General features: G+C 68.6%; 48 protein-coding genes (2 of these 48 only partly in view). 24 read left to right on the plus strand and 24 right to left on the minus strand.

The window, feature by feature from the left end:
• The 3 genes in view from rpsP to rimM are tightly spaced (at most 58 nt apart) and all read left to right on the plus strand, a layout consistent with a single transcriptional unit that may run on beyond the window.
• Positions 1-18, plus strand: partial view of a 30S ribosomal protein S16 gene (gene rpsP, locus SFC76_RS00560; protein WP_322847552.1) — the 3' end only. The gene continues 414 nt to the left of window position 1, outside the view; 18 of the gene's 432 nt are visible here — the last part of the coding sequence; the start codon falls outside the window, past its left edge; it ends in the stop codon at positions 16-18.
• Between the two features lie 58 nt (positions 19-76).
• Positions 77-223 carry a hypothetical protein gene (locus tag SFC76_RS00565; RefSeq protein ID WP_322847553.1) on the plus strand — a complete coding sequence of 49 codons (147 nt, stop codon included), beginning with the start codon at positions 77-79 and terminating at the stop codon, positions 221-223.
• Positions 186-689: a ribosome maturation factor RimM gene (rimM, locus tag SFC76_RS00570; protein ID WP_322847554.1), complete on the plus strand. Its 504-nt coding sequence runs from the start codon at positions 186-188 to the stop codon at positions 687-689. The genes SFC76_RS00565 and rimM overlap by 38 nt, the downstream gene beginning before the upstream one ends.
• 427 nt (positions 690-1,116) lie before the next feature.
• On the opposite strand, the gene SFC76_RS00575 is transcribed toward rimM, so the two are convergent.
• Positions 1,117-2,022 (minus strand): NAD(P)/FAD-dependent oxidoreductase, encoded by a 906-nt coding sequence (locus SFC76_RS00575; protein WP_322848045.1) that lies wholly within the window; start codon positions 2,020-2,022, stop codon positions 1,117-1,119.
• A 54-nt stretch (positions 2,023-2,076) separates the two neighbouring features.
• Here SFC76_RS00575 and SFC76_RS00580 point away from each other — a divergent pair, with 54 nt between their 5' ends.
• From SFC76_RS00580 to rplS, 4 genes are read left to right on the plus strand one after another with little or no spacing between them, the layout of a single operon-like run.
• Positions 2,077-2,349, plus strand: a complete 273-nt coding sequence (locus SFC76_RS00580; protein WP_322847555.1) for an antitoxin — start codon at positions 2,077-2,079, stop codon at positions 2,347-2,349.
• Between the two features lie 3 nt (positions 2,350-2,352).
• On the plus strand, positions 2,353-2,742 hold the full coding sequence (locus SFC76_RS00585) for a type II toxin-antitoxin system VapC family toxin (protein ID WP_322847556.1): 390 nt from the start codon (positions 2,353-2,355) through the stop codon (positions 2,740-2,742).
• On the plus strand, positions 2,739-3,464 hold the full coding sequence (gene trmD / locus SFC76_RS00590; RefSeq protein ID WP_322847557.1) for a tRNA (guanosine(37)-N1)-methyltransferase TrmD: 726 nt from the start codon (positions 2,739-2,741) through the stop codon (positions 3,462-3,464). The genes SFC76_RS00585 and trmD overlap by 4 nt, the downstream gene beginning before the upstream one ends.
• A gap of 4 nt (positions 3,465-3,468) precedes the next feature.
• On the plus strand, positions 3,469-3,861 hold the full coding sequence (rplS, locus tag SFC76_RS00595) for a 50S ribosomal protein L19 (protein ID WP_038660889.1): 393 nt from the start codon (positions 3,469-3,471) through the stop codon (positions 3,859-3,861).
• Positions 3,862-3,919: 58 nt separating this feature from the next.
• On the opposite strand, the gene SFC76_RS00600 is transcribed toward rplS, so the two are convergent.
• From SFC76_RS00600 to SFC76_RS00610, 3 genes are read right to left on the minus strand one after another with little or no spacing between them, the layout of a single operon-like run.
• Positions 3,920-4,270 carry a hypothetical protein gene (locus SFC76_RS00600; RefSeq protein WP_322847558.1) on the minus strand — a complete coding sequence of 117 codons (351 nt, stop codon included), beginning with the start codon at positions 4,268-4,270 and terminating at the stop codon, positions 3,920-3,922.
• Positions 4,263-5,810, minus strand: coding sequence for a PepSY-associated TM helix domain-containing protein (locus SFC76_RS00605; protein WP_322847559.1), 1,548 nt, complete (start codon positions 5,808-5,810; stop codon positions 4,263-4,265). The genes SFC76_RS00600 and SFC76_RS00605 overlap by 8 nt, the downstream gene beginning before the upstream one ends.
• On the minus strand, positions 5,807-6,118 hold the full coding sequence (locus SFC76_RS00610; RefSeq protein WP_322847560.1) for a hypothetical protein: 312 nt from the start codon (positions 6,116-6,118) through the stop codon (positions 5,807-5,809). The genes SFC76_RS00605 and SFC76_RS00610 overlap by 4 nt, the downstream gene beginning before the upstream one ends.
• Positions 6,119-6,656: 538 nt before the next feature.
• Here SFC76_RS00610 and SFC76_RS00615 point away from each other — a divergent pair.
• The gene (locus tag SFC76_RS00615) at positions 6,657-7,064 is read left to right on the plus strand and encodes a VOC family protein (RefSeq protein WP_322847561.1); all 408 of its coding nucleotides are present in this window, start codon (positions 6,657-6,659) and stop codon (positions 7,062-7,064) included.
• A 129-nt stretch (positions 7,065-7,193) separates the two neighbouring features.
• On the plus strand, positions 7,194-7,760 hold the full coding sequence (locus SFC76_RS00620; protein WP_322847562.1) for a hypothetical protein: 567 nt from the start codon (positions 7,194-7,196) through the stop codon (positions 7,758-7,760).
• A gap of 196 nt (positions 7,761-7,956) precedes the next feature.
• Here SFC76_RS00620 and rpoD read toward each other — a convergent pair whose 3' ends face one another.
• The 3 genes from rpoD to SFC76_RS00635 all read right to left on the minus strand — a co-directional run bounded on the left by rpoD (position 7,957) and on the right by SFC76_RS00635 (position 12,839).
• A complete protein-coding gene (rpoD, locus tag SFC76_RS00625) occupies positions 7,957-9,993 on the minus strand; it encodes an RNA polymerase sigma factor RpoD (RefSeq protein ID WP_322847563.1) in 2,037 nt (678 codons plus the stop codon).
• Positions 9,993-11,873, minus strand: a complete 1,881-nt coding sequence (dnaG, locus tag SFC76_RS00630; RefSeq protein WP_322847564.1) for a DNA primase — start codon at positions 11,871-11,873, stop codon at positions 9,993-9,995. Before dnaG ends, rpoD begins: the two co-directional genes overlap by 1 nt.
• A 513-nt stretch (positions 11,874-12,386) precedes the next feature.
• Complete coding sequence (locus tag SFC76_RS00635) at positions 12,387-12,839, minus strand: GatB/YqeY domain-containing protein (RefSeq protein ID WP_322847565.1); 453 nt, start codon at positions 12,837-12,839, stop codon at positions 12,387-12,389.
• Between the two features lie 144 nt (positions 12,840-12,983).
• Here SFC76_RS00635 and carA point away from each other — a divergent pair, with 144 nt between their 5' ends.
• From carA to greA, 4 genes are all read left to right on the plus strand, one after another.
• Positions 12,984-14,183, plus strand: coding sequence for a glutamine-hydrolyzing carbamoyl-phosphate synthase small subunit (carA, locus tag SFC76_RS00640; RefSeq protein WP_322847566.1), 1,200 nt, complete (start codon positions 12,984-12,986; stop codon positions 14,181-14,183).
• On the plus strand, positions 14,180-14,446 hold the full coding sequence (locus tag SFC76_RS00645; protein ID WP_322847567.1) for a hypothetical protein: 267 nt from the start codon (positions 14,180-14,182) through the stop codon (positions 14,444-14,446). The genes carA and SFC76_RS00645 overlap by 4 nt, the downstream gene beginning before the upstream one ends.
• Positions 14,446-17,769 carry a carbamoyl-phosphate synthase large subunit gene (gene carB, locus SFC76_RS00650; protein ID WP_322847568.1) on the plus strand — a complete coding sequence of 1,108 codons (3,324 nt, stop codon included), beginning with the start codon at positions 14,446-14,448 and terminating at the stop codon, positions 17,767-17,769. The genes SFC76_RS00645 and carB overlap by 1 nt, the downstream gene beginning before the upstream one ends.
• Positions 17,770-17,848: 79 nt before the next feature.
• Entirely contained in the window at positions 17,849-18,325 is a 477-nt protein-coding gene (greA, locus tag SFC76_RS00655; RefSeq protein ID WP_322847569.1) for a transcription elongation factor GreA, read from the plus strand.
• 412 nt (positions 18,326-18,737) lie between these two features.
• Here greA and SFC76_RS00660 read toward each other — a convergent pair whose 3' ends face one another.
• The 5 genes from SFC76_RS00660 to SFC76_RS00680 form a co-directional block, all read right to left on the minus strand.
• Positions 18,738-18,968, minus strand: a complete 231-nt coding sequence (locus SFC76_RS00660; RefSeq protein ID WP_322847570.1) for a DUF4170 domain-containing protein — start codon at positions 18,966-18,968, stop codon at positions 18,738-18,740.
• A 112-nt stretch (positions 18,969-19,080) separates the two neighbouring features.
• Positions 19,081-19,464 carry a hypothetical protein gene (locus SFC76_RS00665; protein ID WP_322847571.1) on the minus strand — a complete coding sequence of 128 codons (384 nt, stop codon included), beginning with the start codon at positions 19,462-19,464 and terminating at the stop codon, positions 19,081-19,083.
• A gap of 42 nt (positions 19,465-19,506) precedes the next feature.
• Complete coding sequence (locus SFC76_RS00670) at positions 19,507-19,842, minus strand: DUF3618 domain-containing protein (protein ID WP_322847572.1); 336 nt, start codon at positions 19,840-19,842, stop codon at positions 19,507-19,509.
• Positions 19,839-20,180: a phage holin family protein gene (locus tag SFC76_RS00675; protein WP_322847573.1), complete on the minus strand. Its 342-nt coding sequence runs from the start codon at positions 20,178-20,180 to the stop codon at positions 19,839-19,841. The genes SFC76_RS00670 and SFC76_RS00675 overlap by 4 nt, the downstream gene beginning before the upstream one ends.
• 8 nt (positions 20,181-20,188) lie before the next feature.
• Entirely contained in the window at positions 20,189-20,644 is a 456-nt protein-coding gene (locus tag SFC76_RS00680; protein WP_322847574.1) for a hypothetical protein, read from the minus strand.
• Positions 20,645-20,781: 137 nt separating this feature from the next.
• On the opposite strand from SFC76_RS00680, the gene eno reads away from it, so the two are divergent.
• Together eno and SFC76_RS00690 are read left to right on the plus strand one after the other, a co-directional pair.
• On the plus strand, positions 20,782-22,059 hold the full coding sequence (eno, locus tag SFC76_RS00685; RefSeq protein WP_322847575.1) for a phosphopyruvate hydratase: 1,278 nt from the start codon (positions 20,782-20,784) through the stop codon (positions 22,057-22,059).
• A 74-nt stretch (positions 22,060-22,133) separates the two neighbouring features.
• Positions 22,134-22,415, plus strand: a complete 282-nt coding sequence (locus SFC76_RS00690) for a septum formation initiator family protein (RefSeq protein ID WP_322847576.1) — start codon at positions 22,134-22,136, stop codon at positions 22,413-22,415.
• Positions 22,416-22,646: 231 nt separating this feature from the next.
• Here the strand turns inward: SFC76_RS00690 and SFC76_RS00695 are convergent, their stop codons facing one another.
• Positions 22,647-23,039: a hypothetical protein gene (locus SFC76_RS00695; RefSeq protein WP_322847577.1), complete on the minus strand. Its 393-nt coding sequence runs from the start codon at positions 23,037-23,039 to the stop codon at positions 22,647-22,649.
• 279 nt (positions 23,040-23,318) lie between these two features.
• Between SFC76_RS00695 and SFC76_RS00700 the strand changes: the two genes are divergently transcribed.
• On the plus strand, positions 23,319-23,756 hold the full coding sequence (locus SFC76_RS00700; RefSeq protein ID WP_322847578.1) for a hypothetical protein: 438 nt from the start codon (positions 23,319-23,321) through the stop codon (positions 23,754-23,756).
• 286 nt (positions 23,757-24,042) lie between these two features.
• Here SFC76_RS00700 and SFC76_RS00705 read toward each other — a convergent pair whose 3' ends face one another.
• Positions 24,043-24,396, minus strand: coding sequence for a response regulator (locus SFC76_RS00705; protein WP_322847579.1), 354 nt, complete (start codon positions 24,394-24,396; stop codon positions 24,043-24,045).
• 236 nt (positions 24,397-24,632) lie between these two features.
• On the opposite strand from SFC76_RS00705, the gene SFC76_RS00710 reads away from it, so the two are divergent.
• Complete coding sequence (locus SFC76_RS00710) at positions 24,633-26,204, plus strand: alpha-N-arabinofuranosidase (RefSeq protein ID WP_322847580.1); 1,572 nt, start codon at positions 24,633-24,635, stop codon at positions 26,202-26,204.
• A gap of 185 nt (positions 26,205-26,389) precedes the next feature.
• Here SFC76_RS00710 and SFC76_RS00715 read toward each other — a convergent pair whose 3' ends face one another.
• The 3 genes from SFC76_RS00715 to map all read right to left on the minus strand — a co-directional run bounded on the left by SFC76_RS00715 (position 26,390) and on the right by map (position 29,732).
• Positions 26,390-27,709, minus strand: a complete 1,320-nt coding sequence (locus SFC76_RS00715) for an AarF/ABC1/UbiB kinase family protein (protein ID WP_322847581.1) — start codon at positions 27,707-27,709, stop codon at positions 26,390-26,392.
• Positions 27,706-28,773, minus strand: coding sequence for an SDR family oxidoreductase (locus SFC76_RS00720; RefSeq protein WP_322847582.1), 1,068 nt, complete (start codon positions 28,771-28,773; stop codon positions 27,706-27,708). The genes SFC76_RS00715 and SFC76_RS00720 overlap by 4 nt, the downstream gene beginning before the upstream one ends.
• Before the next feature lie 131 nt (positions 28,774-28,904).
• Positions 28,905-29,732, minus strand: a complete 828-nt coding sequence (gene map, locus SFC76_RS00725) for a type I methionyl aminopeptidase (protein WP_322847583.1) — start codon at positions 29,730-29,732, stop codon at positions 28,905-28,907.
• Positions 29,733-29,782: 50 nt separating this feature from the next.
• On the opposite strand from map, the gene SFC76_RS00730 reads away from it, so the two are divergent.
• A complete protein-coding gene (locus SFC76_RS00730) occupies positions 29,783-30,541 on the plus strand; it encodes a competence/damage-inducible protein A (RefSeq protein WP_322847584.1) in 759 nt (252 codons plus the stop codon).
• Positions 30,542-30,806: 265 nt separating this feature from the next.
• Here the strand turns inward: SFC76_RS00730 and SFC76_RS00735 are convergent, their stop codons facing one another.
• From SFC76_RS00735 to SFC76_RS00765, 7 genes are all read right to left on the minus strand, one after another.
• Complete coding sequence (locus tag SFC76_RS00735) at positions 30,807-32,717, minus strand: alpha-L-fucosidase (RefSeq protein ID WP_322847585.1); 1,911 nt, start codon at positions 32,715-32,717, stop codon at positions 30,807-30,809.
• Between the two features lie 43 nt (positions 32,718-32,760).
• A complete protein-coding gene (locus tag SFC76_RS00740) occupies positions 32,761-35,082 on the minus strand; it encodes a GH92 family glycosyl hydrolase (RefSeq protein WP_322847586.1) in 2,322 nt (773 codons plus the stop codon).
• Positions 35,079-36,554, minus strand: coding sequence for a glycoside hydrolase family 125 protein (locus SFC76_RS00745; RefSeq protein WP_322847587.1), 1,476 nt, complete (start codon positions 36,552-36,554; stop codon positions 35,079-35,081). The genes SFC76_RS00740 and SFC76_RS00745 overlap by 4 nt, the downstream gene beginning before the upstream one ends.
• 67 nt (positions 36,555-36,621) lie before the next feature.
• Complete coding sequence (locus SFC76_RS00750) at positions 36,622-39,168, minus strand: glycoside hydrolase family 3 C-terminal domain-containing protein (RefSeq protein ID WP_322847588.1); 2,547 nt, start codon at positions 39,166-39,168, stop codon at positions 36,622-36,624.
• Positions 39,169-39,652: 484 nt separating this feature from the next.
• Positions 39,653-42,223, minus strand: a complete 2,571-nt coding sequence (locus tag SFC76_RS00755; RefSeq protein ID WP_322847589.1) for a beta-mannosidase — start codon at positions 42,221-42,223, stop codon at positions 39,653-39,655.
• Complete coding sequence (locus SFC76_RS00760) at positions 42,220-44,556, minus strand: beta-N-acetylhexosaminidase (protein WP_322847590.1); 2,337 nt, start codon at positions 44,554-44,556, stop codon at positions 42,220-42,222. Before SFC76_RS00760 ends, SFC76_RS00755 begins: the two co-directional genes overlap by 4 nt.
• A 207-nt stretch (positions 44,557-44,763) precedes the next feature.
• Positions 44,764-47,553, minus strand: coding sequence for a TonB-dependent receptor (locus SFC76_RS00765; RefSeq protein ID WP_322847591.1), 2,790 nt, complete (start codon positions 47,551-47,553; stop codon positions 44,764-44,766).
• Between the two features lie 433 nt (positions 47,554-47,986).
• Between SFC76_RS00765 and SFC76_RS00770 the strand changes: the two genes are divergently transcribed.
• The 6 genes from SFC76_RS00770 to ptsP form a co-directional block, all read left to right on the plus strand.
• The gene (locus SFC76_RS00770) at positions 47,987-48,760 is read left to right on the plus strand and encodes a copper homeostasis protein CutC (RefSeq protein WP_322847592.1); all 774 of its coding nucleotides are present in this window, start codon (positions 47,987-47,989) and stop codon (positions 48,758-48,760) included.
• Positions 48,761-48,836: 76 nt separating this feature from the next.
• Positions 48,837-49,574, plus strand: coding sequence for a GntR family transcriptional regulator (locus SFC76_RS00775; protein ID WP_322847593.1), 738 nt, complete (start codon positions 48,837-48,839; stop codon positions 49,572-49,574).
• A 40-nt stretch (positions 49,575-49,614) separates the two neighbouring features.
• Entirely contained in the window at positions 49,615-50,634 is a 1,020-nt protein-coding gene (locus SFC76_RS00780) for an SIS domain-containing protein (protein ID WP_322848046.1), read from the plus strand.
• Positions 50,631-51,767 carry an N-acetylglucosamine-6-phosphate deacetylase gene (gene nagA / locus SFC76_RS00785; RefSeq protein ID WP_322847594.1) on the plus strand — a complete coding sequence of 379 codons (1,137 nt, stop codon included), beginning with the start codon at positions 50,631-50,633 and terminating at the stop codon, positions 51,765-51,767. Before SFC76_RS00780 ends, nagA begins: the two co-directional genes overlap by 4 nt.
• Positions 51,764-54,679: a beta-galactosidase GalA gene (galA, locus tag SFC76_RS00790; protein WP_322847595.1), complete on the plus strand. Its 2,916-nt coding sequence runs from the start codon at positions 51,764-51,766 to the stop codon at positions 54,677-54,679. The genes nagA and galA overlap by 4 nt, the downstream gene beginning before the upstream one ends.
• A 95-nt stretch (positions 54,680-54,774) precedes the next feature.
• Positions 54,775-56,655, plus strand: the 5' portion of a protein-coding gene (gene ptsP / locus SFC76_RS00795; protein ID WP_322847596.1) for a phosphoenolpyruvate--protein phosphotransferase. The gene runs 609 nt beyond the window's last position; the window shows 1,881 of its 2,490 coding nt (coding positions 1-1,881); its start codon is at positions 54,775-54,777; the stop codon falls past the right edge of the window.

The following is a 56,655-nucleotide window of genomic DNA, read 5'->3' on the forward strand; positions in this document are numbered from 1 at the left end:
GAGACCACCGAGGCGTAAGCATCGAAAGCCGGCCATGGTGCGTTGACCGCCTCCAGTACGAAGGAGTTGACGCATCATGGCCATCGATCCCGATCCCCGCACCGCCGCCGACGATCTCGACGACGCTGCCACCGACGACGCCACCAACCAGGGCGTGTCGGCGACCGAACCCGCAGAGGGAAACGATGATGCCCCAGCAGGAGACGGCGGATCGCCGGGCTGAGCCCAGCGTCACGCTGGCGGTCGTGATCGGCGCGCATGGCGTCAACGGCCAGGTCCGCCTCAAGGTCTTCGCCGAGGATTTCGGCAGCTACAAGAGCTTCAACGGCGGTACGCTGACGCTGAAGTCGGCGCAGGCCGGCAATAACGGCCTGATCGTGCGCTTCGCCGAGGTCGCCGATCGCAACGCCGCCGAGACGCTCCGCGGCACGGAACTCACCGTGCCGCGCTCGGCGCTGCCGCCGCTGGCGGAGGGCGAATATTATCATGCCGATCTGCTGAACCTGCCCGCAGTGTCGACCGACGGCGACGCGCTCGGGCAGGTCGTGCTGATCGAGAATTTCGGCGCGGGCGACGTGCTCGAGATCGAGCGTCCCGACGGCAAGCGCTTCATGGTCCCGATGAACGCCGATGCGGTGCCCGACTGGAACGCCGACCGGCTGGTGGTGAACGCCGACTTCGTCGAGTGACGCGGCGTTTTCGCCAGCGTTTGCATGGAGTTTGACCGGACGAGTTTTGAATGACGCCGCTGGCCTCGACCAGCCGGGCCCCATCGACATTCAGCTTGTGGATTAAGAAAATACCTCCCCCGCCGGGGGGAGGTGGCATGCCGCAGGCATGACGGAGGGGGAGGACACGGAACCGAGGTGGTCGCTTACCTTCCCCTCCGTCACGGCTTCGCCGCGCCACCTCCCCCTGGCGGGGGAGGAATTTTTTAGGCCTCAATCGACGCTGGCGACCCACGGCCCGGCCTCGCGCTCACGCTGTCCTACACACCGCCGCGCTGCTATGACCCGTGTCGCTCCTTCTCATCGCCGACTCACGATCATCGCAAAAATGGAAACGATAGGAGTGGATCGTTTCGATTAAGGTGTCCAACTTGTCCATGTTGGTCGTCTACCGCCGGATCGGCTGCCGCTCGCTGAGCAGGTTGCGGATCGTCGTCGCCGCGACGCCGGCTTCGCCCATCGCGTGGCTGATCTGGTCGAGGCCCTTCACCACGTCGCCGGCCGCGAACAGCCCGGGGATGCTGGTGCGCTGATGGTCGTCGACCTCCAGACACCCTTCCTCACTCGCCTTCGCGCCCGCAGCGACCGCGAGCCGCGACCGGATGCGCGATCCCAATGCCGGATAGACGCTGTCGAACGCCATCCGCCCGCGTGCGGTGTCGAGCGCCAGTTGGTCGCCTTCGATCGCCCAGCCGCCGCACGGTCCCTGCACCCGCGCGATCCCCGCCTCGTCGAGCTTGGCCGCGCAGGCCGAGTCGAGCAGATGCTCCGCCTCGGGCGAGATCAGCGTGACGTCGCGCGTATAGCCACGCAGGAACAGCGCTTCGCGCGTACCGTGATCCCCGGTGCCGATCACGCCGACGCGCTTGTCGGTGACCTCATAGCCGTCGCAGATCGGACAATAACGGAACAGGCCGCGTTCCAGTGCCGGGTCATGGACGTCCGGCAGGATATTGGGCCGGTGATTGACCACCCCCGTCGCCAGCAGCACGGTCCGCGCACGATAGCGGCCATGATCGGTGACTACCTCGAAATTCTCGCCGTCGGGCGTTATCGCTGTGACCTTCTTCTCCTCGCGATGCGCGCCGTATTTCTCCGCCTGCGCCAGCATCAGGCCGAGCAACGCCTTGCCGGCGATACCCTCGGGATAGCCGGCATGATTGTGCGTACACGGGATCATCGCCGCCCGGCTCGACCCGCTGTCGAACAGTCGGATCGAAAGATGGAAACGCGCCAGATAGATGGCGGCGGTCAGCCCGGCCGGCCCGGCGCCGATGATGATGCAATCGTCGATCAATCTTGCACCTGTATCGTCATGTATATACATCCCGTGTATACGGAGGCCGTCATGAGTAACGAATATCGCGCCAAGGTGTTCAAATCCGGCAACTCGATGGCCTTGCGCCTGCCGAAGGGCGTGGGGTTGAGCGAAGGCGATGACGTCACGCTGGTGACCCATGGCGACGGATCGTGCACGTTCTGGCGGCATAGCAATGCCGCCGCGGTCTTGGACAGCCTGTACGGAGCCTTCTCGCCGGGCTTCATGGCCGACGGGCGCGGCGATATCGAGCAGGATGAACGTGACTGGAGCGTCGGCCCGACGCGAGGCGCGGCAGCCTGACGTATGTACCTGCTCGACACCAACGTCTGTATCGATTTCGCGAAGGCGCGCAGCGACGTGCTGCGCGCGCGTATTCGCGCGAAAAACGGGCAGGGCATGAGCCTGTCCGCCATCACGCTTGCCGAGTTGCGCTACGGAGCCGCTCGACCGGAGGCCGATCCTAGCGACGAGGCAAGGCTGGATATCTTTGTCAGTGTGCTCGCCGTCCATGACTTTGGTCGTGCCGCGGCAGAAAGCTATGCCAGATTGGCCGGAACCATGCCCTTCCAGCGCCATAGTTTCGATCGGCTGATCGCAGCGCATGCACTCGCCCTCGATCTGACGCTCGTCACGAACAACACCCGTCACTTCGTCGATATCCCCGGCCTGCGCGTGGAAAACTGGACCCGATGACATTCGCCGCGACGATCCTGACGCTGTATCCCGAGATGTTTCCCGGCCCATTGGGCGTGTCGCTCGCCGGGCGTGCGCTGCGCGAAGGGGGGTGGCGTTGCGAACCCGTCCAGATCCGCGACTTCGCCACCGACAAGCATCGCTCGGTCGATGATACGCCGGCGGGCGGCGGCGCGGGGATGGTGCTGCGGGCCGACGTGCTCGCCGCCGCGATCGACAGCGTCGCCGACGATCGCCCGATCCTCGCGATGACGCCGCGCGGCCGGCCGCTGTCCCAGGCCCGCGTGCGCGAGATCGCCGGCGGCCCCGGCGTCATCGTGCTGTGCGGCCGGTTCGAGGGGTTCGACGAGCGCATCTTCGAAGGCCGCCGGATCGAGGAAGTGTCGATCGGCGACTATATCCTGTCGGGCGGCGAGATGGGGGCGCTGGTGCTGCTCGATGCTTGCATTCGATTGCTCCCCGGCGTAATGGGCGCGGCTTCAAGCGGTGTGGACGAGAGCTTCGAAACGGGGCTGCTCGAATATCCGCAATATACCCGACCATTCGATTGGGAAGGGCGCACGATCCCCGAAGTGCTGCGATCGGGGGATCATGCGAGGATCGCGGCCTGGCGCAAGTCGAAGGCCGAGACCGATACACGGCTACGGAGGCCGGACCTGTGGGAGCGCCATGAGGGTGCTCGGGTCCAGCCTCCCTCTGGCGCGCGGCGAACGAAGGACTGAAGACATGAACCTCATTCAGCAGCTCGAAGCCGAGCAGATCGAAAAGCTGACCGCGAAGCGCGCGATCCCCGAATTCCGTCCCGGCGACACGCTGAAGGTCGGCGTGAAGGTGGTCGAAGGCGAGCGCACCCGCGTCCAGAATTACGAAGGCGTGTGCATCGCGCGTTCGAACAAGGGCATGGGCTCGTCGTTCACCGTGCGCAAGATCAGCTTCGGCGAGGGCGTCGAGCGCGTCTTCCCACTGTATTCGCCGAACATCGATTCGATCGACGTCGTCCGCAAGGGTGCCGTGCGTCGTGCGAAGCTCTACTATCTGCGTGGCCGCACCGGCAAGTCGGCGCGTATCGCCGAGCGTCGCGACACGCGTCCCGCCAAGGGCAGCGTCGCCGCGGAGTAATCCGCCGCTACCGGTGACAGACAGGGCGCGGGAGGTCTCCTCCCGCGCCCTTTTTGCGTCAGCCGTTGGCGGTGGTCTGCGGCCGCAGCATCGCCTTGGCCGAGGCGATCGCGCGGCGCTTGGCTAGCAGCAGCCAGCGGACCGGCGCCATCGCATGGCCCGGCTGCGCGGACAGCGCGAGAACGATCACCACCGCGCCGATCGAGGCGCCGGTCAGCAGATGAACCCAGCGTTCGCCGGTCAGCGGCGCGCCGCAGTGGATCAGCGCGACCGCGAGCAGCGCCGATGCGACGATGCGGAGCAAGCGGACGTCGCCGCGGCCGTTCGTCCCGGCCTCGCGCCGGAAGCGGAACGAGGCGCCGGCGAACAATAGCCAGGCGGTGGCGGAGAGCAGGATGGTCTCAGGCATGGATCGTCTCGGCTTGGCGGGTGCGGCGGGGGACCTCGCGCGGTGGCTTGCCGGCGCGCCAGCTCGCGACGCCGAGCAGCAGCGCGATGGCGAGCATCGCGAGGTCGAAGGCGGCGAACAGCAGGTCGCCGGCGAGCAGGGAGCCGGGCAGGCCGCGGCTGGTGGTGAGCGTGTCGGCAACGGGAATCGCGAGGAAGACCAAAGCGGCGAGCGCGAACCCCTCGGGCCAGGCGCGGCGGGCAGGGCGGGCGAACTGGGCGAGCGCCACCGCCGCCCAGGTCCAGAACATCGCTTTGACCTCCCACTCGGCGCGACCGGCCATGTCGGCCGGAATCAAGCGGTTGGCGAGCAGGAACGCGGCCATGCCGATCGGCAGGCCGACGATCGTCGCGATGTTGAGCCGCTCGACCAGCTTCAGGCCGAAGAACGGCGTGGCGTTCGGCCGGCGTCGCGCCGCGGTCCACAGCAACAGGCCGGTGCCGACCATCGCCGCGCCGGTCAGGCCGAGCCCGAACAGCGTCCAGCGCAGCGCCGGCCCGGCGAATTGCGCGACGTGCAACCCGAGCATCACCCCGGCGGTGGCGAGCGCCGGCCCGGGATCGCCCGCCTGCGCGATCAGCTCGCCAGAGCTGCCGGCATAGGTCCGCGACGGGCCGCGGGCGTTGAGCGAAGCGCGAGGCGTGCGATAGACGGTGACGGTGGCGGCGGCATCATTGGGGTTGGTGACGACGACCCGTGCGGCCGGAGCCCCCCAGCGGCGTTCGGCATCGGCGACGAGCGGCCCGACCGCGACCAAAGGCGCGGCGCGCCCGGTGGCGGGCTGTTCCGCCGGTATGCCGTAAGCAGCGTTATAGAAATCCTCGGGCTTGGCGTAATTGGCGGTGACCGGCCACGGCATGTACATCGCGATCAGCGTGATGATCCCGGTGTAGGTGATGACCGCATGATAGGGCAGCGCCAGCACCGCGGAGACGTTGTGCGCGTCGAGCCAGCTGCGCTGCCCCTTGTTCCAGCGCAAGGTGAAGAAGTCCGCGAAGATGCGCTTGTGCGTCACCACGCCCGAGATGATCGCGCCGAGCATGAACAATCCGCACAGGCCGGCGAGCAGGCGCCCCCAGGGGTAGGGCAATTGCAGCTGGAAGTGGAAGCGGTAGAAATGCTCGCCGCCGCGGGTGTCGCGGCCCTCGACGGGCCGGCCGGTGGCGCCGTCGAGCACGAGTTCCTCGCGGCGGCGGGGCTTGGCGACGGCCTTCGCATTGGGCTGTTCGTAGACGCGGGTGACGACATCGCGCGCGTTGGGCAGCATGATGAACCAGGAGGCGTCGTCGGCGCCGACGCCTTGCAGATAGGCAATTGCGCTGCGTGCGGCGGTGGCGGCCGGCACCGGGGTGGCGGCGATCTCGGGCTGCATCCAGCGGGTGATCTCGGGGCGGAAATAGCTCGCGGTGCCGGTCAGGAACATCGCGAACAGGATCCAGCCGGCGACCAGTCCGAGCCAGCCGTGGATCCACGCCATATTCTGCCGCAGATTGCCGTTCACGGCCGCAGCCCGAGTAGCCAAGCCAGCCCGCCGCCGATAATCGCCGTGCCCCACACCCAGGCAGCGACGCGGCCGAGTCGCGGTTCGTGGAAGCACCACAGGCCGATCAACGCATAGAGCAGCGCGGAGAGGATCATGCCCAGCGCGGTCGCCTCGGCCCGGTCGATCGGCAGCAGCCGGGCGAGCAGCGTCGCGAGTGCCGCCGCAGCGCCATAGCCACCGACCAACGCCGTGATGCACCGGGCGACCATCGACCAGCGCGCCGTCGCGGCCGGCGCCGGCGTCGGGCAGGGCGGTGTCGCCTGCATCAGCATCGAAGGGTCGTCGGGGCGTCCATGGCCCGTCTTATAGACAGTCTTGCGAACGCCTATCAATAGCGTAATTTTTTGCCCGGCGGAATGAGGCGGAATTGCGGCAACATGGACAAGATGGACACCTGAATGGAAACGATCCTAGATCATCGTTTCCGTTCTGGTGCCCGACTGCGCGACTCTTGCTCGGCGGGTCGCGGGGACGCGAAGACTGCAGCGATGAGAAAGAACGGATGCAAGGTAACAGCGCCGATCCGAATAGGACAGAGGGCGTCCCGCCCGTCTCGCTGGCCCGTCGCCGGTATCCACTGCGCCGCATGCGGTGGGAGTGTCGGTCGTCCCTTCGTTCCTGCGGCCGCAGCGCGAACGTTGGGAAGCGGACTGGCGTCAATCCAGCAGACTAGGCGCAAGGTGAATGTGATTGCAGGAGGCCCGCTCCACCCATAGCATTCGTCCAACGATGGGAGAGGCTTATGCGGTGTTTGCCAGTCGCAAATCTTGACCGGTCCCTGCCGTCATGTCGGCGGTAACGCCCATGTCGACCCCGGCAGAGCCCGTCGGCAGGATAACCGGCATCGGCGGGATTTTCTTCAAGAGCAAAGACCCGAAGGCGCTGATGGCGTGGTACCGAGACATTCTGGGAATCAACGTCGAGGCTTGGGGCGGAGCTTTATTCCCTCACGACATGCCTGGGCATCCGCCGGTACTGACCTTGAACGTCTTCAAGGAGGATTCCGACTATATGGCGCCCTCCAGCCGCGACTTCATGTTGAACTTTGCGGTGGATGACCTTGCGGCTTTCCTCGCGCGGCTCGAGGTGAAAGGCGTGGGGGTGCTGAAGCGGGATGACAGCGATCCAAGCGGCAAGTTCGCGTGGATCGTCGATCCGGACGGCATGAAAATAGAGCTGTGGCAGCCAGCGCCGGAACCCGAGACAAGATGAGGCGCGGCTCGCCTGCCTGACTGTCCGTTTGTGGGTGTCAGCGGCGAGCCCGCTTTTAGCGGAGAACGGAATGGCAGCTTTGTAGTCGCAAGAGGTGGAAAGCTGCCGCCATTGTGGCATTGATGACTCATGATCGATGCTGGGGAATCTGGGGTACCGTATCCGAGCAATGTCGCGGGACCCATCGATGACTGGTCTGAAGCGATCTACTCGGCTCTTCGCGATTGGGACGTCGCCCGAGACGGTGAATGGACCCGTTGGAACCCCGGTTATCTCTTGCTCACCATTACCTGCGTTGCAGGGAGCGAGATTGAGCCCGTCGTTCTCTATACTGCGGACGAAGAGTTGACCGTGAATTTTGGATACTGGGAGACGCACAATCCAGCTCCATACGAGCTCTGGGACGCTGAAGCAGACGTGATCGCAGAGCATGCAAAGTTGCTTGTCTCCCGGTGGCTAGAAGGATGCATACGCACCGCCGTAGTCACTGGTGCGAAGGGCAAATGGTGCGGAACCACTACAATCGAGCCGGGGGAGCTTGCGCCGCAGTTAAAAGCTGCTGCACGTTGGGTGCGTGAAACCCATCCGGAGAAGGTGGAAGTTCGCACTCCCGTAATACGCGATTGGAAGAGCTACGCTGTCGAGCCAGATTGGCTGAAATTGCCTGCGCTCTCGCCTGATCGGCTTCCTGAATAACTCCGAGCCAATGTCTAATTTCTGGCAAGGGCGAAAGGCGACCGAACGTCTGTGATTGGGGGCAGGCGGCCATGGGATTGGACACCCAGCTCATCGACGACGGCACCTATCTGATCGCCCCGTCGGAACGGCGCATAGGAAAAGGGCCGCCGGATCGTCTCCGGCGGCCCTTTTGCCGACATTGCCGTTGCCGGCGTTACTGGTCGAGGAAGCTGCGCATCTTGCGGCTGCGGCTCGGGTGCTTGAGCTTGCGCAGCGCCTTCGCCTCGATCTGGCGGATGCGTTCGCGCGTCACGCTGAACTGCTGGCCGACCTCTTCGAGCGTGTGGTCGGTGTTCATGCCGATGCCGAAGCGCATGCGCAGCACGCGTTCCTCGCGCGGGGTGAGGCTGGCGAGGACGCGGGTGACCGTTTCCTTGAGGTTCGCCTGGATCGCCGCGTCGACCGGGATCACCGCATTCTTGTCCTCGATGAAATCGCCGAGGTGCGAATCCTCCTCGTCGCCGATCGGCGTTTCGAGGCTGATCGGCTCCTTGGCGATCTTCATCACCTTACGGACCTTTTCGAGCGGCATCGACAGCCGCTCGGCCATTTCCTCCGGCGTCGGCTCGCGGCCCTGCTCGTGGAGGAACTGGCGGCTGGTGCGGACCAGCTTGTTGATCGTCTCGATCATATGCACCGGGATGCGGATCGTGCGCGCCTGATCGGCGATCGAGCGGGTGATCGCCTGGCGGATCCACCAGGTCGCATAGGTGCTGAACTTGTAGCCGCGACGATATTCGAACTTATCGACCGCCTTCATCAGGCCGATATTGCCCTCCTGGATGAGATCCAGGAATTGCAGGCCGCGGTTGGTGTATTTCTTGGCGATCGAGATGACGAGCCGCAGGTTCGCCTCGACCATCTCCTTCTTGGCGATGCGCGCCTCGCGCTCCGCCTTCTGCACCATGTTGACAATGCGGCGGAATTCGGTGAGCGCCATGCCGGTCTGCTGCGAAATCTCGCTGATCTCGCCGCGGATGCGGTCGACCGCATCGGCCTCGTTGGTGGCGAAGGCAGTCCATTTCTTGTCGAGCTTGCCGACCGACTGCAGCCAGGTGTCGTCCATCTCGTGGCCGACGTAACGGTCGAGAAAGTCCTTGCGGCTGACCTTGTGGCGCTCGGCGAGGCGCAGCATCTGGCCGCCCAGCGCGGTCAGGCGCCGGTTGAAGGCATAGAGCTGGTCGACGAGATATTCGATCTTGGCATTGTGGAACTGGACGCTCTCGACCTCGGCGGTGAGGTCCTCGCGCAGCTTCTGGTATTTGCGCTCGTCTGCGGCGGACAGCTCGCCGCCGGCCTGCATCGCGTCGAGGCGCGCCTGCTGGATTTTGCTGAACTTCTTGTAGAGCGCGGTGATGTTGGCGAACCGCTCGAGCGCCTGCGGCTTGAGCGTCTCCTCCATCTGCGCGAGGCTGAGCGTATTGTCCTCATCCTCGTCGTCGGACGGACGCGGGGTGCGGCTCTCCCCCGATTCATCGTCCTCGTCGGCCGACGGCTCCTCGGGCTCTTCCTCTTCCTTGAAACTGGCGCCGGCGGTCTTCTCGCTGATCTCGCCCGATTCATCGTCCTCGGCACCCTCGACCTGCTCGGCCGACGGACCCTTGGACAGCATCGCGTCGAGATCGAGGATCTCGCGCAGCTGCATCGTGCCCTCGTTGAGCGCGGTCGACCAGTCGATGATCGCGTTGAAGGTGATCGGCGACTCGCACAGGCCGAGGATCATCGTGTCGCGACCCGCCTCGATCCGCTTGGCGATGGCGATCTCGCCCTCGCGGCTGAGCAGCTCGACCGCACCCATCTCGCGCAGGTACATGCGGACCGGATCGTCGGTACGATCGACGGTCTCTTTCTTCTTCGTTTCGAGCGCGGGCGCGGCGGAACCGTCGCCGTCGGCCTCGACGGGCTCGGCCTCGTCGTCCTCGGCCTGCTCCTTGTCGTCGCCGTCCTCGCCGGCTTCCTCGTTCTCGACGATGTTGACGCCCATCTCGTTCAGCGCGGACATGATGTCCTCGAGTTGGTCGGACGACATCTGATCCTGGGGCAGCGCCTCGTTGAGCTGGTCGTAGGTGATGTAGCCGCGCTTCTTGGCGCGGGCGACCAGCTTCTTGATATCGGCGTCATTGAGGTCGATCAGCGGCGCGTCGGTCACGTCCGCACCCTCATCGCCACCGTTACCGTTAACCTTCGCCATCAATTACCCTCGGATCCAAACGATCGGGCGTCTTCGTTCGACTGCACCAGATTTGCAAGTCGAAGCTCCAAGCCCTGTTTCTCTTTCACCAACGCCACTTGTCGTTCGAACGCCTCGGCGGTGAAGTGCGCCTGCATCGAGGCGGTCGCTTCGCCGAGCGCCATGTCCACTTCGGGGCGCGCCACCATGATGGCGATCGCTTCGTCGAGGTCGGCACGGGCGCGGGCGGGGTCGCCGCCGCTTTGCGTGAACGAATAGGGCATCGTATCGGCTCTCAACAAATCGCTTGCGATCGCATCAAAACCGGATTTCGCCAATATGGTGCGCAGACGCGCGCTATCAAGCGCCTGGTCCTCCAGCGCGACGTCGACCACCGCCTCGAACAATCGGCCGAGCGCGCCGCCGATCAGCTTGAGGCTGCCGAGCACCTCCATGTGCCGCGCGATCTCGACCGGGTGGCGGATCAGCCCGGCGAGGATCGCCTTGGCGATGACCGGGTCGATGCCGGCGGCGTGGAACGCCTTCACGTCCTCGGTCGGCGGCGCGATCGGCTGTTTCCACTGGCCGTCGGGGCCACGCTTGCCCTGCGCGCGCGGGGCGGCGGGGGTGAAGGCGCGGCGCTTGGGCGCGAAATGCTCGTAGAAGCGGTTCTTGAACTCGTTCTCATATTCCTTGCGTACCGACGGGTCGGCGATCGTCGCGGCGAGTTCGTGCAGCCGCTGCTTGAGCCCGGCGCGCTGTTCGGGCGTGTCGAGCGGGCCGGCGGCGACCTCGCTCTGCCACAGGCGCTCCACCAGAGGTTGCGGTTGCTGGAGCAGCGCCTCCATCGCCTGCCGCCCGCCGGACCGGACGAGGTCGTCGGGGTCCTGCCCTTCGGGCAGTGTGACGAAGGCGAGGCTGCGGCCGTTGCCGAGCATCGGCATCGCGCGGTGCGCGGCGCGCAACGCCGCCTTCTGCCCGGCGCTGTCGCCGTCGAGGCATAGGATCGGCACGTCGCTGATCCGCCACAGCCGTTCGAGCTGCGCCTCGGTGAGCGCGGTGCCGAGCGGCGCGACGGCGTCGTCGATCCCCGCCTGCGCCAGCGCGATCACGTCCATATAGCCCTCGACGACGAGGATGCGCGCGGACTTGCGCGCGGCGGGAGCGGCGCGATCGAGATTGTAGAGCGTCCGGCCCTTGTCGAAGAGCGGTGTGTCGGGGGAGTTGAGGTATTTGGGCTCGCCCTCGCCGATGACGCGGCCGCCGAAGGCGATCGTCCGCCCGCGCGCGTCGCGGATCGGGATCATCAGCCGGCCGCGGAACCGGTCGTAGGGCTCCTTGCTGTCGACCTGGATCAGCAGGCCGCATTCGACCAGTGCGGGGTCGCCATAATCCTTGAGCGCGGTCTTCAACTTGCCGCGGCTGTCGGGCGAGAACCCCATGCCGAAGGCGCGGGCGGTTGCCGGCGTGATGCCGCGCTTGGCGAGCACCGCGCGCGCCTCGGCGCCGCCGATGCCGTTCATCTGCTCGGTGAACCAGGTGGCGGCGTCGGCCATCGCCTCGTGCAGGCCCTTGGCACGCTCGGCCTTGGCGGCGGAGGCGCGGTCCTGCGCGGGCATCTCCATGCCGGCGGCCTGCGCGAGTTCCTTGACCGCGTCGATGAAGGGCAGGCCGCGCTGGTCGGTCATCCACTTGATCGCGTCGCCGTGCGCGGAGCACCCGAAGCAGTGATAGAAGCCCTTGTCGTCGTTGACGTAGAAGGACGGCGTCTTCTCGTTATGGAACGGGCAGCAGCCGCGCATCTCGCGGCCGGCCTTTTGCAGCTTGGTCGTCTTGCCGACCAAGGCGGACAACGACGTGCGGGCACGCAGTTCGTCCAGAAAGGCAGGGGAGAGACTCATGCCGTGATTTTACCATGCGCGCTGCGACGGCTTTCGGCAAGCTGGTTTGGGGGTGTTTCGCGCGAAGACGCGAAGACGGTGGCTCGCGCGGAGATGCGGAGGGAAGAAGGATGGTTCACGCGGAGGCGCGGAGGCGCAGAGAGAGAGAAGAAGGTTGGTTCACGCGAAGGCGCGAAGGCGCGAAGGTGTCGTGCGTCGGGGAGGGCGCGCGCGAAAGACGCAAGGTTAGGGAGAGCTGCCGCTCCCCCCACTCGTCATCCCGACGAACGTCGGGACCCATGGACGCGCTGGTGGAGCGATGGCGCGGTACGTCCGGGCTTGCCGCGACCATGGGCCCCGGCGTTCGCCGGGGTGACGAATGAGGGGGCGGCGGCATGCCCACGAGGGCGCCTCCTCTGCGCTCTCTGCGCCTCTGCGCGAACCAACCTTCTTCTCTCCGCGCTTCCGCGTGAACCTCTTCGCGGCTTCGCGTCTTCGCGTGAACCGAACTTCGCCGAAGCTTCGCGTGGAGGCTTAGGACAAAGCCGCCTTCACCAAACCGCTCGCCTTGCTCATGTCGAGGCTCGCGGCATGGCGTGCCTTCAGTTCGGCCATTACCCGGCCCATGTCCTTCATGCCGGTCGCGCCGAGTTCGTCCTTGATCGCGAGGATGGCGGCGGTGGTGTCCGCCTCGCTCATCTGTGCCGGGAGGAAGCGTTCGATCACCGCGACCTCCGCCTTTTCGGCATCGGCGAGTTCCTGGCGGCCGCCGGTTTCGTACATCGCGATCGATTCGCGGCGCTGCTTGACCATTTTCTGCAGCACCTCGACCACGACGGCATCGTCGTCGGGCGTGCTGCCGCTGGTCCGCAGCTCGATGTCGCGGTTCTTGATGGCGGCCTGTATCAGGCTGATCGCATTGCGCGATTCCTTGTCGCCGGCCTTCATGGCGGTGACCTGGGCGGCCTTGATGTCGTCGCGAATCATGGGGAAGCTCTCGAAGAAACACTGGAAGCGACCGAGCCTAGCGGAGGAACGGCCGCCCGTGAACCGGTTGACCTGAGGGGGGCAGGGGTCTAGCGGGCGCCTCTTAGCGACATAGACGAAATCTGTAGGAGTGCCCGCCAAGCCATGGCCGACGCCAAGCCCATTGCCATGCCCGCAAAGCCTGACGGCGCGACGGGCGTTCTGGTCCTCGCCAACGGCGAGGTGGCCTGGGGCCGCGGCTTCGGGGCGGAAGGCGCCGCGGTCGGCGAGGTGTGCTTCCACACCGCGATGACCGGTTATCAGGAGATCATGACCGACCCGAGTTTCGCCGGGCAGATTATCACCTTCACCTTCCCGCATATCGGCAACGTCGGCGCCAATCCCGACGATGTCGAGGCGGACGCGCCGCACGCGCTCGGCATGATCGTCCGCGAGGACGTGACCGCGCCGTCCAACTTCCGCAGCGTCGAGCGGCTCGACGGCTGGATGCAGCGCCACGCGCGGATCGGCCTCGCCGGGATCGACACGCGCGCGCTGACCCGCCGAATCCGGTCGGGCGGGGCGCCCAACGGCGTCGTCGCGCATTCGGCGAGCGGCGAGTTCGACCTCGACGCATTGCTGGCGATGGCACAGGGCTGGCCGGGGCTGGAGGGGATGGACCTCGCCAAGGAGGTCTCCACCGCGACGCATTACGCCTGGGGCGAAAGCCGCGAGGGCGGGCCGTGGCGGCTCGGCTTCGGTTATGACCGCGACGGTGCCGGCGAAGGCGCCCGTCCGCACGTCGTCGCGATCGATTACGGCAGCAAGCACAACATCTTCCGCAACCTCGTCCAGGCCGGTGCGAAGGTCACCGTGCTGCCCGCCGCGGCGACGTTCGACGAGGTGATGGCGCTCGGCCCCGACGGCATCTTCCTGTCCAACGGCCCCGGCGATCCCGCCGCGACCGGGGACTATGCGGTGCCGGTGATCCGGCAACTGCTCGACACCGGCACGCCGTTGTTCGGCATCTGCCTCGGCCATCAGTTGCTCGGCCTTGCGGTCGGCGCGACGACGACCAAGATGTTCCAGGGTCATCGCGGCGCCAACCATCCGGTCAAGCGCCTGTCCGACGGCGCGGTCGAGATCACCAGCATGAATCACGGCTTCGCGGTGGAACGCGACAGCCTGCCCGCCAACGTCCGCGAGACGCACGTGTCGCTGTTCGACGGCTCGAACGCGGGGCTCGAGCTGACCGACCGGCCGGCATTCTCGGTGCAATATCACCCGGAGGCGTCGCCGGGGCCGCAGGACAGCCTGTATCTTTTCGAGCGGTTCGTCGGGTCGCTCGGACGGGATGCACAGTGAGCGTGTTGCTCGCGCTTGCCATGCATAGCGCGATGCCGATGTCGTCCCCGTCTGCGAAAGTCATCGCCGCTCGGTTGGATGCCATAGCCAAGACTTGCGGCGTCCCACGCCGATGGCTCGGACAGCGCGGCCGAGAAATCGTCTTCAAGGGGCCACCGGATGGTGATCCGGCGAAGCTCGAATGTGTGTTGAAGAAGATGAGTGCGATGATCGACGCGGCGAACCGCGGGATCGGCGACGCACCTACTCCGAAAGAAGACTGATGCCCAAACGCACCGACATCTCCTCCATCCTCGTGATCGGCGCGGGACCGATCGTCATCGGGCAGGCGTGCGAGTTCGATTATTCGGGCACGCAGGCGATCAAGGCCCTGAAGGAAGAGGGCTATCGCATCGTCCTGGTCAATTCGAACCCAGCGACGATCATGACCGACCCCGAGCTGGCCGACGCCACCTATGTCGAGCCGATCACGCCCGCGGTGGTCGCCAAGATCATCGAGAAGGAGCGGCCCGACGCGGTCCTGCCGACGATGGGCGGGCAGACCGCGCTCAACACCGCGCTGGCGCTGTTCCACGACGGCACGCTGGAGAAGTTCGGCGTGCAGATGATTGGTGCCGACGCCGAGGCGATCGACAAGGCCGAGGACCGGCTGAAGTTCAAGGACGCGATGACCAAGATCGGGCTCAACAGCGCCCGCTCGGCGATCGCGCATACCGTCGAGGAGGCGCTGGCGGGGCTCGAGGTCACCGGGCTGCCGGCGATCATCCGGCCGAGCTTCACGATGGGCGGCTCGGGCGGCGGCGTCGTCTACAACCGCTCCGAATTCGTCGAGATGGTCCGCAAGGGCCTCGACGCGTCGCCGACCACCGAGGTGCTGATCGAAGAATCGCTCCTCGGCTGGAAGGAGTATGAGATGGAGGTGGTGCGCGACCGCAAGGACAATTGCATCATCATCTGCTCGATCGAGAATGTCGATCCGATGGGCGTCCATACCGGCGATTCGATCACCGTCGCGCCCGCGCTGACGCTGACCGACAAGGAATATCAGATCATGCGCAACGCATCGATCGCGGTGCTCCGGGAGATCGGCGTCGAGACCGGCGGCTCCAACGTCCAGTTCGCGGTCAATCCGAAGGACGGGCGCCTCGTCGTCATCGAGATGAACCCGCGCGTGTCGCGGTCGTCGGCACTCGCGTCGAAGGCGACCGGCTTCCCGATCGCCAAGGTCGCCGCCAAGCTGGCGGTCGGCTACACGCTCGACGAGATCGAGAACGACATCACCGGCGCGACGCCGGCGTCGTTCGAGCCGACGATCGACTATGTCGTCACCAAGATCCCGCGCTTCGCCTTCGAGAAGTTCAAGGGCGCGGAAGCCGTGCTGTCGACCGCGATGAAGTCGGTCGGCGAGGTGATGGCGATCGGCCGCAACATCCACGAATCGATGCAGAAGGCGCTGCGCGGGCTGGAGACCGGCCTGTCCGGCTTCAACGCGGTCGAGCGCCTGGTCGGCGCGCCGCGCGCGGAGATCGAGGCGGCGCTGGCCGTCGCCACGCCGGACCGGCTGCTGGTCGCGGCGCAGGCTCTGCGCGAGGGCTTCACCGTCGCCGAGGTGCATGCGATCGCCAAGTTCGATCCGTGGTTCCTCGAACGGCTCGCCGAGATCGTCGCCGCGGAGGACGAGGTCAGCACCAACGGCCTGCCGATCGAGGCGGTCGGGCTGCGCCGGCTGAAGGCGATGGGGTTCAGCGACAAGCGTCTGGCCTATCTGGCGCTTCAGTCGGCCAATCTGCGCGGCAATGCGCGCGGCATCGCGCGCGGTTCGGGGCTGATCCACGACGCGGTAGTCGCGATGACCGGCGGCGTCACCGAAGACGAGGTGCGCAGCCTGCGCCACCGGCTCGGCGTGCGTCCGGTGTTCAAGCGGATCGACACCTGCGCGGCGGAGTTCGACGCCAAGACGCCCTATATGTACTCGACCTACGAGGCGCCGAGCTTCGGCGAGCCCGAGGACGAGAGCATGCCGTCGGATCGCCGCAAGGTAGTGATCCTGGGCGGCGGCCCGAACCGGATCGGGCAGGGCATCGAATTCGACTATTGCTGCTGCCACGCCTGTTTCGCGCTGGCGGACGTCGGTTACGAGACGATCATGATCAACTGCAACCCGGAGACGGTGAGCACCGATTACGACACGTCCGACCGCCTGTATTTCGAACCGCTGACCGCCGAGGACGTGCTGGAGATCCTGCACGTCGAGCAGAGCCGCGGCGAACTGGTCGGGGTGATCGTCCAGTTCGGCGGGCAGACGCCGCTCAACCTCGCGCGGGCGCTGGAGAAGGCGGGGATCCCGATCCTCGGCACCAGCCCGGATGCGATCGACCTGGCGGAGGACCGCGAGCGGTTTGCGGCGCTGGTCAACAAGCTGCGCCTCAAGCAGCCGGCGAACGGCCTCGCGCGCAGCCGCGACGAGGCGGTCGCGGCGGCGGAGCGGATCGGCTACCCGGTGCTGATGCGGCCGAGCTACGTGCTGGGCGGGCGGGCGATGGAGATCGTCGATTCGCTCCAGCAGCTCGACGATTACATCCAGACCGCGGTGCAGGTGTCGGGCGATTCGCCGGTGCTGATCGATCAATATCTGCGCGACGCGATCGAGGTCGACGTCGATGCGATCTGCGACGGCGAGGATGTCGTCGTCGCCGGCCTGCTGCAGCATATCGAGGAGGCGGGCGTCCATTCGGGCGACAGCGCCTGTTCGATCCCGCCGTATTCGCTGACCCCCGAGACGATCGCCGAGATCGAGCGGCAGACGGTGGCGCTGGCGCATGCCCTGTCGGTCAAGGGGCTGATGAACATCCAGTTCGCGGTCAAGGACGGCGAGGTCTATCTGATCGAGGTCAATCCGCGTGCGTCGCGCACCGTGCCGTTCGTTGCCAAGGCGATCGGCGTACCGATCGCCAAGATCGCCAGCCGGGTGATGGCGGGCGAGAAGCTGAAGGACCTGCCGCCGATCGACCGCCACATCGATTATTATGCGGTCAAGGAAGCGGTGTTCCCGTTCAACCGCTTCCCCGGCATCGATCCGGTGCTGTCACCCGAGATGAAGAGCACCGGCGAGGTGATGGGGATCGACCCCGATTTCACCACCGCCTTCGCCAAGTCGCAGCTCGGTGCGGGCACGGTGCTGCCGACCGGCGGCACGGCGTTCGTCAGCGTCAAGAGCGGCGACAAGCCGCATATCGTGCCGGCGGTGAAGTCGTTGCTCGCGCATGGCTTCAAGGTGCTCGCGACCGGCGGCACCGCCGATTATCTCGAAACCGTCGGGCTGACGGTGGAAAAGGTGAACAAGGTGGCACAGGGCCGGCCGCACATCCTCGACCGGATCATGGACGGCGAGGTGACGCTGATCTTCAACACCACCGAGGGGTGGCAGAGCCTGAAGGATTCGAAGCCGATCCGGCAGGCGGCGCTGGCGCAGAAGATTCCGTATTTCACCACCGCGCCCGCCAGCGTGCAGGCGGCGGCGGCAATCGGGGTCACGTCCCTTGAAGTACGGCCGTTGCAATCCTACTATTCGCAGTCGCACAACTGATCCCGACATAATGACGTGATGTGCGGGGCGGCCTCTCGATAGGTGCGCCGCGGGGTATGAGTGAATTGGGGACGTAGATATGGCGACCGTCGAAAAGATGCCGATGCTCCAGGAGGGCTATGACACGCTCGTCGCGGACCTGAAGCGTCTGAAAGCCGAGCGTCCCCTGATCGTGGACGCGATCGAGGAAGCGCGGGCGCACGGCGATCTGTCCGAAAACGCCGAATATCATGCGGCCAAGGAACAGCAGGGCCAGAACGAGGCGACGATCAGCGATATCGAGGACAAATTGTCCCGCGCGCAGATCATCGATCCGCTGGAGCTGTCGGGCGACAAGGTGGTGTTCGGCGCGACGGTGACGCTGCTCGACGACGACGACAAGCCGGTGAAATACCAGATCGTCGGCCAGACCGAGGCGAACGCCAAGACCGGGCGCATCTCGTACAATTCGCCGCTGGGCCGTGCGCTGATCGGGCGCCGGGTGGACGACGAGGTCGAGGTGTCGGTGCCGGCGGGCGATCGCTATTACGTGGTGTCGAAGGTCGAGTTCATCTGATCTGAGTCGCGCGGGCAGGGGGCCGGGCGGTGTAGGGGCGTTGTTTCATACGACGCCGGGCGCCGTATCCTCCCCCTCCGTCAGGCCTGCGGCCTGCCACCTCCCCCTGGCGGGGGAGGACTTTTTCGTGTGCTACTCTTTCGTCATCCCGGCGGAGGCCGGGATCCATGGATACGATGCCATCGGCGTGGGCGCGCCTCACGTATGTTCCGTTCGCGTGGGTCCCGGATTTCGCCGGGATGACGAGTGAAAGGGGGTCTGCCCCTCTTAAATGACGTCATCCCCGCGAAGGCGGGAATCCATAAACGCTGACGTAGCGATAGGGGTCGCAAGGTCCGCGTGTCTGGATTCCGGCCTGCGCGGCGATGGCGATCATCGTTAGAATCCGAAGGAGCCTAAACCGCCCCGCGCCTCACGCCGTCGGCGGGGTCAGCAGTTCCGGCTCGAGCAGGCGGTGCAGGTGGACGACGACGAACTTCATCTCGGCGTCGTCGACGGTGCGCTGCGCGTTGGCGCGCCAAGCCTTTTCGGCGCTGGCATAATCGGCGAAGATACCGACGACCTCGAGCTTCGACGGGTCGGCGAATTCGAGGGTGCGGGGGTCCTTGACGCGGCCGCCGAAGACGAGGTGGAGCTTGCTCATGCGCGTATCCCGGGTGTGAGGGTCAAGCCCGACGCCCTAGCGTGTTGCGCTGCGATATTGAACCCCCGACGCCATATGCCGCCGCCGGGGGCTCCGGCGGCGGCGAGGGGCGTCAGCCCTTGTTGGCGGCGGTCTTCACCGCGGCCGAGCCGGCGGTGGTCGCCGCCTTGGCGAGGCCCTGGAACAGCGACTTGACCTGATCCTTGGCCGCGTCCTTCGACAGGCCGGCATTCTGCAGCTCGCCGGTGCCGGCTTCGCGTGCCGCCTGGATCGCACCGCGGGCGCGCTCGCCGAGCGTGCGGCCGAGCGGCGCGAGCAATTCCTTCTCCTTCTCCGAACGCGGGATCAGCGCGCCGGCGAGCGCGCCGATGGCGAGTCCGCCCGCGACGATGGCGAGCGGATTGTGCTCGACGGCGTCGGCGGTGCGGCGGGCGGCGTCGGTCGCGACGTGCTTGGCATCGTCGATACGGGCGTGGATGTCGTGATTGTCGGTCATGCGTCTATCCTTCGTGCGGGGGCGCTATGCGTCGGTACGGGGTCAGTCCTGCGGGCCGAGACCGGGTTCGTGGTCGCGGTGGCCGGGCTTGTGCTTGGGTTTGCGGCGGAACAGCGCAGCGATGCGATGGCGGGCGAGGAACAGGCCGGCGACCGCGGTCGCGCCGGCGACCGCACCGGGGTTGCGCACCGCGGTGTTGAGGCTGGCCTGCGCCGCCGCGCCACCCTTGTCGGTGAACTCACGCGCCGCCTGCAACGCGAGCGCGCGCGGGTTGAGCCGGACCTGCAACTTGCCGAGCGTCGCGTTCAGCCGTTCGCGCGCGGCGAGTGCCTCGGCTTCCGCCTCGGCGAGCCGCACCGTCGGGAGCTGCGCGGTCATCGCGGCGTGCCCGGTGCGAGCCGGCCCTTGCCGATGATCGCCAGCACCGCGGCGATCGCGAACACGGCGATCACCACCGCGGCGGTGGCGAGGCCGGGGCCGATCAGCGTCGCCAGGCTGAGGATCAGCCCGACGAGCAAGGCGATTAGCCCGGCGAGCGCCAGCACCGCGGCGACGACGAAGAAGACCACGGCGTTCTTGTAAGCGCTGGCGCGCTCGCCGACGCGCGCCTTGACCAATGCCACCTCGGCACCGGCAAGACCGCGCGCGTCATCGACGAGCTGCGTGACGAGCGTCGCGATGCTCTCGTCCTCGGTCATCGGCTGGATCGTCGCCATGGAGCCGATCAGGCCTTGTTGCCGTCGATACCGGACTGGACGAGGCGGGCGACCGCAAAGCCCAAAGCGGCAGCGACGCCGACCGCGACGCCGGGGCTCTTGCGGACGAACTCGCGTGCCTCGTCGAGCAGCTCCTCGGTGTCCTTGCCCTTGAGCTGTTCGGCGAAATTGGACACCGCACCGGCGGCGGTGCGGGCATAGTCGCCATATTGCGCGCCGAGCTTGTCGTCGACCTGCTGCGCGGCGTCGTTGATCAGCGTCGACAACTGGTCGAGCCCGCCGACCGCGCGTTCCTTGCCGGTATCGGCGAGGGTGCGGATCTTGTCGGTCGCCTGCGCGCCGTATTTGGACGAATAGTCCTTCACCGTCTGCTTGGCCTGATCGGTCTTGCTCGCGCCGGCGTCGATGACGTCCGCGGCGGTCGTGTCGCCGTCGGTGACGGTCGTGAAATCGGTATCGGCCATGGCTCACCCTTTCCTATGTTCGACACGCTCAACCCCGGCCCAAGGGACGCGGTTCCCTCGTCGTCGCGGAGATTGCCGCGACCCCACCGGCGCGGTAGAGCGCGCGCATCACGCCCCAGAGGTAGGAGCATCGTTACGTGACCGCAATCATCGACATCCATGGCCGCCAGATCCTCGACAGCCGGGGCAACCCGACGGTGGAGGTCGACGTGCTGCTGGAGGACGGCAGCTTCGGCCGCGCCGCGGTGCCGTCGGGCGCCTCGACCGGCGCGCACGAGGCGGTCGAGAAGCGGGACGGCGACAAGAGTCGCTGGGGCGGCAAGGGCGTCGACGAGGCGATCGAGGCCGTCAACGGCGAGCTGGTCGAGGCGCTGCTCGGTCTCGACGCGGAGGATCAGGCCGATCTCGACGCGGCGATGATCGAACTCGACGGCACCGAGAACAAGGGCCGGCTGGGCGCCAATGCGATCCTGGGCATCAGCCTCGCCACCGCCAAGGCGGCGGCGGAAGCGCGCGGCATGCCGCTCTATAAGTACGTCGGCGGGGTTTCGGCGCACGTTCTGCCGGTGCCGATGATGAACATCATCAACGGCGGCGAACATGCCGACAATCCGATCGACTTCCAGGAATTCATGATCGTGCCGGTCGGCGCGGCGAACATCGTCGAGGCGGTGCGCTGCGGCTCGGAAATCTTCCATACGCTGAAGAAGGCGCTGCACGACAAGGGGCTGGCGACCGGCGTCGGCGACGAGGGCGGCTTCGCGCCGAACATCGCCTCGACCGACGAGGCGCTGGGCTTCATCATGCAGAGCATCGAGAAGGCGGGCTATACGCCGGGCGACGACGTGATGCTGGCGCTCGATTGCGCCGCGACCGAATTCTACAAGGACGGCCGCTACGATATCTCGGGCGAGGGCAAGGTGCTGGAGAGCGGCGCGATGGCCGAATATCTCGCCGACCTGACCCGCCGCTACCCGATCTTCTCGATCGAGGACGGCATGAGCGAGGACGATTGGGAGGGCTGGAAGGCGCTCACCGACCTGATCGGCGACAAGGTGCAGCTGGTCGGCGATGATCTGTTCGTCACCAACCCCAAGCGGTTGAAGCGCGGGATCGAAGGCGGCTATGCCAATTCGCTGCTGGTGAAGGTCAACCAGATCGGCACGCTGACCGAGACGCTGGAGGCGGTGACGATGGCGCAGCGCGCGCGCTACACCGCGGTGATGAGTCATCGTTCGGGCGAAACCGAGGATGCGACGATCGCCGATCTCGCGGTCGCGACCAATTGCGGGCAGATCAAGACCGGCTCGCTGGCGCGATCGGACCGGCTCGCCAAGTACAACCAGCTCATCCGCATCGAGGAAGAGCTTGGCGATTCGGCACGTTATGCCGGTCGTGACGTTCTGAGGGCTTGATCCGGCACGAACGTCGGGCGAGGATGCAGGGCATGGCGGCACGCGGACAGAGACCATCGGCTTTCGCCCGGACGATGCGCCGGGCGGCGCTGCCGGCGCTGGGGCTGACGATCATGGCGTTCTTCGGCGCCTATGCGGTGCTCGGGCCCAACGGCATCCTCGCCTATGGCGATTACAAGAAGCAATTGGTGCGGCGCGAGAAGCAATTCGCCACGCTGGACCAGAAACGCGCGGTGCTGAAGAACCGGGTGGCGCTGCTCGACCCGGATCACGCCAACCCGGATATGGTCGACGAGATGGTCCGCAAGGAACTGAACGTCGCGCACCCCGACGAGGTGATCGTCCCGCTGAAGTGATCGTCCATTTCTTTGTCGGCGGCGAGGTCAGTCGCATATGCGCGTCCGTATAGTTCGGACAATTCTTAGACCGATGCCGTCACCCCGGCCTTGTGCCGGGGTCCCGCTTCTTCGGACGGTAAGAAGAAGCGGGATGCCGGATCACGTCCGGCATGACGGGAATGGGAATTGCCATCGTAACATTCGATCGGCCGTAAGACATAGTCGCCTCCGCGACGGGAGGATTGCCGTTCATTCGCTGACGTGGCCGGGTCCCAGATCGGCGTCGCCGCCTTTCGGCCGGCCTTCGCCGCCGGTGACGGGATAGCCGTCGCCGGTCGCGGCGTCGGAATCGAAATCCTCGCCGGGATTGCCGCCGCCGGCGCCGCTGCCGCTGCCGTGGACCTCGCCGGTGTGCGGGTCGAACGAGGCGCGGCGGCCGTTGTCGGGCGGGATCGCCGGGTCGTGCGGCGGAGCGGGGTCGCCGGGGCGGGCGGCGACGGTGCCGCTGGGGCGTTGCGCGCCCAGCGCGGCTTCGCGGTCGGCGTTATATTCCTGACCGGAATGGCCGTCGGCGCGGTCGAACGGATTGGCGGCGGGATCGCGTTCGGGATCGGCCTTGGTGGCGCGGGGGGTATCGGACATGGGGACCTCCTGATCTCTCCGCATAGCAACGCCCGGCGCTCCGCGCGTATCCGCCGACAGTTTCTCTACCGACCGGTATAAAAGCCGTTGACGACCGCCGGAGCCGCTTATATACCGAACAGTATAGAAGATGGCGGCGAGGGATCGCGGCGATCGGATGAAACACCCGGATGCCCTTCGCAGTGCGGCGGCAAAAGGGGTGCAACAAATCGCACGTATCGGTCTGCATCGCCATGGATGCGGAGGGGTGGCGTGCGATGTCGAGAAGGGAGTGACGCCATGGCTTTTCTTGCTTTTGCCGAACCGGGCAACGCCGGTTATGCGCGGGTGAGCGCGCCCGCCGCGCGGCCGGTCGTGGTGTCGGAGGCCGCACCCCAGGTGCAGCGTGCAAAGGAGGAACGGCCGGTGCTGACGGAGCTTGAGCGTTCGGTGATCGGGATCGCACGGCAGGACGGCCTGTCGACGCTGCGTCAGCCGGGCCGGCTGACGCGCTGGGTCGGCCTGGTGTTCGGCGTGCGGATCAGCCCGCAGCTCGCCGACCCCAAGCTCGAGGCGTTGCGCCGGATCGCGGTGCTGAGCTGGAAGCGCGGCTATGCGATCGCCTCGGCCGAGGTGAAGGCGTTCCTGGCGTCGGGCTATTCGCCGGCCTTCTACGAACTGGTGGTCGATACGATCGCCTCGGCACGGCAGGCGGAAGCGCGGCGCGGACGGGCGTGAGTTGAAGGGGGCGCTGCGGCGTCCCTTTTTTTGCCTCTATGGTAGGCCGTCGAGATGCGCGGCTTATTCCGACCGACCAGGCTCCAGCTTTGGCAGACCTATGCTGTACCCCGGCGAAGGCCGGGGCCCAGTTTGGAAAGCCTTTGTAAGTCGTCACAAACCTCCACCCAACTAGGCCCCGGCCTCCGCCGGGGTGCTCTCCTGTTGGTAGCGAGCGATTTTCGCCGTGATTTGTCGGAGTGTTCGGTAGCGGCCGACCTTATGCTTCTCCCGGTGCCCCCACCTCTTACCCGAACAGCGCCGCGATCACGTCGGCGGAATGGACCGGCTTCTCGTAGCGCGGCACGCTGCGGAAGCGATCGTCGATCGTCCACGCGTCATAGCCGGTGACGAACAGGAATCTGGTGCCGGCCGCCGCCAGCAGCGTCGCGACCGGATAGCTCATCTCGCCGTGCAAATTGATATCGAGCACCGCGCCGTCGAGCGGCGGGGCGGTGGCGAGCAGTTCGACCGCGGCGGCGAGCGTGCCGATCGGGCCGACGATCTCTGCGCCGAGGCCGCGCAGATCGCGGGCGAGGTCGTCCGCGACGAGATATTCGTCCTCGACGATCAGGATGCGCCGGCCGCGGAGATCGGTCATGCGCGCGGTCGCTCCGCCGCCGGTCGAGGGGCTGCGGCGGGCGGCGTTCGGCAGGATGTCGAGCAGGCCGGCATATCCGCTGGGCCTAGCATGTTCTTGGTGAAGCGGCGCAACATTCCGCCGCTCCCTGCCGCGGTTCGTCGCGCGGCGCCACCCATTTGTCCGGCAAATTGACGAATGGCGAATCGCGGGATAGCATCGGCTGGTAACGCGATGGGACGCGTCAGGGGAGAGCGATGAAGGTGATGTCGAGGCTGTTGTTCTGTTCCGCGCTGGCGGTTCTGGTGTCCGGCGGCGCGTCCGCACAGCAGGCCGCGCCGGCGGCGGTGCCGTCCGATACGGTGTCGGTACGCGGCGATCATCCCGGTGCGAAATTCGACAAAAGGCTGTTCGGCCAGTTCGCCGAACACCTCGGCACCGGCATCTATGGCGGCATCTGGGTCGGCCCGAACAGCAAGATCCCGAACGTCCGCGGCTATCGCAGCGACGTGATCGAGGCGCTGAAGGCGATCAAGGTGCCCGTCGTGCGCTGGCCCGGCGGCTGCTTCGCCGACGAATATCATTGGCGCGAAGGCATCGGCCCGCGCGGCAAGCGCCCGGTCAAGGTCAACACCAATTGGGGCGGGGTGACCGAGGACAATGCGGTCGGCACCCACGAGTTCATGGACTATTCGGAGCTGCTCGGCGCCGAGGCCTATGTCTCGGGCAACGTCGGCTCGGCGCCGCCGCGCGAGATGGCCGAATGGGTCGAATATATGACCTCGCCGACCGGATCGACGCTCGCCAAGGAGCGCGCCGCCAACGGCCGCAAGGAGCCGTGGAAGGTGCCGATGTTCGGCATCGGCAACGAATTGTGGGGCTGCGGCGGCAATATGACGCCCGAATATGCCGCCGACGAGACGCGCCGCTACGCGACCTTCGTCAAGGCGCCCGAGGGCGTGCCGATCATGAAGGTGGCGAGCGGCGCCAATGCCGAGGATTACAATTGGACCGAGGTGATGATGCAGAAGGCGGGCAACGTCTTCTCCGGAATCGGCGTCCATTATTACACGGTGCCCGGAAGCTGGGAGAAAAAGGGCGCGGCTACCGGCTTCGACGAGGAAGCCTGGGCGCGGACGCTCGCCAAGACGATGAAGATGGAGGAATTGCTCCAGGGTCATTCGCGGATCATGGACAAATACGACCCCAAGAAGCGGGTCGCGCTGCTCGTCGACGAATGGGGCACCTGGTACGATCAGGAACCGGGATCGCATCCGGGTTTCCTCTACCAGCAGAACAGCATGCGCGACGCGGTGGTGGCGAGCCTCAATCTCGATATCTTCGCGCGCCATGCCGATCGCGTTCGCGGCGCCAATATCGCGCAGATGGTCAACGTGTTGCAGGCGATGCTGCTGACCGACGGCAACCGCATGGTGAAGACGCCGACCTATTGGGTGTTCGACCTGTACAAGGGCTATCAGGACGGCACCGTCCTGCCCGCCGAGGTCAGCTCGCATTGGTATCGCAACGGCGGGCATGAGCTGCGCGCGGTGAGTTCGAGCGCGGTGCGCGGCACCGACGGCGTGGTGCACGTCGCGCTGACCAACGTCGATCCGAACCAGCCGGCGACCGTGTCGGTGCAGCTCGCGGGGATCGCGGGGGGCAATGTGAGCGGGCGTATCCTGACGGGCACGACAATGGACGCGCACAACACCTTCGATGCGCCCGACGTGGTGAAGCCGGTGGCATTCACCGGGGCGACGCTGTCGGGCGGAACGCTGTCGGTGACGCTGCCGGCGAAGTCGGTGGTGATGCTGGACATCCAGTAAGGGACGCGAGCGGCGCCGGTGGTGCCGCCCCCGATGCCGGATGTTGCGACGGCGCCTATATCCCCGTCATGCCCGACTTGATCCGGCATCCCGCTTCTTCGCACCGTCCGAAGAAGCGGGACCCCGGCGCAAGGCCGGGGTGACGGCGGGATTGGAATGGATGAAGCTCGGCAATCGTCTGCGCGTCACACCCGGCCGTCGACCATCGCGCGGATATCCACCCGCGCCTTCAGCCGGGCCGCCAATAGCGCGGTGCCGCTGATCTTGCGCTGGACGAACAAGGTGTCGGCGGGCGGGACGTGCCAGGTGGCGCGGTCGTGCGCCATCTCCATGCCCTGTTCGCGGACGACCCCGACGAAGGCGCGGTCGCCGAAGTCGAACGGGCCGGGGCGGTTGAGCTCGCCGAGGATCACGTCGATCATCGCGTCGACCAGCGGCCGGTGCCGCGCCGCCGCCGTCTCGCCCAGGAACCCCGCCGCGATCGCTGCCTCGCGAACCGCATCGCGGTTCCCTGACAGGCCGGCAGCGAGGAGGCGGCGGTAGCCGTCCGCGGTCGCCGCCGGCACCGCGCGAGCGGCGCCGAAATCGAGCAGGACGATGCGGCCGGTCTCCGGTTGCCAGCGGTAATTGGCGAAATTGGGATCGGTCTGCATCAGCCCCCAGTCGAGCAGCTCGCGCAGCGCCAAAGCGATCAGGCTGTGCATCGCCGCGTCGCGCACCGGCTGTTCCGCGGCCTCCAGCGTCTCGATCGAAACGCCGGCGACATAGGTCATCGCGAGCACGTTCGGGGTGGTCAGCTCGGCGTGCAAATCGGGGATGACGAAGGCGGGATCGTCGGCGAGCAAGGCGCGGTAGCGGCGCATCATCGTGCCCTCGCGCAGATAATCCGCCTCTTCGTGAAGCTGGCGTTTCGCTTCGCTGAGCAGCGGCGATACGTCGAGCTCCTTGGGCAGCAGGCCGGAGACGCGCAGCAGGGTCGCGACATTGTCGACGTCGGCGTCGATGCTCTGCATGACGCCGGGATATTGCACCTTGATCGCCAGCTCGCGACCATCGGGCAGGCGCGCACGATGGACCTGGCCGATCGAGGCGGCGGCGATCGGATGCGCCTGAAAATGGGCGAAGCGACCGCGCCAGTCGCGGCCCCATTCCTTGGCGAGCACGGTATTGAGCTGCGCGGGCGGCATATGGTGCGCGTCGTTGCGGAGCCGGGCGAGGATCGTCGCCAGTTCGGGCGGCAGCATGTCGCCCGCGTCCATCGAGATCATCTGGCCGAGCTTCATCGCCGCGCCGCGCAGGTGCGCGAGCTGGTCGGCGACGCGCGTCGCATTGGCGGGGGTGAGCAGCAGATCGCCCATCCGCGGCCGTTCCCCCGCCGCGAGCCGCCGCGCACCCTCGGCGACGACGCCGCCGCCGACCCCCGCGGCGAGACGCCCGAAGGCACCGAGCCGCGACAGCCGGCCGCTCGGCACGGCACGGCCCTTGTCGGGGCGGTCGTCGCTCATGCCGGGATCAGGCGATCGGCGCGCAGCCGCTCGAACAGCGCGAAGAAGGCGTCGTCGGTCGGCTGATAGGCGGTGAAGCCGAGGCGGCGGCTCTTCGACATATCGGTGACGACCTCGATCGGGCGGCCGAGATCGGCGTCGGTATGCCAGGGCGAGGCGAGACGGGAGAGATCGGGCTCGACGAGCCCCTCGCGCCCGGCGATGCGGCGCCAGAGGTCGGCGTCGCCGGCCATCTGCGTCTCGAGCGGCTGTACGGTGCCGTCGAACGGCGCGGCCTCGACGCCGAACCAGTCGGCGATGCGGCCCCACATCCAGCTCCAGCGGAAGACGTCGCCGTTCACCACGTTGAACGCCTCGTCCGCGGCGGCTGGCGTGGTCGCCGCCCACAACAGATGACGCGCGAGCTGGCCGGCATCGGTCATGTCGGTAAGCCCGTCCCATTGCGCCGCCGAGCCGGGGAAGCGGAACGGCCGGCCGGTCTCACGGCAGAGCGTAGCATAGACGGCGAGCGTCGTGCCCATGTTCATCGCATTGCCGACCGCCTTGCCGATCACGGTATGCGGGCGGTGGACGCTCCAGGTGAAGCCGTCGCGCTCCGCCGCGGCGAACACCTCGTCCTCCTGCGCATAATAGAAATTCTCGACGTCGAGCCGGCCCTGTTCCTCGCGGAACGGGGTCTGCGGCAGCGCGCCTTTGCCATAGGCCTCGAACGGCCCGAGATAGTGTTTCAGTCCGGTGACGAGCGCGACGTGACGCGCGGTCCCGTTGTTCGCGCGCAGACCGTCGAGGAGGTTGCGGACCATCGCCGAATTGACGCGGATATTCTCCGCCTCGCTGTCCTGGCGCAGCCAGGTGGTGATGAACACCGCATCGGGGCGGATATCGGCGAGCGCGGTGGCGGTGCCGGCGGCGTCGAGCAGATCGGCGGCGACGGGCCGGACGCCCGGCTGGTCGCCGGGGCGGCGGGCGAGACCGTGGACGGTCCAGCCCTCGCTGACGAGAAGCGCTGCGGTCGCGCTGCCGACGATGCCGCTCGCACCGACGATCAATGCGTGTTTGGTCATGACTCTGCCTTTCCGGTAAGACGCTGCCAACGCAGGCCCTGCCGCAAGGGTCCGAGATTATTGGATTACCGTTGTTCGAACCGAGCTAAATCCGAGGGCGCTTGCCGTGTGGCCGGCGCCTGCGGCCTCGCTCACTGATAGGGCGGCTGGTGATATCCGGCGGGCGAGACGGTGAAGATCTCGCAGCCGTCGTCGGTGATGCCGATCGAATGTTCGAATTGCGCCGACAGCGAACGGTCGCGGGTCACCGCGGTCCAGCCGTCGTCGAGCAGCTTCACGTCCGGGCGGCCGATGTTGATCATCGGTTCGATCGTGAAGATCATGCCGGGCTTGAGTTCGGGACCGGTGCCGGGCTTGCCGACGTGGACGACTTCGGGTGCGTCGTGGAACAGCCGGCCGAGGCCGTGGCCGCAGAAGTCGCGGACGACGCCGTAGCGGTGCTTTTCGGCATGACGCTGGATGGCGTTGGCGACGTCGCCCATGTGGTTACCGGGCCTGGCCTGCTCGATGCCGAGCATCAGGCATTCGTAGGTGACCCCGACGAGGCGCTTCGCCTTCAACGGGACGTCGCCGATCAGATACATGCGGCTCGAATCGCCGTGCCAGCCGTCGACGATCGGGGTGACGTCGACGTTGACGATGTCGCCCGACTTCAGCGTCTTCTCGGACGGGATGCCGTGGCAGACGACGTGATTGATCGAGATGCAGGTCGAATGCGTGTAGCCGCGATAGCCGAGCGTCGCCGGCACGCCGTCGCGCGCGACGATGAAATCGTAGATCAGTTTGTCGAGCTCGGCGGTCGATACGCCCGGCACCATGTGCGGGGTCAGCATGTCCAGCGTCTCGGCGGCGAGCTTGCCCGCCTTGTGCATGCCCGCGAAGGCGGCGGGGCCATGGAGCTTGATGGCGCCGGTGCGCCCTTCCGGCGCGTCGGAGGTGACGGTCACGTATTCGGTCATCGCGGCGATATAGCGTGGTCGCGGCAATTTTGCGAGGCTATGACCGGGCGATGGAGCAGGAACGTATCTGGACCGCTGCGCTGGTCGTGATCGGGGATGAGATCCTCTCCGGCCGGACGCAGGACAAGAATATCGCGCAGCTCGCGAGCTGGCTCAACGTGCAGGGCATCCGCCTCGCCGAGGTGCGCGTGGTGCCCGACCGGACCGCGGCGATCGTCGAGGCGGTCAACACCTTGCGCGCGCGCAACGATTATCTGTTCACCACCGGCGGCATCGGGCCGACGCACGACGACATCACCGTCGACGCGATCGCCGCGGCGCTCGGTGTCGGGGTGGAGCATCATCCCGAGGCGATGGCGGTGCTGGAACGCTATTACGCGACGCGCGGCGGGCTGACCGAGACGCGCGCGCGGATGGCGCGGGTGCCGGCGGGCGCGGGGCTGATCCCCAATCGCGTGTCGGGCGCGCCGGGCATCCACATCGGCAACATCTTCATCATGGCGGGGGTGCCGCACATCACCGCGGGGATGCTCGATGCGTTGACCGGGACGCTGGAAGGCGGGCGGCCGGTGGTGTCGGGGACGATCGGCTGCTGGGTCGCGGAGAGCGAGGTCGCCGACCTGCTGCGCGATGCCGAGAAGGCGCACGAGGGCGTGTCGATCGGGTCCTATCCGTTCTTCCGCGACGGGCGGACGGGGGCGAATTTCGTCGCCCGGTCCGCCGACGAGGCGGTGGTGACGCAATGCCTCGCGGATTTGACGCGCGAGCTGGAGGCCGGCGGGCGCGAGGTGATCGCCGGGGGAATCTGAGGGGGGCGCGCGTTCGCACCCGACATGGCCGGATACGTGCGGGACGATGCGGGATGATGACGGGTGCAGGGTCGCGTTTCCCTGCCTTCTCGAGACCTTCGCGAGACGCGATCCGTGACCCATCAAGCGTGTACCCCGGCGGAGGCCGGGGCCCAGTGGGGTGGAGGTTCGTGATGATTTACGAGGGCCTTCCCAAACGGGCCCCGGCCTTCGCCGGGGTACGTCGTGGGGGTCTGACCACTTGGCGTCCCCACGCCCGCCGCGTTCAGCGGGTGAAGGCGCCGATGTCCGCGATCGCCAGTTTCTCGGCCGGCACCGCGGTCGCGGCGAAGGTCAGGCGGAGGTAGCGTAGCGGGCGCGGCGCGGTGAAGGGGATGCGTTGCGTCGCCAGCGCATACGCGATGTTCTGGAATTCGCCGTCGGCGGCGGCGGTCCAGGTCTTGCCGTCGATGCTGGTCTCGGCGCGATAGTTCCGCGGTGGGGCGCTGACCTTGTCGGGGTGGCGCCAGGGCGTGAGGCTGAAGCCGGCGACCGTCTGCGTGGTGCCGAGGTCGAGCGTGACGCCGGCCGGCGTCGTGGTCGGCGCGGGTTGCGACCAGATCGTCGCGCCGTCGCCGTCGAGCAAAGCTTCGGCGCCGGGGGCGGTCGCGGCGACGACCTTCCAGTCGCGCGGCGAGATCAGCGTCGCGTCGCTGCTGCGCGGGGTGGCGACCGGAACCGGTGCGACGCTGCGGAACAGTGCGACTTCGCTGATCGCCGGGCAGGCGGGGGCGTCGAGGATCACCAGCCGGATGCGGCGCGCGGCGATCGGCGCGTCGAGGCGGATGATGCGCTGCGCGCCGATCGCGGTCTTCTCGGCAAGCCGTTGCCAGCGACCGGCGACCTCCGCCTCGATCGCGAAGCGGGTGACGCGGACGCCGAGCGGCAGATGTTCGCGGATGCGGATCAGGTCGAAGCTGCGGTTCGGCGGCAGGTCGAGCGTCAGCGTCGGCGTGGTGACGCGGTCGGGCGTCGACCAATAGGTATCGCGATCGCCGTCGAGCACCCGGGCCGGTGCGAACGCCGCACCGCGGGTGGCGCTCGCCGAGGCGATCGCGCCCTTTGCGAGGTCGGTGGCGAAGCTCGCCTCCAGCGCCGCGCCGAAGCTCTTGAGGACGGCGACGTCGTGATCGGGGATGCGGCCGCGGCGATCGGGCGGCAGGTTGAGGTTGAGGTTGGTGCCGCGGCCGATCGATTCGTCGTGCAGGCGGATCAGCCGCTGCGGGTCCTTGACCTTGGCATCCTCGTCGGGGTGATAGAACCAGCCCGGGCGGATCGACACGTCGGTTTCCGCCGGCCACCACAAGGCGCCGTTGCGGACGCCGCTATTGCCCTCGGACTGGACATAGGGGTGGTCGGGCATCGTCGGCCAGCAGGGATCGCCGGCGACGCCGTCCTCGTTGCCGACCCAGCGGATGTCGGCGCCGAGCGGGTCGAAGGTGCAGGCCAGCGGCTGATGCTGGTGGACGAGCGCGATGATCGACGGCCAGTTGTAATATCTGGGCGCGTCGATCTTGCGGGTTTCCTTGGCGCCGCCGTAATAACCGTCGCCGCCATTGGCGCCGTCGAACCAGAATTCGAACAATTCGCCATAGCGGGTGCACAGTTCGACCACCTGCTTGCGGTAATAATCGACATAGGCGGGGCGGCCGTATTCGGGGTGGTTGCGATCCCACGGCGAGAGATAGAGGCCGAAGGCGAGGCCGGCGCGGCGCGTCGCCTGTTCCATCTCGCGGACGATGTCGCCCTTGCCGTTCTTATACGGGCTGTTGCGGATGCAATGTTCGGTGAGCTGCGTCGGCCACAGGCAGAAGCCGTCGTGATGCTTGGCGGTGAGGATGATGCCGCGCATGCCGCCCGCCTTGGCCGCGGCGACGATCTGGTCGGGTGCGAAATCGGTCGGGTCGAACAGCGCCGGGCTCTCGTCGCCATAGCCCCATTCGCGATTGGTGAAGGTGTTGATCGAGAAATGGACGAAGGCGTAGCGCTCGCGCCGGTGCCAGGCGAGCTGGCGCGGCGACGGGGTGGCGCCATAGGGGGCGGGCGCGTTCGCCGGGGCGGTCGTGGCGGCGAACGCGGGGGTGGCGGTCGCGGCGAGGCCGGAGGCGATGAGGGTGCGGCGGCTGAGGTCGGTCACGGGGTGGCTCTCCGGATGCTGTAACAAGGTGCGGCATGCGCGGTCACGCCGCGCCGCGCCCATTCGACGGCGGGCGGTCGGCCTTGGCCTGGCCGAAGCTCTTCACCGGCGTCGCGCTCATCGTGAAGGTGAGGCGGCCGCCCTGCATCAGCTCGGCATGGCTGATCCAGTTCTTCGTCCACGGCTTGCCGTTGCGGCTGACCGAGCGGACATAGGGTGTGTCGGCGCGATTGCCGGGCGCCTCGATCGTCAGGCGCTTGCCGCCGGGCAGGCGGATCTCGGCGCGCTCGAACAGCGGCGAGCCGAAGACGTACACCGCCTCGACCGGATCGACGGGGTAGAAGCCGAGCGACGACAGCACGAACCAGGCGCTCATCTGGCCGCAATCGTCGTTGCCGATGATGCCGTCGGGGTCGTTCTTGTACATCTCGACGCACAATCGGCGGACCATCGCCTGCGTCTTCCACGCCGCGCCGGTATAGGCGTAGAGATAGGCGACGTGGTGATTGGGCTCGTTGCCGTGCGCATATTGGCCGACGAGGCCGCTGATGTCGGGCGGCGCGTTGGCGGGGAGCGTCGAGGGCGCGGTGAACAGCGCGTCGAGCCGGGCCTCGAACGCGGCGTCGCCGCCCATATGGGCGATCAGGCCGTAGACGTCGTGCTGGTTGAGGAAGGTCGCCTGCCAGCCGTTCGCCTCGGTATAGTCGCGCCACCAGGGTTTGGGCATATGGCCGAGCTGGATGGGATCGTAGGGGCTCCACCAGCGGCCGTCGGCGAAGCGCGGCTTGGCGAAGCCGGCCTTGCCGTCGATGACGTTGCGCCAATTGCCCGAGCGCTTGAGCAGCCGGTCCGCCTCCGCCGTCCGGCCGGCGGCGCGGGCGAGATGCGCCGAGGCCCAGTCGTCATAGGCATATTCCTGCGTCCGGCTGACGCTTTCGAACCAGACGTCGGCGGGGACATAGCCCTTGGCGTCGTAGACGTCGCGGCCCTTGCTGTTGTCGCGATCGGGGGCGGTGAAGTCGAAGCTGCGCTTGGCGATCGCGGGCCAGGCGGCGGCGTAGTCCGCCTTTATGCCCTTCGCCTGCGCCTCGGCGAGGACGGAGACGGCGTGCCAGCCGATCATCGTGCCGGTCTCGACGCCCTGCAACGGCCAGACCGGCGGGCCGTAGACGCTCTGCTGCGTCTGGCGGATGAGGTCGGCGACGAGGCTTTGCGCCTTGTCGGGCGCGATGATGGTGAGCAGCGGGTGGAGCGCGCGATAGGTGTCCCACAGCGAATAGCTGCTGTACGCCGCCTCGCCCGCGGCGAGCGCGTGCGGCTTGCGATCGAGGCCGATGTAGCGACCGTCGACGTCGGAGAAGAGCGTCGGCGCAATCAGCGCGTGGTAGAGCGCGGAGGCGAAGATGGTGCGCTGGTCGGCGGTGCCGCCCTCGACGCGCATCGCATCGAACTCGCGTGTCCAGGCGGCCTGCGCGGCGCGGCGGACGGCGTCGAAGTCCCAGCTCCGGCCCTCGGCGGCGAGGTTGGCGCGGGCGCCGGCGACGTCGACGCCGGATATGCCGCAGCGGATGAGGATCGGCGCGGCGCCGGCGTCGTCATAATGGAGGACGGCCTTGAGCCGCATGCCCGCGACCATGCGGGTGCCGGCGGGCTGCTCGGCATCGCCGTCGCCGTAGAGGGTGACGCGGTTCGGCGCGCGCGAGGCCTGGAGCGCGAAGTGGATGTGGCGGCCCTTCGCCCAGCGGTGGACGGTGCGGCTGCCGGTCAGCGTGCCGTCGGGGTCGAGCGTCAGGCTGGCGTCGGTGACGAGCGGCGGCTGGTCGGTCTTGTCGAGGATCAGATGCGAGAGGTCGACGAGGATGTGGGCGGGGCCGGCGGGGAAGGTGTAGCGGTGGTAGCCGGTGCGTTCGGTCACCGTCAGCTCGGCGCGGACGCCGGTCTCGAGCGCGACGCGATAATAGCCGGGCTCGGCATGTTCGGCGGTGAAGCGCTGGCGGTAGCCTGCGTCGGGGTTGTCGAGCGGGCCGGGGAGGAGCTGGACGGGGCCGCGGGCCGGCACGACCAGCACGTCGAGCATGTCGCCGATGCCGGTGCCCGACAGATGCGTGTGGCTGAACCCCATGATCGACGTGTCGGTGCGGTGATAGCCCGAGCAGGCGTCCCAGCGCTCGACGTCGGTGTCGGGGCTGAGCTGGACCATGCCGAAGGGCAGGGTCGCGCCGGGATAGGTGTGGCCGTGGCCGCCGGTGCCGATGAAGAGATTGGCGGCGGCGGGTGCCGGTGCGGCGGCGAGCGCGGGGAGCGGCAGGCCGGCGGCGGCAGTGCCGGCGAGGAGGGTGCGGCGGGAAATCGTGCCTAAAGTCATAGGGGCGCCTTCAGCAATGCGGGTCGGGTGGCGGCGAGATAGAGGATGAGCTCGCCGAACAGGCCGTTGGCCCAGGCGAACCAGCTTCGGGTGAACTTGGCGGGATCGTCCCGGTCGAAGCTTTCGTGGATGAAGCCGGTGCCGCCGTCGGTGTCGCGCAGGGTGCGCAGGGTGGCACGGATCGTGGCGTCGGCGGTGGCGGAGAGGGCGCGGATGGTGAGCGACATCGGCCAGATCTGGCCGGCGCCGACGTGCGGGCCGCCGATGCCCTCGCCGGCCTTGCCGCGGAAGAACCAGGGGTTGGCGTCGCTCCAGCAGGCCGCCTGGGTGCGCTGCCACAGCGGGTCGGCGGGGTCGACGCAGCCGAGATAGGCGAGGCCGGAGAGGCTGGGGACGTTGGCGTCGTCCATGAAGACGGCGTTGCCGTAGCCGTCGACCTCATAGGCCCAAACTTCACTACCGTCGCGCAGACGCATCGTGCCGTGCGCCTTGAGCGCCGCCGCGACCTCCGCCGCCAGCTCGGTGGCGGACTTGGCTAAGTCATCGTCATTGCGTGCTTCTTTGGCGACGGTTGCAAGCTCGCGCAGCGCCGTCACGGCGAAGAGGTTGCTGGGGATGAGGAAGGGGTAGAGGCAGGCGTCGTCCGAGGGGCGGAAGCCCGAATGGATCAGGCCGACCGGCCGCGTCGGGTTGCCGTGGCCCCAGAGCAACGTCTCGGTGGGCTGCGGCGCGGAACGGCGGAAGCTGTAGGGGCCGGGGCCGTCCTTGCGCTGCTGTTCGCGGAAGGTGCGGATGCTGGCGCGGGCCGCCGCCGCCCAGGTCGCGTCGAACGGCGCCGCGTCGCCGGTGGCGCGCCAGTAGCCGTGCGCGAGGCGCATCGGGTAGCAGAGCGAGTCGACCTCCCATTTCCGCTCGGCGACGCCGGGCTTCATCTCGGTCTCGTCCTTCTGCGACCATTCGAGGTTCGACCTGGCGGCCGGGTCCTCCATGAAGGCATTGGCATAGGGATCGAGCAGGATGCAGCGCGACTGGCGCGCGATCAGGCCGCGGACCAGCCGGCGCAGCTCGGGCGCCTGTCTGGCGAGGTGGAGATAGGGTTTCACCTGCGCCGATGAATCTCGCAGCCACAGGCACGGGATATCGCCGGTGATGACGAAGGCGTCGGGCGCTGCCTCGGTGCCGCCCATCCGGACGGTGGTGTCGAGCGTGTTCGGATAGCAATTGCCGAACATCCAGCGCAGCTTGGCGTCGCCGATCTTCGCCGAGACGCGGGCAAGCTCGCGCTCGACCGCCGGGCTGGCGAAGCGGCGGTCGGCGGCGGCGGGGCGTTTCGAGGGGAATTGCGGTGCGGCGAAGGCGGGAGTGGCGAGCGTCGCCGCCGACGCGGCGGTCGCGGCGAGGAAGTGGCGGCGGTTGAGGGGTTGATCCCCGGCGGATGCCGGGGTCCAGCTTGATTGGCGGTGGTGGGTCATCGTGAACGTCCCCCAACTGGGCCCCGGCCTGCGCCGGGGTACGGGGTGGGTGTTGAAAGGCGGCGCATCACTTGGGCAGCTCCGTGTCGGCACCCGTGACGGTGAAGGCGAACCATTGGCCGGCACCGTCGCCGGGCTGGCCGCCGCCGACGTAGAGGCGATAGGCGCCGGGCACGACGTGGCGGCGACCGTCGTGGTCGACGATGCTCATCGCGCGCGGATCGAGCGTGAAGGCGACCCTGGCGCTCTTGCCGCGCGCGACGGCGACACGCTGGAAGCCGACGAGCTGGCGCTGGAGGACCGGCGTGTTGCCGCCCGCCGGCTTGGCCGCCGGGGGCACGAGATAGGCCTGGACGACTTCCTCTCCGTCCCGCGCGCCGGTGTTGGTGACGCTCGCCTCGACGCGCAGATCGCTGCCCGCCGCCACCGAGGCGGGGCCGCGCGGCGCGGCGTAGCGGAAGCTGGTGTAGCTCATGCCATGGCCAAACCCCCACAAGGGCTTGCCGGTGAAATAGCGGTAGGTGCGTTCCTTCATGCCGTAATCGGTGAAGGCGGGCAGGTCGGTGGTCGCGTGGTAGAGCGTCACCGGCAGACGACCGGCGGGATTGACCGTGCCTGACAGCACGTCGGCGAGCGCGGTGCCGCCCGCCTCGCCCGCATACCAATTGGCGAGGATCGCATCGGCGGCGGCGGGATCGACCGACACCGCGCTGCCGCTGGTCAGGACGAGGACGATCGGCTTGCCGGTCGCCTTGAGCGCGGCGAGCAACCGAAGCTGCGGCGCGGGCAGCGCGATGTCGGTGCGGTCGCCGCCGACGAAGCCGGGGACCGAGACGGACAGCGCCTCGCCCTCCAGATCGGGCGAAAGGCCGGCGACGACGACGGCGACATCCGCCTGCTTCGCCGCGGCGACCGCCTGCGCGAGCAGGGGGTCGGCGGGGGGCAGCCACAGCAGGCGGAAGCTGTCGTCCTCCGACCGGTGATCGAGGAGGATGTCGATCGGCTGCGGCGTGCCGTCGCTGTCGACGACGAGGTCGACGCGGCCCTTGGGCAGGTCGCCGTCGTGGAGCGTCTTGCCGCCGAGCGTCAGTCTGGCGCGGTCGTGGACGCGGCAATCCTTCCAGCATTGCGTCTGATCGAGGATCAGATGGTAGCGGCCGGGGGCGGGGGGGACGAACTCGCCGGTCCAGCGCGCGGTATAGCCGGTCGCGGGCAGGCCGGGCGCGGGCGGCGCACGATTGACGTCGAGATCGATGCGGCGGTCCTGGCGGACGGTCGGCGCGCCGCTGCCACCCGTATACGTCGCGCGCAGGCCGGGCTTGCCGTCGGCGCGCAGGGCGGTTTCGGGGACGACGATCGCCGCGGTCTCGGCGAGCAGCGAGCCCTGCGCATAGCTGACATTGGCGGCGCCGAAGCGGGTGCGCAGGCCGTCGAGCGGGGTCACCGGGGCGACCGCGGTGCCATGGTAATTGCCCTGCAACACGCCGAGGTCGTCGGCATTGGCGCCGATCACCGCGATCTTCGCGCCGGCCTTGAGCGGCAGGCGGTTGGCGTTGTTCTGGAGCAGGACGATCGACTTGCGCGCGGCGTCGAGCGCGGCGGCGTGGTGCGCGGGCGTGGCGACCTCGCTCGCGGGGATCGTGCCGTACGGGCTGGTGCCGCCGAAGGCGATGCCGAGCGCGCGGCGGGCGCGCAGCGCGCGGGTCAGTGCGGTATCCACCTCCGCCTGAGTGACGAGGCCCTTGGCGAGCGCCTGCGGCAGGGCGCCATAGGCGCTGCCGCAATTGACGTCGGTGCCGCCGCGGATCGCCGCCGCCGCGGCGCCCGCGCTGTCCTTGCGATAATGGTGGTAGACGCTGATGTTGCTCACCGCATCGCAATCGGAGACGGTGAAGCCGGTAAACCCCCAATCGTGGCGCAGCCGGTCGTTCATCAGCCACGAGGCGGCGCAGGCCGGCACGCCGTGGATGCTGTTGTAGGCGCACATCAGCGAGGTCGCCTTGCCCTCGATGATCGCGCGGCGGAAGGCGGGAAGGTAGGTCGCCTCGAGATCCTGCGGGCTGGGATCGACGTCGAAACTGTCGCGGCCGGCTTCGGGGCCGCTGTGGACGGCGAAATGCTTGGGCGTGGCGACGACGCGGGGATGGCTGGGATCGGGCCCCTGCAGGCCGTGGATGAAGGCGACGCCGAGCGAGCCGGTGAGATACGGGTCCTCGCCATAGGTCTCCTGCCCGCGGCCCCAGCGCGGATCGCGGAAGATATTGATGTTGGGCGACCAGATCGTCAGCCCTTCGTAGATGCGGCGATTGGCGGCGACCGGTCTGGCGTTGAACTTGGCGCGCGCCTCGGTGCTGACGATCGTGCCGACGCGGTTCATCACGTCGACGTCCCAGGTCGCGGCAAGGCCGATCGCCTGCGGGAAGACGGTGGCATAGCCGTCGCGGGCGAGGCCGTGCAGCCCCTCGCTCCACCAATCGTAGGCGGGCAGGCCGGCGGCGGGGTCGGCGGGCGCGGTGCTCTGCAGCTGCGCGGCCTTGCGCTCGGGGGACATGGTGGCGACCGTCGCGGCGATCGGGTCGGCGGCTTGCGCGAGCAGGAGGAGGACGGGGATCATACGGACGCTCCGGGGGAGGGGTTTGCGCGCGAAGGCGCGGAGGACGCAGAGGGGTGGTGCGGCGTGGTGGCGTGCGCGGTGGTCTTGCGGCGGGCGCCGGGGACCAGTTGGGGGACGTAGGCGATGGTGTGCCGCCGCTCCGACTTACCCGTGCTCCTGCGGACGCAGGAGCCCAGGGTGGTGGGTCCCGGACGGTGTTCTGCTTGGCCCTGGGTTCCAGCGTTCGCGGGAACACTGGGGGTTCGCGCGAAGACGCGAAGGCGCGAAGAGATGAGTAGCGAGAGGGGGTTCGCGCGGGGGCGCGGAGGCGCGGAGGGGATATTGGCGGAGCCGCGGCGCGCTCTTGCGCCGGGGACGTTCGCCGCCGGGGGGATTTTACGGGCGGCTGCGCCGCGGGGGCTTCGCGCCGCTGGGCGCACGTCTCTTCGCGGCTTCGCGGCTTCGCGTGATGCCGGTCCGGACGCGATGAGACGGGCGCGCGGCATCAGCGGGCGAGCGTCCGCAGCGTCGGGGTCTGTTTGCCGGTGAGCGTCACCGTGATGCTTTCGCCGGGCAGCAGGTCGAAGCCGTTGTCGGACGCCTGTCCGGGGGTGTCGCCCATGTCGATCATCACCGCGCGCGCGAGATTGGTGGCGGTGATCGTCGCGGTGTCGCCCGAGCGGCGCAGCGTCAGGCGGGGGTTCGGATAGGCCATGTCCCTGGGGACGAGACGCTCGACGATGGTGCGGCTGACGGTGCGGCCGTCGATGAGCAGTTCGGCGACGGCGTAGCTCTGCGCCGGCGCGGCGGTGCCGAACAGATCGGCGTCGGGCAGCGTCGCGACCGTCGCCGCGGAGAGCGGGGCGAGCGTCGCGGCCTCCTCGCGGGTCGACAGCGTCGCGCCGGTCATGTCGCGGACGGTGAGCCGCCACCGGGCCGGCAGCGGCGTGGTCGCATCGGAGAGCAGCACGACGCGGGTCGCGCCGTCCTTGTGCTCGGCGACGATCGCCTGCGGGGCGAAGAAGCGCTTCGCTTCATATTGCAGCAGCTTCCATTGGCCGAGATGGTCGATGCTCGCCCAGCTCACCGAGGGCCAGACGTCGTTGAGCTGCCAGAACAGCGAGCCCATCGTCACCGGGCGGCAGGCGCGGTGATGGCGCGCGGCGAGGCCGATCGCCTGTGCCTGGTCGACCTGCGTCAGATAGACGAAATCGGCGAAGTCCTTCGCCGGGCGCAGCCGTTGATCGAGGTAGAATTGAAGGCGGGCATTGCCCTCGCCGGAAAGGAACTTCTGGTGCGCCTTCATCACCGCGCTGTCGGCGGCGAGCGGCTCAGGTCCGGCGAAATCGCGGATCGTCGCCATCGTCGGCATCGACTGGAAACCGTATTCGGACATGAAGCGCGGGCAATGATCGAGATATTGCTCGACCGGCTTGGAGCCGGACCAGACGTCCCAGAAATGGCGGTCGCCATTGGCGTCGGTGTCGACCGGGCCTTCATAGTCGGTCGACGGCGAACCGGGCATGTAGGGCGTGCCGGGGCTGTTGCGGGTGACCGCGTCGCGCAGCACGCGATCGAACAGCACCGCCATGCCGGCGCCGATCCGCTCCTGCTCGTCGGGGCCGACCGCGGTCTTGAACGCCTTGCGATCGGACCAATTCTCCCAGCCCGACAGGACTTCGTTGTTGCCGGTCCAGATGACGATCGAGGGGTGGTCGCCGAGGCGCGCGACTTGTTCATCGGCCTCGATGCGGACGTTCTCGCGGAACGCCGCGTCGGGGGGCGTGACCGAGCCGCCGAACATGAAATCCTGCCAGACCATCAGGCCCATGCGGTCGGCCATCTCGTAGAAGGCGTCGTCGAGATAATAGCCGCCGCCCCAGATGCGGATCATGTTCATATGCGCATCGCGCGCGCCGGTGAGCAGCGACTGCATCTCGGCGTGGTCGACGCGGGCGGGGAAGCTGTCGAACGGGATGAGGTTGGCGCCCTTGGCGAACACGGGCGTGCCGTTGACGATGAAGCCGAACGCGCCGTTCCGGCGATCGAGCGCGACGGTGCGCAGGCCGATGCGGCGCTGGCTGCGATCGGATTCGACGCCGTCGACGATCAGGCTGGTGGCGACGGTGTAGAGCGGCTGCGCGCCATAGCCGACCGGCTGCCAGCGCTGCGGTGTGGCGACGGTGAGCGGGATGGCGACGGCGTTGCTGCCGGGCGCGACCGCCACCGGGCGGTCGATCGTTTGCGTGGTGCCGTCGGGCGCGGTGAGAAGAGTGCGCAGCGTCACCGTCCGGGCGCGGTCGGCGACGATCGTCGCGCGCGCGGTGAGCCGCGCCTCGGCGTCGTTGAGCGCGTCCTGCTCGACGCGCAGCGTGTCGAGCCGCGCCTCGTCCCATGCCTCAAGCCGGGCGGGGCGCCACAGGCCGATGGTGACGATGCGCGGACCCCAGTCCCAGCCATATTGGTATTTCGGCTTGCGGATATAGGGCGAGGTCTGGCGGTCGCCGGGATCGTCCTTGAACGCCGAGACATATTCGCCCGGAAGCGGATGCTGTTCGGCGAGGACGAGCGGCGCGAGCTGCTTGATCGGCGAGGCGATGGTGACGAGGATCTCGTTGGCACCGGCCTTGAGCAGCGACTTGGCGTCGGCGCGCCAGCGGCGGTGGGCATTGTCGGCGGAGAGCAGGACCCGGCCGTTGACGCGGACGGTGGCGAAGGTGTCGAGCCCGTCGAACACGAGGTCGAGGTGGTCGCGCGCCAACATCGCCGGGGTGACCGACAGGCGGGTGCGAAACTGCCAGTCGGACAGGCCGACCCATTGGATCGCGGCTTCGTTGGTGCCCTTGAACGGATCGGGGACGCGCTTGGCGGCGATGAGGTCCTGCTGGACGCTGCCGGGGACGCGCGCGGGGAGCCAGCGAGTCTCCTTGGGGTGCGCCTTGGCGGCGGCGGCGTCGGCGGGATCGAGGCGAACCTGCCAGTCGCGATCCAGCGGCACCGCGTCGCGGGGGGCGGCATAGGCGGGGGTCAGCGCGAGCAGCGCCAGCGTGAGCAGGGCGGGGCGGAGGGGCTTCACTGATTGGGCTCCGTCAGTTGCACGCGCTCGACCGCATAGAGCGGGTCGGACAGCGGCGAGGTGAATTGCAGGCAGAGGTCGGGATCGCCGCTGCGCCGGGCGACGGGCGCGGTGGCGCGGAAGCGGTTGGGCGCGGTCGCGGGGTCAGGCAGCGGGAAGGTCGCGACCACCGGTGGGCGCGGGCCGTCCTTGACCTGGCAGCCGGCGGTGACGACCAGTTCGCCATGAGGGGTGACGTTATAATGCCCGCGCAGCTGGCCGACGTCGTGCGCGAGGCCGAACGGGCGCGGCAGGCGGGCGATGTCGAGCGTGATGCCGCTCGCCACGTCGAGCGGCGCGGCGGGGTAGACGGAGCAGGTGTCGAACAGGTCGATGTTGAACGCGGGCGCGTCGGCGGTGGCGTCGGCGGTCAGCGGCACGCGCAGCGCGAGCGCGCCGGTCGGGCAGGCGATCAGGTCGCTGTTGCCGCGGGCGAGCAGCGCGCCGCGGCCGGTCGCGAAGGCGCGCGGGGTGGCGAGCGGGATGCCGCTGCTATCGAACGCGGCGGCGCGGATCGTCGCGCCGGGAGCCAGCGTCAGCGGCGCGGCATAGGCGCGCGAGCGCGGGGTCGGGTCCTTGCCGTCGAGCGTGTAGCGGATCGTGCCGAGCGGCGCCTGCGTCGCCAGCGCCACCGTCACCCGGCCGGCACGCAGCGCGTCGCCGCGGCGGCCCTGGATCGCGTAACCGACCGCGAAGGCGCTGTCCGCCACCGCCAGCCCCGACCGGCGCCAGCGCGCGAGCTGCGGCTGGACGCGCGACACGAAGCCGGGGAAGTCGCGTGCGGATTTGGCGGACCAGGTGATCTCGGCGAGTGCGGCGGCGCGCGGGAAGATCGCATGCTGCACCTGCGACGCGGTGATGAGGTATTCGCTGAACGCATTGCCCTGCGCGCCGAGGACGTGGCCCGCCTTGTCGGGGGCGATGCCCGCGGGCATCGGATCGTAGCGATAGAGGTCGGCGAGCGTCTGGACGGCGAGGCGGCCGGGCGGTTCGTCGTCGCGGCGGCTTTGCGAATTGTCGAGGTAGAGCGTCGGGCCGGGCGACAGCACGACGTCGTGGCCGCGCGTCGCCGCCTCGACCGCGCCCTTGTCGCCGCGCCACGACATCACCGAGGCCGACGGCGGCAGCTCGCCCTCGAGGATCTCGTCCCAGCCGATCAGGCGGCGGTCGTGTTTGGCGAGATAGGCGCCGAGCTGGTCGATCAGCCAGCTTTGCATCTGCATCTCGGTCTTCAGGCCGAGCGAAGCCATCTGCGCCTGCACCTGCGGCGAGCGTTCCCATTGGTCCTTGACCGCCTCGTCGCCGCCGAGGTGGATGTACGGGCCGGGGAAGACGGCGAGCAGTTCGTCGAGGATGTCCTCGACGAAGCGCACCGTCTCGGGCCGCGGGTTGAGCAGATAGGGGTTCACGCCCCAATCGTGGCCGACCGCGGGGCGATCGCCGAGCACGCCATGCTCTGGATAGGCGGCGACCAGCGCCTGGGCGTGGCCGGGCAGGTCGATCTCGGGGACGATGACGATGCCGCGCTCGGCGGCGTAGGCGACGAGGCCGCGCAATTCGTCCTGCGTATAGAAGCCGCCGACGCGCGGGCCGGGTGCGCCGCCTGCCGACGGCGGGGTACGCCATGCGCCGACGTCGGTGAGCCGCGGGTAGCGCTTGACCTCGAACCGCCAGCCCTGATCGTCGGTGAGGTGGAGATGGAGCGTGTTGAGCTTCACCGACGCCATCTGGTCGACGATGCCGCGGAGGAAGCCGATCGGCTGGAAGTGGCGCGCAGCGTCGATCATCAGCCCGCGCCATGCGAAGCGCGGCGCGTCGGCGATGGCGAGCGCGGGCACCGCGACCGGCCGGCCGTAGTCGCGATCGGGGCTGAGCAATTGCGCCAGCGTCATCGCGCCGTGGACGAGGCCACGGTCGCCCGAGGCGGCGATGCGGATGCCGCGGGCGTCGACGTCGAGCCGATAGGCCTCGTCGCCGGCGATCGTCGCATCGCGGACGAAGCGGATTGGTGCGTCGCCGTCGATCGGGGCGAGGGTGAGGCCGCGTTCGACGCGGACGTGCGCGGCGAGCAGCCGGGCGGCGGCCTGCGCGCCCGCGTCGCCGGCGGGAACCGCGAGCCGGGCGCCGTCGGCGACGGTGAAGCTGCCGCTGCCGCGCGTCACGGTCTGTGGCATCGGCACGAGCGGCAAGGGGGCAGGAGCGGTCCGGGCAGGCGAGATCTGGGCGGTCGCGGCGGACGACAGCAGCGCCAGAACGCCGCCGACGATGGTCGCGAAACTGACATGCTCCCTCATGACAACCCCTTGGTCCTGTTTTGGTATTTGATGGTATCTTGCAGGACCGATCCCGCGGCGTCCATGCCTGACGCGCAAAAAAAGACCCCGGCGATCGCAATGCGATGCCGGGGCTGAAGGCCGGAGCATCCCCAAGGGGGGGGATGCTCTGCGGGGAAAGGGGCCGGCAAACCGGACCAGGTCCGCGCCGGCATTATCGGCCGAACGTTACATTCTGAAGGACAGAGCCGCGGCGAAGGTGCGGCCGTTCTTGTAGAAAGCGGTCGGGCGATCGGGGGTGGCGTTATACTGGCGGTAGGTCTCGTCGAGCAGGTTCTGCGCGTTGACGCTCAGCACGATGCCCTTGGTGAGGTTGAGCGAGGCCGAGGCATCGAGCTGGCTGTACGGCGCGACCATCTCGCGCGAACCGAGGCGGCCGATCGTGCGGAAATAGCTCGACCGGTAATTGTAGCTGACGCGCGCCTGGAACGGTCCCTTTTCGAAATAGGGGATCACGTTGACGGTGTGCTTCGACAGATAGGGCAGGTTGAGCGTCGTGCCGGTGACGTCGGTGTTGGAGGTGGTGCTTTCCTGATAGGAATAGTTCGCCTGCAAGCCGAAGCCGCCCCAGATGTCGGTCTGCGCCGACGCCAGGGCGCCGTTGACCTTGGCCTTGCCGCCGTTGATCGGCTGGTTGATGTTATAGGTCGCCAGCGCATTGGTCAGCGAGTTGAAGAACAGCGCATTGGTGCGCGTGTTGAAGATGTAGTTGGAGATTTCGCGACGGAACAGCTCGACGGCGAGCAGCGTGCCGGCGCGCGGGTAATATTCGGCGGTCAGTTCGTAATTGGTCGATTCGTACGGTTTCAGGTTGGGATTGCCGCCGCCGCCGTCGAGCGTGACGTTGTTGAGCGAGGTCGCCGCCGCCAGATCCTCGTAGCGCGGCCGGGCGATCACCCGCGCGACCGCACCGCGGACGATCACCTTGGGCGTGATCGAATAGGCGATGTTGAGGCTGGGCAGGAACTTCAGATAGTCGGTGGCGGTACGGGTCGGCACCGGTGCCGGATTGACCGTGTCGCTCAACGTCGTCGCGTAATTGGAGACGTCGCGCGTGTAGACGAGGCGGCCGCCGATATTGCCGCGCACGCCGCCCTGATCGAAATTGGCCTGCGCATAGGAGGCCATCACCGTCTCGCGCACCTTGGTCGAGGCGGCGACCTTGGTGACCAGCGGGCTATTGATCGCATTGGCAAGGATGTCGATCACCGCCTGCTGCGGCAGGTTCAGATATTTGGTGGCATTGCCCATGCCGCCGCTGCCGTCGAACGTGCCGTCGGGGGTGGACAGTGCGGTGACGCCGAGCTGGGTGACGTTGAGCGACTGTTGCAGATAGGTGTTCACGCCACGCGCGTTGATGCGGTTGACGTGATCGGTGACGCGGCTGCCGAGCAGGATTTCGGTGAACGGGCCGAAGCCGACCGGGATGGTCGCGTCATAGCCGCCGAAGATGTCGCGATCGGTGGTGACGCTATAGTCGAGCCCGCCGATCTGCGCGGCGACGAGCTGCGCACCGCTGGCGGTGGTGACCGGGCGGCTTTCGATCTGCGCGGGATTGTTGTTCGGGTTGGTGAAGTAATTGGCGGGGTTGGTGGGATCGCCGACGTAATTCACCGTCGCGCTGTCGCTGGTGAAGGCATAGCTGTAGGGCAGCTTGGTCTGCACGTTGAACAGATATTCGGGATTGCGCCCGCCGGTCGCCTTCGACCAGCCGCCCGAGAAGTTCACCTTGGCACCGCCGTCGCCTTCCCAATCGGCGAACAGGTTGAGATTGTCGGTCTTCAGGCTGGTGCGGCGGACGAGCGTGTCGAGCTGCGACGCCTGTTGCCTGGCCGCACCGAAGCTCGCGGCGGTGACGACGCCGTTGCTGATCGTCGCCGATTGCAGCACGTCGCCGGTCCACGCGCCGGGGATCGTGTACATCGACTGGCTGTAATTGTTGTAATTGCCGTCGATATGCGTGCCGTTGAGCGTGAAGGTCAGCTCGCTGGTCGGGCGGAACTGCATCGTGCCGGACACGCTCTTGCGCTGCCGCTGCTGCTGGAAATAGGCATAGTTGATGCCGAAGGGCGACGCCGCCTTGTAGAGATCGGCGATGGTGCCGCCGTTGATCGTCGCGCCGGGGCTCTTGAGGCTGAGCGTGCCGTCGCTGGCACGGTTGACGAACGGGCTGCTGTAGGTGCCGTCGGCGTTGGGCGCGTTATTGTCATAGCCGAAGAATTCGACGCCGGCGCGGGTCAGGTTCTGCTTGTCGTAAGTCGCGGCGACGAGGACGCCGAAGGTCTCGTCGGCGTTGCGCCAGCTGTACAGGCCCGAGGCGCGGAGGTTGCCCTTGTCGGAACGGTCGTTGTACGAATAGCCGCCCGAGGCGAAGATCGAATTGGCGGGCAGGTCGAGCGGCCGGCGGGTGCGGACGATGACGGTGCCGCCGAGGCTGCCTTCCTCGATCCGCGGTTCGGGCGACTTGTAGACTTCGAGCCGGTCGACCAGTTCGGGGGCGAGCAGCGAATAGTTGAAGGTGCGGCTCGACGGATCGTTGTCGTTGCCGCCCCAGTCCGCCGAGGCGAGCGCATGGCCGTCGAGCAGCATGCGGTTGAGCGCCGGATCGGTGCCGAGGATCGCGACCTTCTCGCCCTCGCCGAAGCGGCGGTCGATGCTGACGCCGGGAATGTGCGAGAGCGATTCGGCGACGTTGCGGTCGGGGAATTTGCCGACGTCTTCCGAGGTGATGACGTCGACCACGGCATTGGCGTTGCGCTTGACGTTGATCGCCTCGCGCAGGCTGCCGCGATAACCGGTGACGACGATCTCGTCGCCCGCCTTGTCGCCGTCGGCGGCGGCGGGCTGCGCCTGCTCGCTGCTGCCCGGCGGGGTCGTGGTCGGCGTGGTCTGCGCCTGCGCCGCCGCAGCGGACAAGGTAAGCGCGGTGGTCGCCAGAATCGCGTGGCGGAGGTGCATAAGGTTCAGTCCCCTTCGCGGAACACGCCCGGCCGCGTGCCCCCCTATCCCAAGCTGCCGCGGATGCCGGCGACAGGCGTGGCGAGCGTGCCATTTCGGCATCGTGTCTCGCTTTGTGCGGAGTAAGGTATAACCAATGTAAACCAATCCGCGCAGTAGATTATGTCAAATTTGTTTCCAAAACGCGCCGAACCGTGCGCGATGCGGCCGGACCGGCCCCGGCTCGGCGGCCCCGGAGTGACAAGATCGTGCGTTGGATCAATGGCTTGCGGGCCGTCATGGCGCATGGGCAAGCGGGGTTGGCGGGCCGGCGCGGGGGCGGGCCGACACTCGGTTCGTCGCAGCTTCGGCGGCGGTCGCGGGTTGCGCGCGACACCGAAACGGGTTTTGCACAGGCCCTTGGTTGCTCCTGGGCGTTGTCGGAGGAATGAACATGGTGCCGTCTGACAGTCGCGGATCGCGTCCGCGAATCGCTTTGGAGATATGCGTCGAATCGGCGGAGGGCGCGGCGGCGGCGATCGCCGGCGGCTGCGACCGGATCGAATTGTGCGCGGCGCTGGCGCTCGGCGGGCTGACGCCGTCGGCGGGGCTGGTCGCGGCGGTGCTCGACGTGGCGCGGCCGGCGGGCGTGCCGGTGCGGGCGATGGTGCGGCCGCGGCCGGGCGGCTTCGACTATGATGCGGCAGCGCTGGCGCTGGCGCGGCGCGAGGCGGCGGCATTGCTCGCGGCGGGGGTGCAGGGGCTGGTATTCGGTGCGACGCGCAGCGGGCGGCTCGACCGGCAGGCGCTGGCGAACTGGCGTGCGGACCTGCCGGGGGCGCCAGCGGGGCTGACGCTGCATCGCGCGATCGACGTGGTCGACGACCCCGTCGCCGCGGTGGAGGAGGCGGTGGCGCTCGGCTTCGATCATATCCTGACCTCTGGCGGGGCGGCGTCGGCGCCGGCGGGGGCGGCGACGATCGCGCGGATGGTCGCGCGCGCCGGCGGGCGGCTGGTGGTGATGGCGGGGGCGGGGGTCGCCCCCGGCAACGTCGCCGGCCTCATCGCGGCGACCGGAGTCGCGGCGGTGCATGGCTCGGCGAGCGAGCCGGCAGCGGTGGAGGACGCGCGGCTCGACTTCGGCCCGCTGCCGCGCATGACGAGCCGTCGGCTGGTCGCAGAGCTGCGCCAGGTGATTGACGACAAGTCCAATCTAAGACAATTGTAGGGCAAGGCGCCACTGGCGCCGCTCTGCGAGCCGTGGCACCCGTTGACGCCACAAGCAGCAGGACAGGGAGTGAGGGATGAGTTTCGTGAGCCGGGTGGGGCGGTTTCGTACCGACAATCCCTCACCGCTCTATCTGCAGCTGCAACAGCTCATCCGCGACGCGATCGGCGGCGAGGTGATCGTGCGCGGCGACGCCATTCCCGCCGAGCGCGATCTCGCGGTGGAATATGGGGTGTCGCGGATCACCGTGCGCAAGGCGATCGAGGGGTTGGTCGAGGAGGGGCTGCTGACCCGCCGGCGCGGCGCGGGGACGTTCGTCGCCGGGCGCGTCGAAAAGAATTTCAGCAAGCTGTCGTCGTTCACCGAAGACATGATCGCGCGCGGGCTGGTGCCGAGCAGCAGCTGGGTGTCGCGCAGCGTCGGCACGGTCAGCCCCGAGGAATCGATGGCGCTGGCGCTGTCGCCGAGCGCGCCGGTCTATCGCTTCCAGCGGCTGCGCTTCGCCGACGAGGTGCCGATGGCGCTGGAGGTGTCGACGATCGCCGGTTTCTGCCTGCCGTCGATCGACGCGGTCGACGCCTCGCTCTACGCGGCGCTGACCGAGGCGGGGCATCGGCCGGTGCGCGCGCTGCAACGGCTGCGCGCGGTGCCGTTCGGCACCGATCATGCGCGGATGCTCGGCGTCGACCCGGGCTCGCCCGGGCTGCTGATCGAGCGGCGCGGTTTCCTGCGCGACGGCCGTGCCGTCGAATTCACCCGATCCTATTACCGCGGCGACAGCTACGATTTCGTGGCCGAGCTCGCCGATAGCTGACACACGCCCGGGGGCCCTGATCCAAGTGACGACCGATACGATGACGGGCACGCTGATGCGCGCCGAGACGCTGGAGGCGGGAGCGACCGTCGCACGGCTGGTGGCGCGCAACGCCGAGGCGCTGCGCGCGCTCGGCGAGCGGCTGCGCGCGACGCCGCCCGACGTGGTGGTGACCTGCGCGCGCGGATCGTCGGACCATGCGGCGATGTACGGCAAATATCTGATCGAGACGCTGATCGGCGTGCCCGTTGCCTCGGCGGCGCCGTCGGTGGTGTCGCTGTTCGATGCGCCGGTGACGACGCGGCGGGCGCTGTGCATCGCGATCTCGCAATCGGGGCGCAGCCCGGACCTGCTCGCGACGGTGGAGGCCTATGCCAAGGCCGGCGCCGAAGTGGTCGCGCTGGTCAACGACGAGACGTCGCCGCTCGCCGAGATGGCGGATACGCTGCTCGCGCTGAGCGCCGGGCCGGAGCGGTCGGTGGCGGCGACCAAGTCGTGCATCGCGGCGATGGCGGGGCTGGCGGCGCTGGTCGCGGCCTGGTCGGGCGACGATGCGCTGACCGCGGCGGTGGTGGCGCTGCCCGACCAGCTCGAACGCGCGGTGGCGCTCGACTGGAGCGCGGGCGTCGAGCCGCTCGCCGAGGCGAAGCAGATGTTCGTGATCGGCCGCGGCTATGGCTTCGGCGTCGCACAGGAATGCGCGCTGAAGCTCAAGGAGACCTGCCAGGTGCAGGCCGAGCCGTTCAGCGCGGCGGAGGTGCGGCATGGGCCGATGGCGATCGTCGGCGAGGGGTTCCCGGTGCTGGCGCTGGCGACCTCCGACGCGGCGGGCGACGACGTGATGGCGGTGGCGGAGACCTTCGCCGGCCGCGGCGCGACGATCCTGTCGGCGCATGTCGGCGACGCGCGCGCCAATCTGCCCGCGCTCGACGCGCACCCGGCGGTGCAGCCGATCCTGATGCTGGCGAGCTTCTACGGCCTCGCCGAGGCATTGTCGCGGCGGCGCGGGCTCGATCCCGATACGCCGCCGCATCTCGCCAAGGTGACGCGCACGCTATGAGCGACGTCCATCGGTTCACCAACGGTCACGTCGTCGTGGCCGATACGGTGTGGCGCGGCGCGGAGATCGTCGTGTCGGGCGAGCGGATCGCCGCGATCCGGCCGCTGGACGATGCGGCCGGCGACGCGGTCGACCTCGACGGCGGCTGGCTGATGCCCGGCTTCATCGACACGCAGGTCAACGGCGGCGGCGGCGTGCTGTTCAACGACGAGACGAACGTCGCCGGCGTCCGCGCGATCGCCGAGGCGCATGCGCGCTACGGCACCACCGCGCTGCTGCCGACGCTGATCAGCGACACGCCCGACCGGATCGCGCTGGCGCTGGATGCGGTGGACGAGGCGATCGCGGCGGGCGTGCCCGGCGTGGTCGGCGTGCATATCGAGGGGCCGTGGCTCAACGTCGCGCGCAAGGGCATCCACGATCCGACGCGGTTCCGCCTGCTCGATGCCGAGATGATCGCGCTGCTCACCCGGCCGCGGCGCGGCAAGGTGATGGTGACGCTGGCGCCCGAGCTGGCGCATATCGACGACATCGCCGCGCTGGCCGCGGCGGGCGTGCTGGTCAGCGCCGGCCATACCGAGGTCGGCTATGACGGCGCGGTGGCGGCGTTCGACGCGGGGCTGAGCGGCATCACCCATTTGTTCAACGCGATGCCGGCGATGGTGCAGCGGACGCCGGGTCTGGTCGGCGCGGCGCTGGACGATCCGCGGCCATGGTGCGGGCTGATCGTCGACGGCGTCCATGTCGCCCCGGCGGTGCTGCGCATCGCGTTGCGCGCGCGCGGCATCGAGCGGATGATGCTGGTCACCGACGCGATGTCGTCGGTCGGCGCCGAGGTGAAGGACTTCATGCTGCAAGGCCGGCAGATCCGGGTGCGTGACGGCATCTGCTCCTATGAGGATGGCACGCTGGCGGGTTCGGACCTCGACATGGCGGCGGCGGTGGCCAATGCGATGGGGATGCTCGGGCTGGAGCCGGCGGTGGCGGCGCGGCTCGCGGCGGGCAATCCGGCGGCGTTCCTCGGACTGGCGGCGGAGCGGGGCACGCTCGCCGCCGGCCTGCGCGCCGACTGGGTGCGACTGACCGCGGCGATGGCGCCGGTCGCGACGACCATCGGGGGACGACAGGCATGACGATCGACCGGCGGCAGCTTCTCGGGTCCGCCGGTGCCGGTCTGACGCTGTCGCTGCCGGGCGCCGCATCGGCGGCGCCGGCCAGCCGCTACGGCGCGTTGCCGATGCCTGCCCCGGTCGACGGCCTGTTGCCGCTGCTGCCGGTCGGCGACCCCTCGCGGATCGGCTTCGATCAGGGCTGGCTGTTCCACGAGGGCGACATCGCCGTGCCGTCGGCGGCGACGCACAACGAAACCTATCTGCGCGCCAAGGCGGGCAACGCCACCGGCGCGGCGGCGATGGATTACGACGACAGCGAATGGCCGGTGGTGACGCTGCCGCACGATTGGGCGTCGTTCCAGCCGTTCGTCGAGACCGCGAACGTCGCGCAGGGCTATCGCCCGCGCGGCATCGGCTGGTACCGGCGCAGCTTCGGGCTCGACCCCGCCAGCCGCGGCCGCTATCTCGAACTCCAGTTCGACGGCATCGCGACCAACGCGACGATCTGGGTCAACGGCAGCGTCGTCGCGCACAATTGGTCGGGCTATAACAGCGTCTATATCGACATCACGCCGTTCGCGCGCTTCGGCGACGAGACCAACGTCGTCGCGATCCGCGTCGATGCCGATGCGATGGAGGGCTGGTGGTACGAGGGCGCCGGCCTGTACCGCCATGCATGGCTGGCGACGCGCGCACCGGTGTCGATCGTCACCGACGGCGTCCATTGCGACCCGCGGCGCGGCACGGACGGCGGCTGGACGATACCGGTCGCGGTGACGATCCGCTCGACCGAGGCGTCGCCGGTGACGGTGCGGGCGGTCGCCACGCTGATCGATCCCGACGGTCGCACGATCGCGACCATCGCCCTGCCGCCGGTGACGGTCGCGCCGCTGGACGAGGCGGTGACGCAGGCGGTGATGCCGGCCCCTGCGCCGCGCCTCTGGTCGGTCGAGACGCCGACGCTCTACACCGTCGCGGTGACGCTGGAGCGCGACGGCGCCGCCGTCGATCGCCGGCGCGTGCCGATCGGTTTCCGCACGATCCGCTTCGATGCCGACAAGGGACTGTTCGTCAACGACATGCCCGTCAAGCTGAAGGGCGTGTGCATCCACCACGACCATGCCGGCGTCGGCGTGGCCTTGCCCGACGCGCTGCTCGCATGGCGGCTCGAACGGCTGAAGGAGCTCGGCTGCAACGCGATCCGCTGTTCGCACAATGCGCCGCCGGTCGCCTTCCTCGACCTGTGCGACCGGATGGGGTTCCTCGTCATGGACGAGAACCGCAACTTCAATCCCTCGCCCGATTATATGGCGCAGCTCGAATGGCTGGTGCGGCGCGACCGCAACCACCCCAGCGTCATCCTGTGGTCGGTGTTCAACGAGGAGCCGATGCAGGGCACCGCGGCCGGCGTGCAGATGGTGCGGCGGATGGCGGCGGCGGTGAAAAGGCTGGACGACAGCCGGCCGGTGACCGCGGCGATGAACGGGTCGTTCTTCAATCCCGAAAACGTCTCGACCGTGGTCGATGTCGTCGGCTTCAATTATTATCCGGGCGATTACGACCGGTTCCACGCGCTCAACCCGACCAAGCCGATGACCAGTTCGGAGGATACCAGCGCGTTCGAGACGCGCGGCGCCTATGAGACGATCCCGGCCAAGCACATCCGGTCGTCGATGGACGACGATGCCGCCGGCTGGGGCGAGACGCATCGCAAGGGCTGGGCGGAGATCGCCAAGCGGCGCTTCGTCGCGGGCGGTTTCGTATGGACCGGCTTCGACTATCATGGCGAGCCGACGCCGCACGTCTGGCCGACGATCGCCAGCTTCTTCGGCATCCTCGACCTCTGCGGCTTCCGCAAGACGGCGTATGACATCCATCGCGCCGGCTGGATCGACGACACGCCCGTCGTCGGCCTCGCGCCGCACTGGACGTGGCCGGGCCGCGAGGGGCAGCCGGTGCCGGTGCTGGTGCTGTCCAACGCCGAGCGGATCGTGCTGAAACTCAACGGCCGCGTCGTCGGCGAGGCGGCGGTCGACCGGCTGATGGGCAACAGCTTCACCGTGCCTTATGCGCCGGGCACGCTGGAGGTGGTCGCAATGTCCGGCGGGCGCGAGGTGGCGCGCGCCGGCCACGAGACCGCGGGCGCGCCGGTCGCGCTGCGGCTGACGCCGGCGCGGCGCGCGATGGCGGGCGACGGCGAGGACGTGCAGCCGGTGACGATCGATGCGATCGATGCGCGCGGGCGGCATGTGCCGACCGCCGATCTTTCGACCGCCTTCACCGTTGCGGGAGCGACGATCATCGGCGTCGGCAACGGCGATCCCAACAGCCACGAATCCGAGAAGGGCGACAGCCCGACCAGCGGCGCGCGGTCGCTGTTCAACGGGCTGGCGCAGGTGCTGGTGCGGGCGGATGCCGCGGCGCGCGGCAAGATCGTGCTGCGCGCGACCGCGCCGGGGCTGAAGCCGGCGCGCCTGACGATCGATCGCGTCGCGGTGGCGCCGCGGGCGCAGGTGCCGCCGGTGGCGGCGGTGCGGGAAATCGCCGACTGGCGACGCTCGCCGCTGCTCCCCGCTCGGCCCGATCCGGCGCTGGCGCCGGCGAGCGACGACAACAACAGCTGGGCCTTCGTGCGCAGCGGCACGCCGACGCCCGCCGAGCCGCAGGGTGGCTGGCAGGTCTATCGCGCACGCGTCACGCCGGTGCGTGCGGTGGCGGCACGGGGCGGGCGGATCGCCTTCGCCGGCGTCGCCGGGCGCGCGGAACTGTGGGTCGACGGGCGCAGGCTCGCCGCCAAGACCGACGCCGCGGTCGCGCCGATCGAGGCGGTGCTGCCGCCGGGCAGCGGCGAGCGTGCCGTCGTGCTGATCGTCCAGCCGGAGGCGGGGCGGCCGTCGGGTCTGGCCGGCGGAGTGACCGTCCGCGCCGCGTGACGCGCAAGGTCATGCACAATGGTATTCAACAGGTATTGTCAGCAGGTTAGCGTGCGATACACTGCGCGGGAGACCCGGCCAGAGGTGAGTGACGAATGACGGATGTGCAGTTGGTGGCGCCGCTCGCGGGATGGGTCCTGCCGCTGACTGCCGTTCCCGACCCGGTCTTCGCCGAAGGGATGATGGGGCCGGGGCTGGCGATCGATCCGACCGGCGATACGCTGCACGCGCCATGCGATGCGCAGGTGCTCACCGTCCACGCCGCGGGTCATGCGGTGACGCTGGACGTCGGCGGCGGCGTGTCGCTGCTGATCCATATTGGCATCGATACGGTGAAGCTGGGCGGGCAGGGGTTCACCCCGCTGGTCGCGGCGGGCGACCGGGTGCGCGCGGGCGATCCGCTGATCCGCTTCGACCTCGATGCGGTGGTGCAAGGCGCCGCCGCGGCGGTGACGCCGGTGATCCTCGTCGAGGGCGAAGCGACGATCGCGACGATCGCCGCTGAAGGCTTGATCGCGGTCGGCGCACCGCTGGCGCGGATCGTTGTAGGCGCTCAGGTGGCGGCGGATACCGGCGCGATCGATGGCGAGACGCTGCGCCGCGACGCCGTGGTGCTGCTGCCGCACGGGCTGCATGCGCGGCCGGCGGCGCGGATCGTCGCGGCGGTGCGCGACAGCGGCGCCGAGGTGACGCTGACCAGCGACGGCGAGACCGCGTCGGCGAGCAGCCCGATCGCGCTGTTGTCGCTGGGGCTGGCGCAGGGGCGCAACGTGACGATCGCGGCGCGCGGCGCACGGGCGGCGGCGGCGATCGACGCCATCGTGGCGCTGCTCACCGCCGAGGTCGATGCCGCGCCGGTACCCGCCCCCGCAGCGCGGCCGCCGGTCGTGCGCGAGGCGGAGGCGGGCGCGCTGTCCGGCGTGCCGGCGGCACCGGGGCTGGCGATGGGGCCGGCCTTCTGGCTGCGGCTCGAAATGCCCGAGCTGCCGACGATGGGCGAGGGCGTCGCGGTCGAGCAGGCGCGGCTGGCGGGCGGTATCGCCGCGGTGGCGGCGGCGCTCGACGCGGCGGCGGGCGGGCCGGGACAGATGGGCGGCGTGCTCGCCGCGCATCGCGCGATCCTCGACGATCCCGATCTGCGCGGTCGCGCCGAGGCGGGGATTGCCAACGGCATGGCGGCGGCGGCGGCGATGATGACCGCGGCCGAAGGGCAGGGCGCGCAGCTCCGCGCGACCGGCAACGCGCGCATTGCCGAGCGTGCCGACGATATCCGCGACGTCGCGCTGCGCGTCGTCCATGCGATCCTCGGTACCAAGGCGGCGGCGCTGACCGTGCCGGCGGGCGCGATCGTGTTCGCCGACGATCTGTTGCCGTCGCAACTGTCGGCGCTGGCCGCGGCGCGGGTCGCCGGCTTCGCCGTGGTCGGCGGCGGCCCGACCTCGCATGTCGCGATGCTCGCGGCGGGGATGGGCGTGCCGATGGTGGTGGCGCTGGGCGAGGCGGTGCGCGTCGTCGCCGATGAGACCTTCGTGATCCTCGATGCCGATGCCGGCGCGGTGATCGTCGATCCGCATCCCGATCGTCAGGCGCAGGCCCGCGCCGGAATCGCGACGCGCGCGGCGGCCGAGGCGGCGGCGCTGGCGGCGGGCGACCGGCCCGCGGCGACCGCGGACGGGCAGGCGATCCACGTCTACGCCAATCTCGGCTCGGTCGCCGATGCCGAGGCGGCGGCGGCGGCGGGCGCGGAGGGCTGCGGCCTGCTGCGCACCGAAATCCTGTTCCTCGACCGTTCGGTCGCCCCCGACGTCGCCGAACAGGCGGCGGATTATCGCGGCGTCGTCGCGGCTCTGCCCGGCCGGCCGGTAGTGATCCGGCTGCTCGACGTCGGCGGCGACAAGCCCGCGCCCTATCTGGCGATCCCGCATGAGGAGAATCCGGCGCTCGGCCTGCGCGGCATCCGCGTCTCGCTGGCGCGG

Origin of the sequence: Sphingomonas sp. CD22 (assembly GCF_034556155.1) — a bacterium.
Taxonomy (GTDB): Bacteria; Pseudomonadota; Alphaproteobacteria; order Sphingomonadales; family Sphingomonadaceae; genus Sphingomonas.

What these genes read in the sequence shown, in the direction of transcription:
- SFC76_RS00565 (WP_322847553.1), top strand. Translation starts at nt 77, where the DNA reads ATGGCCATCGATCCCGATCCCCGCACCGCCGCCGACGATCTCGACGAC.
- rimM (WP_322847554.1), top strand. Translation starts at nt 186, where the DNA reads ATGATGCCCCAGCAGGAGACGGCGGATCGCCGGGCTGAGCCCAGCGTC.
- SFC76_RS00580 (WP_322847555.1), top strand. Translation starts at nt 2,077, where the DNA reads ATGAGTAACGAATATCGCGCCAAGGTGTTCAAATCCGGCAACTCGATG.
- SFC76_RS00585 (WP_322847556.1), top strand. Translation starts at nt 2,353, where the DNA reads ATGTACCTGCTCGACACCAACGTCTGTATCGATTTCGCGAAGGCGCGC.
- trmD (WP_322847557.1), top strand. Translation starts at nt 2,739, where the DNA reads ATGACATTCGCCGCGACGATCCTGACGCTGTATCCCGAGATGTTTCCC.
- rplS (WP_038660889.1), top strand. Translation starts at nt 3,469, where the DNA reads ATGAACCTCATTCAGCAGCTCGAAGCCGAGCAGATCGAAAAGCTGACC.
- SFC76_RS00600 (WP_322847558.1), bottom strand. Translation starts at nt 4,270, where the DNA reads ATGCCTGAGACCATCCTGCTCTCCGCCACCGCCTGGCTATTGTTCGCC.
- SFC76_RS00610 (WP_322847560.1), bottom strand. Translation starts at nt 6,118, where the DNA reads ATGCAGGCGACACCGCCCTGCCCGACGCCGGCGCCGGCCGCGACGGCG.
- SFC76_RS00615 (WP_322847561.1), top strand. Translation starts at nt 6,657, where the DNA reads ATGTCGACCCCGGCAGAGCCCGTCGGCAGGATAACCGGCATCGGCGGG.
- SFC76_RS00620 (WP_322847562.1), top strand. Translation starts at nt 7,194, where the DNA reads ATGATCGATGCTGGGGAATCTGGGGTACCGTATCCGAGCAATGTCGCG.
- rpoD (WP_322847563.1), bottom strand. Translation starts at nt 9,993, where the DNA reads ATGGCGAAGGTTAACGGTAACGGTGGCGATGAGGGTGCGGACGTGACC.
- dnaG (WP_322847564.1), bottom strand. Translation starts at nt 11,873, where the DNA reads ATGAGTCTCTCCCCTGCCTTTCTGGACGAACTGCGTGCCCGCACGTCG.
- SFC76_RS00635 (WP_322847565.1), bottom strand. Translation starts at nt 12,839, where the DNA reads ATGATTCGCGACGACATCAAGGCCGCCCAGGTCACCGCCATGAAGGCC.
- carA (WP_322847566.1), top strand. Translation starts at nt 12,984, where the DNA reads ATGGCCGACGCCAAGCCCATTGCCATGCCCGCAAAGCCTGACGGCGCG.
- carB (WP_322847568.1), top strand. Translation starts at nt 14,446, where the DNA reads ATGCCCAAACGCACCGACATCTCCTCCATCCTCGTGATCGGCGCGGGA.
- greA (WP_322847569.1), top strand. Translation starts at nt 17,849, where the DNA reads ATGGCGACCGTCGAAAAGATGCCGATGCTCCAGGAGGGCTATGACACG.
- SFC76_RS00660 (WP_322847570.1), bottom strand. Translation starts at nt 18,968, where the DNA reads ATGAGCAAGCTCCACCTCGTCTTCGGCGGCCGCGTCAAGGACCCCCGC.
- SFC76_RS00665 (WP_322847571.1), bottom strand. Translation starts at nt 19,464, where the DNA reads ATGACCGACAATCACGACATCCACGCCCGTATCGACGATGCCAAGCAC.
- SFC76_RS00670 (WP_322847572.1), bottom strand. Translation starts at nt 19,842, where the DNA reads ATGACCGCGCAGCTCCCGACGGTGCGGCTCGCCGAGGCGGAAGCCGAG.
- SFC76_RS00675 (WP_322847573.1), bottom strand. Translation starts at nt 20,180, where the DNA reads ATGGCGACGATCCAGCCGATGACCGAGGACGAGAGCATCGCGACGCTC.
- SFC76_RS00680 (WP_322847574.1), bottom strand. Translation starts at nt 20,644, where the DNA reads ATGGCCGATACCGATTTCACGACCGTCACCGACGGCGACACGACCGCC.
- SFC76_RS00690 (WP_322847576.1), top strand. Translation starts at nt 22,134, where the DNA reads ATGCGCCGGGCGGCGCTGCCGGCGCTGGGGCTGACGATCATGGCGTTC.
- SFC76_RS00695 (WP_322847577.1), bottom strand. Translation starts at nt 23,039, where the DNA reads ATGTCCGATACCCCCCGCGCCACCAAGGCCGATCCCGAACGCGATCCC.
- SFC76_RS00700 (WP_322847578.1), top strand. Translation starts at nt 23,319, where the DNA reads ATGGCTTTTCTTGCTTTTGCCGAACCGGGCAACGCCGGTTATGCGCGG.
- SFC76_RS00705 (WP_322847579.1), bottom strand. Translation starts at nt 24,396, where the DNA reads ATGACCGATCTCCGCGGCCGGCGCATCCTGATCGTCGAGGACGAATAT.
- SFC76_RS00710 (WP_322847580.1), top strand. Translation starts at nt 24,633, where the DNA reads ATGAAGGTGATGTCGAGGCTGTTGTTCTGTTCCGCGCTGGCGGTTCTG.
- SFC76_RS00715 (WP_322847581.1), bottom strand. Translation starts at nt 27,709, where the DNA reads ATGAGCGACGACCGCCCCGACAAGGGCCGTGCCGTGCCGAGCGGCCGG.
- SFC76_RS00720 (WP_322847582.1), bottom strand. Translation starts at nt 28,773, where the DNA reads ATGACCAAACACGCATTGATCGTCGGTGCGAGCGGCATCGTCGGCAGC.
- map (WP_322847583.1), bottom strand. Translation starts at nt 29,732, where the DNA reads ATGACCGAATACGTGACCGTCACCTCCGACGCGCCGGAAGGGCGCACC.
- SFC76_RS00730 (WP_322847584.1), top strand. Translation starts at nt 29,783, where the DNA reads ATGGAGCAGGAACGTATCTGGACCGCTGCGCTGGTCGTGATCGGGGAT.
- SFC76_RS00740 (WP_322847586.1), bottom strand. Translation starts at nt 35,082, where the DNA reads ATGACTTTAGGCACGATTTCCCGCCGCACCCTCCTCGCCGGCACTGCC.
- SFC76_RS00745 (WP_322847587.1), bottom strand. Translation starts at nt 36,554, where the DNA reads ATGACCCACCACCGCCAATCAAGCTGGACCCCGGCATCCGCCGGGGAT.
- SFC76_RS00750 (WP_322847588.1), bottom strand. Translation starts at nt 39,168, where the DNA reads ATGATCCCCGTCCTCCTCCTGCTCGCGCAAGCCGCCGACCCGATCGCC.
- SFC76_RS00760 (WP_322847590.1), bottom strand. Translation starts at nt 44,556, where the DNA reads ATGAGGGAGCATGTCAGTTTCGCGACCATCGTCGGCGGCGTTCTGGCG.
- SFC76_RS00765 (WP_322847591.1), bottom strand. Translation starts at nt 47,553, where the DNA reads ATGCACCTCCGCCACGCGATTCTGGCGACCACCGCGCTTACCTTGTCC.
- SFC76_RS00770 (WP_322847592.1), top strand. Translation starts at nt 47,987, where the DNA reads ATGGTGCCGTCTGACAGTCGCGGATCGCGTCCGCGAATCGCTTTGGAG.
- SFC76_RS00775 (WP_322847593.1), top strand. Translation starts at nt 48,837, where the DNA reads ATGAGTTTCGTGAGCCGGGTGGGGCGGTTTCGTACCGACAATCCCTCA.
- SFC76_RS00780 (WP_322848046.1), top strand. Translation starts at nt 49,615, where the DNA reads ATGACGGGCACGCTGATGCGCGCCGAGACGCTGGAGGCGGGAGCGACC.
- nagA (WP_322847594.1), top strand. Translation starts at nt 50,631, where the DNA reads ATGAGCGACGTCCATCGGTTCACCAACGGTCACGTCGTCGTGGCCGAT.
- galA (WP_322847595.1), top strand. Translation starts at nt 51,764, where the DNA reads ATGACGATCGACCGGCGGCAGCTTCTCGGGTCCGCCGGTGCCGGTCTG.